Below are 43,952 nucleotides of genomic sequence, written 5' to 3'. Positions count from 1 at the left end.
GTGAGTGCGGGACGGTCCGCGGCGAGCGGCGAGGCGCGGTTGGCCGCACTCGACGCCGAGGTCGCGGAGTGCCGACGGTGCCCGTGGCTGGTGCAGTGGCGCGAACAGGCAGCGCGCGAGAAGCGTGCGGCGTTCTCGGTGCAGACCTACTGGGGTCGGCCGGTGCCCGGCTTCGGGCCGGCCGATGCGCGGATCGGCGTCGTCGGGCTCGCGCCCGCCGCACACGGCGCAAACCGCACCGGTCGCATGTTCACCGGCGATCGATCGGGCGACTTCCTGTTCGCTGCGCTGTTCCGGTCGGGCCTCGCGACACAGCCGCAGTCGGTGTCGGCCGACGACGGGATGCGTCTTCGGAACGTCCGGATCACGGCGCCGGTGCACTGCGCGCCGCCCGCAAACAAGCCGACGCCCGCGGAACGCGACGCGTGCGCCTCATTCCTGGCGCGCGAGATCGAGCTGCTGCCGCATGTGCGGGTGGTTGTGGTCCTCGGTGCGTTCGGCTGGCAGGCGATGCTCACGACGCTGGCCGGGCTCGGCTGGACGGTCCCCCGGCCTCGACCCCGCTTCGCGCACGGCACCGAGGTGACGCTGAGCGGGCCCGGCGGGCGCTCGCTGGTGCTGCTCGGCTGCTTCCATGTGAGCCAGCAGAACACCTTCACCGGCAGGCTGACCCCGGCGATGATCGACGCGGTGCTGGCCCGCGCGGTCGCGCTCGGGACCGGTTGACCGGGGAGCTTCGCCCGGGCGGCCTAGGTGCGGGCTCCTTGTCCGTGTGGCGCGAGAGTGTCCTCGAGCAGCCGTGGGCGGCAGGCGACGAACGCGCCGGCCAGCAGGACGATCACCGTCGCCGTGAGGAAGAGGAGGTTCACCAGGGGGGAGCGCCATCGGGAAGGTCGTGGGGCCGAGGCCGGCGAGGACAGTCCACAGCCACGTCGCGGTGGTGTGGTGGCTGATCCGCGACAGCAGCGGCGTGATCGAGGTGACTGCGGTACTGCGGTACGCAGAGAGAATTACGCAGAGAGAATTACGCAGCGAGAATTACGCAGCGAGAATACCGTTCGGGGAGGTATGCGCCGCATGAATCGTCGGATGAATGGATCACCCGATTCAATCCCCGACACGATTGGTAACCTCGGTCTCCGTGCAACCCGTTCGCCGCCAGACACTGATCGGCCAGGTCACCGATCAGCTGCGCAGCGAGATCGTCGCCGGCGCCTGGCCGGTGGGATCCCGCATCCCCACTGAGCCGGAGCTGTGCGAGCTCACCGGCACGGCCCGCAACACCGTTCGCGAGGCCGTGCAGGCGCTCGTGCACGCCGGGATGTTGGCGCGCCGGCAGGGCTCCGGGACCTACGTGCTGTCGAGCAGCGACAGCGCCCTGAACGGCGTCTTCGCGGGCGCGCGGGAGGCGGACCTGCTCGAACTGCGCGAGACCCTCGACGTGACCGCCGCCGGGCTTGCGGCGCAGCGCCGCACCGACGCCGACATCGTCGAACTCGAACGCCTGCTGGACCTGCGCGACTCCCTCTGGGCCGACGGAGACCTGACTGACGTCGCGCGAGCCAGGGCGGTCGAGGTGGACATCGACCTTCATCGCGCCATCGTCGCCGCCAGTCACAATGCGCTGTACCTGGACTTCTACGACCACCTCGTCCCGCTCCTCGCGGACCACATCGCAACGCGTCCCGTGGGCGCCGCGACGTCGCACCGAGCCGAGCACACAGAGCTCGTCCGCGCCGTGGTCACCGGCGACGTCACCGCTGCGCGGTCGGCGGCGAAGCGGTTGCTCTCCGAGGTGAGGCAGCGCCGATAGGACGGCCGCGCCCTGCATGCGTCGGAGCCGCTCGCTCTCGGGCGGCCACGGACCTGCAGAACGTGCCACGAAGGTGTGGCAGGCCTGTTTCAGGAGAGCCACACCTTCGTTGAAAATGCCCCTGACCTGCTCATACACTTCTGGTCATGACCTCCTCAGCAGAGCCGCCAGGTGCGGCCCGTGCCGGCGATCCGCTGGGTGGACGGCACGGATTCGAGCCCCACCACGCGGCTATCGGCGACCGGCTGAACTGGTTGCGGGCCGGAGTCCTCGGCGCCAACGACGGCCTGGTGTCGACCGCGGGCCTGGTGATCGGGGTCGCCGCGGCGTCGGCGGGTCGGGGCGCGATCCTCACCGCCGGCATCGCCGGTCTGACCGCTGGCGCGGTGTCGATGGCGCTGGGCGAGTACGTGTCGGTGAGCACGCAGCGTGACACCGAGCGGGCGCTGATCGCCAAGGAGTCGCGGGAGCTCGACGAGCAGCCCGATGATGAGTTCCACGAGCTGGTCGCGATATATCGGGAGAAGGGGCTGAGCCCGGACACCGCCCGGCGCGTCGCCGAGGAACTGACCGCGAGCGACCCGCTCGCCGCGCACCTCGAGGTGGAACTCGGCATCGACCGGGAGTCCCTCTCGAGCCCGATCTCCGCGGCCGTGTCATCGGCGATCTCGTTCAGCATCGGCGCACTGATCCCCATCGCGGCGTCACTGATCGCGTGGAACCGCATCCTCTGCGTTCTGCTCGCCGTGGCCGCGGGCCTCGTCGTGACCGGCTTCGTGTCTGCGACCCTCGGCGACGCGGACCGCCGGAAGGCGATGACCCGCGTGCTGTGCGGCGGCGTGATCGCGATGGGCATCACCTATGGGGTGGGTAGGCTCCTGGGAACGACCGGCCTGGGCTGAACCGGACCGGCACCGCGAGTGGATCGGAGGCGGCAGTGCTGCGAGGGTTCGGGGGCGACCAGCCCGAGGTGGATCAGACGGCGTGGGTGGCGGACAACGCGACGGTGATCGGGAACGCGGTCCTCGGCCCGGGCGTCGGCGTGTTCTACGGCGCTGTGATCCGGGCGGACTCCGCTCGGATCGAGATCGGCGCGAACAGCAACATCCAGGACGGCGTGGTCGTGCACGCCGATCCGGGCGTGCCGTGCACGATCGGCTCCCGCGTCAGCGTCGGCCACAACGCGACCCTGCACGGCTGCACGGTCGGCGACGATGTGCTGGTCGGTATGGGCTGTACCGTCCTCAACGGTGCGGTGATCGGGGCGGAGAGCCTGATCGCGGCGAACGCCCTGGTCACCGAGGGTACGGTGATCCCGCCGCGGTCGATGGTGGTCGGGGTTCCGGCCAAGGTCCGGCGCGAGCTCAGCGACGACGAGGTCGCACGCGTCAAGCTCAACGCCGCTGTGTACATCGAACTGACGAAGGCCCACAAGGACCTCGGGTAGGGCTCAGCTGGACCAGGCCATCGCGGCGCCGGTGTGGCCGGTCGCGATGATCCCCCAGATCGCGAACACGGCGGCCACCAGCGACAACACGCCGAGGGCGACCGCCGGCCACCGTCCGCCGACGACGGCCGGGACGTGCAGCTGTGTGCGGGCCCAGCCGCTGGACACGAGCCACAGTGCGAGGGCGAGGACGAAGACGACGATCGCCCAGATCAGGGTCGCGGTCGCCTGATGCGCATGGTGCTCGATCTGCTCGTGCTGCTTGGCGAAGCCTGGTGAACCCACGGGGAAGGCGGACAGTATCCGCTTCTCGAACCGCTCCCCCGACTCCTTCGCGAGCACGCATGCCAGCACGGCCAGCAGTGCGACGGCGGGCGTCGCCAGGCCCAGCCATCGGCGGGCGCGCGGCCAGAGGGCCGATACGGCCAGGAGCAGCGCGGCGACCGGCGTGAAGACGACGGCGAAGTGGACGAGCAGCGGGTGGGCGGGCAGACCCGCGACGGTGGTGAGCATCGAACGCCTCCTGGGAGTGGTCTGCGAACGGGTGAGGAATCGACGCAGCGAGCGGGCTGAGGAGCGGGTCCCAGCGTAGGGTGGCAGCGTCGAGGCCAGCCACCGCGGCATCTCAGTCCACATCCAGTGTGCGGTTGCCTGCCGCCCGAATCCGAAGGCGCACATCATGGTCGACACATCTGCATGCCCGTCCGAGTTCGCCGGCGCGGCTCCCACCGGCGACGTCGCCGCGGCGGGTCTCGGCGCGCTCTGTCCCGGCCGCCGCAGGATTCTGGCCGCTCTGCCCGGTGTCGCGCTGCTCCCCGTGGTCCTCGCCGCGTGCTCGTCGTCGACGGAGTCGTCGAGCCCGGGCTCCACGGGCACGTCGTCCGGGGGCGGCACGGCAGCGGCCGGCGGCGCGAGCGGCAAGCACGTCACCGTCGCCGCGGCGAGCGTGCCGACGGGTTCGGCTGTGGTGCTCGCCGACGGGGCGACCCCCTACGTCGTGGCGCAGCCCACCGCCGGCAAGTTCGTCGCGTTCTCGGCGATCTGCACCCACCAGGGCGGCACCGTCACCGCGGGCGACGGCCTCACCCTGGTCTGCCCGCTGCACGGCAGCAGATTCGACGCTGCGACCGGTGCGGTCGAGCGGGGACCCGCGACGGCGCCACTCCCGGCTGTCCCCGTCCGGGATGTCAACGGAACCCTGCAGGTGGGATAGCATGCGTGACACGATTCCGGTGAGGATCTATCAGAACCGGGGTGGCGCGATGTACACTTTCGGCAACGCGTTATTGAATCGCTCTCAGTAAGAAGCCCTGCCGAGAGCGCACACCCGAGCAAGGAGGCTCCGTGGCTAACCCCGACGCGAACTACACCGATCTTCTCATCGTCGGTGCCGGCTTGGCCGGCATCGACACGGCGTACCGCGTGTCCAGCACCCTTCCGGAGCTGAGCTACACCGTTCTCGAACGTCGTGACGGCATGGGCGGCACCTGGGACCTGTTCAAGTACCCCGGCATCCGGTCGGACTCCGACATCTTCACGCTGAGTTACCCGTTCCTCCCCTGGGACGGCAGCAAGACGCTCGCGTCGGGCCCGGAGATCAAGGCCTACATCGAGAAGGCCGCGGCGACGTTCGGCATCGACAAGCACATCCGGTTCGGCACCAAGGTGCTGTCGGCGGACTTCGATACGAGCATCGACCTGTGGACCGTCCGCGCCGAGCGCAACGGCGAGGAGGTCGTGCACACGGCCCGCTTCGTCGTGGGATGCACCGGCTACTACAACTACGACAAGGGTTACGAGCCGAAGTTCCCCGGCATCGAGGACTTCAAGGGGCAGGTCGTGTACCCGCAGTTCTGGCCCGAGGACCTCGACTACCAGGGCAAGAAGGTCGTCGTGATCGGTTCCGGGGCCACCGCGATCACGCTGGTGCCGGCGATGGCCGACGACGTCGAGCGCATCACGATGCTGCAGCGCTCCCCCACGTACGTGTCGTCGCTGCCCAGTGAGTACCCACTCACCAAGACGATGCAGCGGCTGCTGCCCGCGGGCGTCGCACACAACGCGATCCGGTACCGCAACTCCGTGGTGCTGATCGGCTCGTACCTGCTCTGCCGCCAGTTCCCCACGATCTCGCGCCAGGTGCTGCGTGCCGCTGCCAAAGCGCAGCTGCCCAAGGGCTACGAGGTCGACGTCCACTTCAAGCCGAAGTATGCGCCGTGGGACCAGCGCCTGTGCGCCGTCCCCGACGGTGATCTGTTCAAGACGCTCAAGTCCGGCAAGGCCGAGGTGGTCACCGACACCATCGACCACGTCTCCGAGAACGGCATCGTGCTGAGCTCGGGGCGCGAGCTCGAGGCCGACATCATCATCAGCGCCACCGGCCTGTCGCTGCTCGCGTTCGGCGGGATCGACCTGAGCATCGACGGCGAGCCCACCGCACCGCACGACCACTTCGCCTACCGCGGGCACATGCTGTCGGACGTCCCCAACTTCGCGTTCATCATCGGGTACACCAACGCGTCGTGGACGCTGCGTGCCGACATCTCGGCCCGCGCGATCGCCCGACTGCTGGCATACATGAAGGAGCACGGGTACACGCACGCCGCGCCGCACACCGGCGGCGGTGAGCTGGAGGAGCTGCCCGCCTTCGACCTGGCCGCGGGATATGTGCAGCGCTCGCCGACCGCCATGCCGAAGGCGGCCACGATCGCCCCGTGGCGGATCCGGAACAACTACTGGCTCGATGCGCTCGAGTACCGGCGCTCCGATGTCGAGGACTCGATCGAGTTCGGCACCGTCGCCGCGCCGGCACAGGAGCAGGACCACGCGGCGGTCGGCTGAACCGATGAACCGATAGCGGCGAACGAACGAACCCCCGGTCCGCGGACCGGGGGTTCGTTCGTATCAGTGGCCGAGTGGGCTCAGTCGCCCTGGTACTGACCACCGCTGGTGTGCTCGACGACGATCGGTGTGCCCTCGGGGAGGTTCTCGTAGACCCACTTGCCGTTGGCGGTGCTGATGTTGATGCAGCCGTGGCTGACGTCGGTCTTGCCCTGGCTCGCGACCGACCACGGTGCGGCGTGGATGAAGATGCCGTCCCACGACATCCGCGTGGCCCAGTACACGGTCTCGGAGTAGCCGTCGGGGGAGTCGACCGGCACGCCGTAGGTGGCCGACGACATGATCAGCGACTGGTACTTCTCCTTGGTGTGGTAGACGCCGTTGGGTGTCGCGTCCTTGCGCTTGCCCATCGAGATCGGCATGGTGCGCACGACCACGCCGTTGTGCCAGACGGTGGCCTGGTGTGTGGCGTCGTCCGCCAGGATCTCCCAGCCGGTGCTCGTGGCGACCGGCGGGGTGAGCTCCTCGGTGCTTGTGTGGGGGGCGGGCTTCGGCTTCGCGGCGGCGACCCCCGCGCCCAGCCCGAAGGCGAGCGCGGTCGCGGTCACGGCGGCGGCCAGCCGGAAGGTTCCGCGGCGCGCGTCGATCATGGCGGTCATCGTTTTGCTCCTCTAGAAACGGCGGACGGGACCCCGCGAGATTCACGGTCATGAATCCCGCTACCGGAGCCCTGCATTGTATTGACTAATGCGCGTCACCTATTCTGCCATAGCTTAACAATTCTCAGGAACGCCGAAGGTTCCGGTTTTTGCTTTTATATGCCTTCTGCCAGCGGAAACGGCACCAGGTTGGAAGTATGCTGTGGGCCGTAATTAGACCACTCTAGAAACTTTAACAACATCAGTAACATCAGTCACGAAGACCTGAACGTGTTGTGAGGATCGCTCCTATTCCGTTGACGGCGGAATGCGCCGCGGCAGCGGGCCAGACGCGCCCCGTCCCCCGCACCAGCCCCGACAGCACGAGCCCCGCAGCGGCCGTGGCGCCGACGATGACCGCGGGTCGTTGCCCGGCCGAGCGCGCCGCCCCCACGTGCCACAGACCGAATGCGGCCGCGGCGAGCGCGCTGCCCCAGGGCTCGCCGACCGCCGCGACAGCGGCGCGAGCGAGGGCGCCACGGAAGAGCATCTCCTCGGGCACGGCCGTCCCCAGCGGGATCTCGACCAGTACCCAGCGTGCCACTCCGGCGCGGGTGGGAGGGTGCTCGCGCGGGATGGAACGAACGTTCGTCAGCCCCCACACGCCCGCTACGACGCCGGCGAGGGCCGCCGGGCTCGGGGAGCCGGCGGCCCATCCCGTCGTGCGTGCACTCCGCACCCCGTCGATCGCTGCCGCCGTCACCACGCCGAACACCAGCGTCGCCGCCGCGCGCCCGCCGCTTCGGAGCGGGCGCCCGCGGGCAGACAGCCGCGGCAGCAGCGCGTTGTTCCACGCGATGGCGGCTCCGGTGCCGAACGCGAACGCGGCACCCGCGCTGCGGCGCCCGGTCGGCTGCGGCATCACTGCATCGTCAGCCAAGTGCCGATCGAGGCCGCAAGCGTCGCGGAGAACGGCAGTCGGGCGGTGTACGAGTCCCGGGACTTGGAGGAGTCGTCCTCGAGCGCGAACGACATCCCCGACAGCCTCACGAAGTTGGGATGGGTACCGGCCATCACGTCGACTGCGGATTGCACGTCGTCGCAGTGCACCTCGATATCGGCATCCGAGCAGCTGATCAGGTTCTGACTGCCCGGGGGCAGGCCGGTCGCGAGAGTGACGACGTCGGGTACCCCGGACAGCACCGTCGCGGCGGGGGCGAGTACCGGCTCGACCAGCGCCACGCCGTGGATCACCGGCGCACCCGACGGACGCGCGGCCAGCCCCGCCGCCACAGCGGCACCGTCGCCGTGCCCCATCACCAGGAGGCGCCGCCGATCGACTCCGGGCCGGCCGGCGAGATCGGACACCGCGGCGCTCGCCTGCGCCAGCCGCGCTGCGTACGTTGCGCCCGCGGCGGGCGCGTCGATGCGTAGTGAGGGCGAACCGTCGTGCGCGAGGATCACCGACAGCTCCACCTCGGCGCCTCCGTCCGCCCCCCCTGGATCGCCCCCGGTCGGGCCGAGGATCACCGCCGCGGGATGGGACCCGGACGACTCGGACGGGTGCACGTACACCCCCGCGACGGAGCCCGACGGTGTCGGCACCGTCACATCGGTCTCCAGCCAGCCCGACGGCAGCGCGGTGGGCGCGGGCGTGACCGGTGTGCCGGACGAGTCGACCGGGTGCGGTGTGGACGAACACGCGGCGAGCGCGACGCACGCGGCAGCGGTCACCGTCAGGGCCCGCGCATGGGCGGGGAGGTTGCGTGGCACCCGGCCCACCCTACTGGCCGCACCTCGAGGGCCGGCCACCACCGAGCCGGTGCGGCCGACGCTCAGCGGAGCCGTTCGGCGTCGCGCGCGGTGTCGACCAGCCGGGCGCACAGCACTGCGAGCTCCGCTGTCGTCGCGCCTTCCCCGACCGCTGTCTGCACGTCCTCCGCGGCGCACCGCAGTTCGAACATCCGTTCCGTCAGCGACTCGGCCTCCTGGGCCGAGAGGACTACGGCGTCGGCGGGCACGGTCGTCCCGGCCAGGGCCGCGCGGCTCTCGTAGGCCCGCTGCCGGCACGACCGTTTGCAGTACTTGCGGGTGCGGCCCGGGCCCTCGGTGACCACCTCGCGTCCACACCACGCGCATGCGGCGTGGCGGCGGCGGGCACCGGGCGCGGACATGCCACCCAAGATAGCCGGTAGCATCGAGGGGAAAGGCGCGGGAACACCGTGCGTCACGTTCGCGTTGGTAGACGTGCCCGGTTTCGGCATCACCGGGGAGAGGTTGGGACATACATGGCAGATCGAGTACTGCGCGGCAGCCGTCTTGGTGCGGTGAGTTACGAGACCGACCGGGACCACGACCTGGCGCCACGGCGGATGGCGCGGTACCGCACGGACAACGGCGAGGAGTTCGACGTCCCGTTCGCGGACGATGCGGAACTGCCCGGCACCTGGCTGTGCAAGAACGGCCTCGAGGGCACCCTGATCGACGGGGTCGCGCAGGAGGAGAAGAAGGTCAAGCCACCGCGCACCCACTGGGACATGCTGCTCGAGCGGCGGTCCGAGGCGGAGCTGGAGGAGCTGCTCAAGGAGCGCCTCGACCTGCTCAAGGCGCGCCGGGGTAAGTAGGACCAGAAGAAGAGGGGCTCCCGCCTGTCGGTGGGAGCCCCTCTTTCGTGGAGTGATCAGGCGGCGTCAGGCGCGGCGGGAGGCCAGGATCCCGCGGAGGCGACGCGTGCGGGCCTCGAGACCCCAGCGCGGTACGTTGACCGCCGCCTCCTTGACTATGGAGCCGCTCATCTTGGACTCGCCGATCACGCGCTCGGTGAAGGTGATCGGCACCTCGACCACGGTGAATCCCAGCTGCACGGCCCGCCAGGCCAGGTCGATCTGGAAACAGTAGCCCGCCGAGGCCACCGACTCGAGGCCCAGCTTCTCGAGCACCTCGCGCCGGAACGCGCGGTAGCCGCCGGTGATGTCACGGATCCGCGTCCCGAGGGCGAGCTGCGAGTACACGTTGCCGCCGCGGGAGATCAGCTGCCGCTTGAGCGGCCAGTTGACCGTCCTGCCGCCGGGCACGTACCGCGAGCCGAGCACCAGGTCAGCACCCTCGTCGACGGCGCGTAGCAACCGGTCCAGCTGCTCGGGGGCGTGCGACCCGTCGGCGTCCATCTCGACGACCACGGCGTAGTCGCGCTCGAGCGCCCAGCGGAAGCCCGCGATGTAGGCGCCGCCGAGGCCGTTCTTCTCCGAGCGGTGCAGGACGTGGATCCGCGGATCGGCGGCGGCCATCTCGTCGGCCTTCTCGCCGGTACCGTCGGGGCTGTTGTCGTCCACCACCAACACGTCGACTTCGGGCTGTGCGCGGTGCAGCCGCCCGACGATGAGCGGCAGGTTCTCCAGCTCGTCGTACGTCGGGATGATCACCAGCGTCTTCGACGACGGCGGCGGCTGATTCGGGCTCATGTCGCTTCCTCGGCTGTCGGGGTGGGCTTCGCGGCGGGCGGGATTGCCCGCGCCGATCCTCTATCGTGCCTTATCCCCGCGGCGAGTCCCACGGCGGTCAGCACCAGGAGCACGCCCTGAACCCACCAGCCGAGCCGTGAGGCGGGCGTGCGGGTGCTCCGTAGCGGCACCGTCGCCTCGAGATAAGCGGGTGTCCACGTGGCCGTATGCGCGGTGACGACACCGTCGGGCCGCACCAGCGCGCTGACCCCGGTCGTGGCAGCCACCACCACCTCGCGGTCGAACTCGACCGCCCGGATCCGGGACATGCCCAACTGTTGCCAGGTCATGTTGCTGTGCCCGAACGTGGCGTTGTTGGTGGGCACCGTCAGGATCTGCGCGCCAGCCGCCACAGACTGCTGGAACGCGCGGTCGAACGCCACCTCGTAGCAGGTGGCGACACCGATCGGCAGGCGGGGCATCGGCCCACTGCCGGGGTGTACGACGCCGTCGCCGTGCCCCTTACTGAAGTTCGACGCGTAGTCCACGTAATGGCTGAAGTGCCGGAAGAAGGAGCGCATCGGCATCGTCTCGCCGAACGGCTGCAGGATCGCCTTGTCGTGCCGCTCCCCCGCGCCGCGCGCGTCCCACATGATCATGCTGTTGAAGTAGTGCTGTCCGTCCGCTGCCCAGTGCACGGTGCCGACGAGGATCGGTGCACCCACGGCGACGGACGCCGCGCTGATTCGCGCGCCCGCCTCGGGGACGTTCTCAGGCGGGATGTCGGACGAGTTCTCGGGCCAGATCACCACGTCGGGGCGCGTGGCGCGTCCGGCGGCGATGTCGGCGGCGAGCCGCTGTGTCTCGGCGAGGTGGTTGTCGAGCACCGCCTCGCGTTGCGTTGTGAAGTTGTAGCCGAGGCGCGGGACATCGCCTTGGATCGCGGCGACCGTGACCGTGGGGCCGGGACCGGAGCCGTGCACTGCCGGGAGGGCTGCGATGGCCGCGCCGAGCGGGAGTAGGACGGCGAGGCACGGCGCGACCACGATCCGCCAGTGCAGCCGCAGCGTCCGCCCCGACACCGCGGCCCGCGCCAGTGCCGCGAGCCCCGCCCCGACCAACGCCACCGCGAACGAGATCCCGGGGGCCCCGAGGTAGTGCGCGATCGGTAGGAGAGGCCCGTCGGCCTGACTGAATGCGAGTCTGCCCCAGGGGAATCCGCCGAACGGGACTGAGGACCGCGCCCACTCGGCGGTAACCCACGCCGAGGCGACCCACAGCGGGCCGCCGCGGACGTGCGCGACGCGCGCGGCGACGGCGCCGAATACCCCGTAGTACAGCGCACACACGATCGCCAGTCCGAGCCAGGGAGCCGCGCCGACCATCTCGTCGATCCACACCAGCAGCGGGATGCAGAAGCCCGCGCCGGCGACGAATCCATACCAGAAGCCGGCCCGCGCTCGCCGCCCGGTGACGACCACGACGAGGACGGCGACCCCCAGCGGTGCCGCCCACCAGTTGCGGCCGGGCGGGAACGCCGCGAACAGCAGCAGCCCGGCGGCCAGGGCGGCGACGGTTCGTCCGGCCACGGGCCAGCGGCGCGCGAGGCGTCCTGTCCGGCGGCGCAGCTCGTTCGGGGTGCTCACGCGGCCTCGAAGATCGTGACTCCTGCGGAGACGGTGCGCAGGCACCGCGGCAGGCGGGCACCGGGCGACAGATCCGGCAGCGGGGCGACCCCGGCACGGGGATCGGTGGACCAACGCGCGACCGCGTCCGCCGGCGCCTTGACCACGAGTTCGTCGACGTCCCACACCGCATACGAGGCCGGTGCCCCGGGTACGAGTGTGCCGGCGATGCCGTCGCGGACCCCGCCGGCGCGCCACGCGCCCCGCGTCGACGCCGTGAACGCCGCGCGCGGCGAGACGGCGCTGCCCGCGGTGTGGTGCGTGGTGGCCGCCCGGATCGTCGCCCACGGGTCGAGCGGTGTGACCGGCGAGTCCGACGAGAACGCAAGGGGTACGGCGTTGCGCGCCAGCAGCGCGAAGTCGTTGAGTCCGGCCGCCCGATCCGGGCCCAGCCGGCGTGCGTACATGCCGCTGCCGCCGCCCCACAGCGCGTCGAACGCGGGCTGCATACTCGCATGCACCGCCCAGGCGCCGAGACGCTCGGCCTGCCGGGCGGTCACCATCTCGGCGTGCTCGATGCGGTGTCCGCAGGCCGCGACCCGCGGGCCGCCGAAGGCGTCCACTGCGGCCGCCAGCGCGGTGACGACCCTGCCGACCGCGGCGTCCCCTATCGCGTGGAAGCCGGCCTGGATACGGGCCTCGGTGCAGGCCAGCACGTGGGTGGTCACCGCGGCCTGATCGAGCACCGCGGTCCCCACGGTGTCTGCGTCGGCGTACGGCGCGGACAGCAGCGCGGTGTGCGACCCGAGGGAGCCGTCGACGAACAGGTCGCCTGCCAGCCCGTGCGCGCCGGTGCGGGTCATCAGCTCGGTGGCGTGGGCGGCGTCGCGAGCAGCCTCGCCCCAGTACCGCCGCACCTGGACGCCGTGCTGCAGGCCCCGCAGCAGCGCGAAATCGCGCTCGCCGGCGATCTCGGGGCCGGAGCACTCATGGACGGCGACGATGCCGGTCGCGGCCGCCGCGTCGAGCGCTGCCCGATGGGCGGCGGTGATCTGCGCGTCGGTCAGCGCATCCTGCGCGGCCACCCGCACCGCGTCGTGCGCGGGCCCGGTGAGCGCGAGCTCGGGGTGATAGCCGTCGAGCGCGACGAGGTCGGGCACTGCGGCCCGGAGTGCCGTCGAGGCCTGCGCGGAGTGTTCGTCCACGCGGGCCGCGTACACCGCTCGATCGCCGCAGGCGGCGTCGAGGTCGGTGACGGTGAGTGGCCCGTCCGGCCACACGTCGGGGTCCCAGCCGCGCGCCAGGACGACGCCGGCGGTCGCGTGGCCGCGCAGTTCCGCGAGCGCGGCCGCCCTGGTGGGGGTGGCGAGGTGCGGGCCGGTGAGCCGCAGGCCGGTCGCCGAGAGGTGGACGTGGGTGTCGACGAATGCCGGGGCCACGAATGCGCCGCTGAGATCGATCACCTCGGCACCGGGGTGCAGGGCCCGCCCCGTGCGGTCCTCGCCGATCCAGGTCACCACACCGTCCTCGACGGCCATCGCCGTGGCCGTCGGTGAAGTCGGCGTGTATATCCGGCCGCGCACCAGAAGTCGAGTCGTCACGGCTGCCCAGTCTGCCAACGCCTCGCGCCGGCCGGTGCGGCGAGGTGCCGTGTCACGTTGGGACCTAGAGAGCGGGTGGCAGCTGCCGGTAGGCGGTGGGGGCGGGACCGTCCGCGACGACGGTGCCGTCCACCACCGGCCCGAAGCCGGGGCCGCCGAACGCCGTGGCGAACACGGACCGGTCGACGAACTTCGCGATCCGACGCGCACCGACGTAGGCCGCGACCGGTCGCGCGACCGCGCGGCCCGGACGGGTGAGCAGCAGCATGCCCGCCACCGTCGAGATCACGCCCGGCACCGCGAGCAGCACCACCGACGATGCGAGCAGCGCCGTATCGACCAGCGCCGGGCCGGCCGGGCCGCCACCGTCGACCGCCGACCCGAGCCGGCGCAGGACGTCGCCCGCCGTGCGCCGCAGCATGAGCACCGCGATCCCCAGGGCCGCGATCATCGCGAACACCGCCCAGCCGAATCCGAGCCACCACACCAGTCCAGCGAAGGCGAGCACCTCGATGACCACGTATGCGACGAATGCAAGGAGCTTCATATGTCGTCCAACGCACGGCGTCGCTTTCCAGTTCCATCAGCCAGGCGGGGTCGGTGCACCTGGCGTCGCCGCGATTCCAACTCTTCCGGCGAGCCGAGAGGGTGCTTAGCGTGGGGAGCATTATGGTGACCGCTGTCGAACGCCCGTCGTCGTCGGGCTCCGGGTCTGCAGAGGGCGACGAGCTGCCGCGTCTTGCGGCGCGGCGTCGGCCGGGGCGGTGGGTCGCGGTCGCCGTCATCGCCGTGCTGGCCGCGATGGCGGTGCATTCGATCCTGACCGACCCGCGGTTCGAGTGGGGCACCGTCGGGCGGTACCTCACCGCCGACACCGTCGTGCGTGGGCTGGGCCTGACGCTCGGTCTGACGGCCGCCACATTCGTGGCGGGCTGGTTACTCGGGGTGCTGCTGGCCGTGCTGCGGCTGTCGTCGAACCCCGTGCTGCGCGCGGTCTCGTTCGGCTACGTGTGGCTGATCCGGTCGGTGCCCCCGCTGGTGCTGCTGCTGTTCTGGTTCAACCTCGCGGCCATCTACCCGCGACTGTCGATCGGCATCCCCTTCGGTCCCGAGTTCGTGCACGTCGACACGGCGCACCTGTTCGGCGGCGTCCTTGCGGCATTCATCGCGCTCACGCTGGACGTGTCGGCGTTCGCCGCCGAGATCGTGCGCGGCGGCCTGTTGTCGGTGCCTGCCGCGCAGCTCGACGCGGCCCGCTCGATCGGGCTGACGCCCGGCCGGATCCTGCGCCGCATCGTCCTGCCGCAGGCCATGCCGGCGATCGTCCCGGGCGCCGGGAATCTGCTGGTGGGGCTGCTGAAGTCGACGTCGCTGGTGAGCGTCATCGCCGTCACCGACCTGCTCTACTCGGTCCAGATGATCTACGCCCAGAACTTCCAGGTGATGCCGCTGCTGTTCGTGGCCACCATCTGGTACGTCGTGGCGACCACGGTGCTCGCCATCGTGCAGTACTTCGTGGAGCGGCGCTACGCGCGCGGGATGGGCGGCGCCGAACACGGCCGGGCCGCCTCGCTGCTGGGCGGCGCCCTGCGTTGGCGGCCGCGGGTGGCGGTCCGGTGAGCGCGATCGAGGTCCGCGGCCTGCGCAAGTCGTTCGGCGGCCGGACGGTGCTCGACGGTGTCGATCTCGACGTCGCCGCCGGCGAGGTGGTGGTCGTACTCGGGCCGTCCGGCTCCGGCAAGTCCACGCTGCTGCGCTGCATCAACCACCTCGAGCGCCCGGACGCCGGGTACGTGCGGGTCGACGGTGACGTCATCGGCTACCGGGAGCGGAAGGGGGTGCTGCGGGAGTTGCCGCCCAGGGCGGTCGCACGGCAGCGTGCCCGGATCGGCATGGTGTTCCAGCAGTTCAATCTCTTCCCGCACCTCACGGTCGCCGAGAACCTGCTCGAGGGTCCGCTCGCCCTCGGCGCGGAACGGGCGGCGACCCTGGCCCGAGCCCGCGAGCTGCTCGACCGTGTCGGCCTCGCCGGGCGCGCGGACGCCTATCCGGCACAGCTGTCCGGCGGGCAGCAGCAGCGCGTCGCCATCGCCCGCACGCTGGTCATGGGGCCGGCGGCGGTCCTGCTCGACGAGCCGACCTCTGCGCTCGACCCGGAGCTGGTGGGCGAGGTCCTCGAGGTGGTCCGCGACCTCGCGGCGGGTGGGCAGACTCTCGTGATCGTGACTCACGAGACCGGCTTCGCCCGCGACGTCGCCGACACCGTCGTCTTCATGGAGGACGGCCGCATCGTGGAATCCGGCGGTCCCGCCGACATCTTCGGCGGCGCGCGGCACGCGCGTACCCGTGACTTCCTGGCCGCCGTCCGCTGAACCTGTATCCGCCCCGGCCGCCCGACCTTCCGGGTGGCGGTACCCCGACCGAGCTCGAGCGCTTCCCGAGGAGAACCGTGTCCATCCGATCCCGCTGCGCCGCAGCGCTTGCCGCCACCGTCGTTGCAGTCGTCAGCCTCACCGCGTGCGGCTCGGGGTCGGACGGTGGCGTCTCCGCCTCGGCCTCCGCCGCCGTGCCGACCGCGGACGTCGTCTCAGCGGTGGCGACGGACCCGGCGCTGCACGCCCGGGTGCCGGGCGGCGCCGCAACGCTGACGCTCGGCACCGTCGACTCCCCCGGCGTCGACGACCTCCCACATGCGGGTGAGGTCCCGGCCGGTCACGAGGTGGGCTTGGACGTCGACCTGCGCAACGCGGTCGCCCGGGTGCTGGGCATCAGGTGGAACGAGCAGCACGGGACGTTCGCCACGATCATCCCCGGCGTCCAGAGCGGCCGATACCAGGTGGGGCAGGCCAACTTCGGCGTCACCAAGGCGCGCCTGGCGGTGGTCGATTTCGCGACCTACCTCAGCGACGGCCAGTCGTTCCTCGGCGCGAAGGACTCCGGCCTCACCCACGTGGCCACGCTGACGGATCTGTGCGGCAAGCGGATCGCCACGCAGCCCGGCTCCACGTTCCAGGACATCCTCACGCAGGGCGCGGGAGACTGTGCCGCGCGGGGGAAGTCGCCGTACACGGTCCAGTACTACAGCGACGAAGGTGCCACGATCCTCGCGCTCGAGACAGGCAAGGCCGACGTGCAGTTCGGCCCGACGCTGTCTCTGAAGTACGCCGCCGGTGAAATCCCCGGCTCCACCTTCCTGGGCCAGATCAGCACCACCACCGTCGGTTTCGTCACGGCCAAGGGCTCGCCGCTGGCGCCGCTACTGGTCGCCGCCGTCAATCGGTTGATCGCCACCGGCGACTACGCACGGATCTTTGCCAAGTGGGGCGTCCCCGGCACCGGCATAGCCGAGTCGACGCTGGACGCGGCGGCCACGTTCTGACGGCCGGGCTCGAATCGGCTTCGGGAATCGGGTCGCTCGCCGACCTCACCCCCGGCGACTACCCCGACGAGGACCCGGCGGCCTGGGGACGATCTATCCGGTCCTGCGCTCCGACCCGGCGGCGGAGAGCGGCGGCAGGCCCAAGTGGTCACGCAGGGTGGTGCCCTCGTACTCGGTGCGGAATGCGCCGCGCTCCTGCAGGATCGGGACCACCCGGGCGGCGAGGTCGTCCAGCCCCGTCGGCGTCAGGTGCGGCACCAGGATGAAGCCGTCGCACGCGTCGGCCTGGACGTACCGGTCGATCCCGTCGGCGACCTGCTCGGGTGTGCCCACGAACTGCTGCCGCGCCGTCATCTCGATCACCAACTCGCGGATCGAGAGGCCTCCCGCCTCCGCGCGTGCCCGGTACCGGGCGGCGATCTCGCGTGGGTCACCCTGTCGGGTCCGGCCCTGCGTGACGGCGTCGAACGTCGGATCCTCCTGGGGCACGGGACCGTCCGGGTCGTAGTCGGACAGGTCCCGGCCCCACACCTGCTCCAGGAAGTTGATCGCCGTCTGGGGGCCCACCTGTAGCAGGCGGATGTGCCGGGCCTTCTCGTCCGCCTCGGCGCGACTGTCGCCGATCACGAAGGTCGCGGCCGGGAACACCTTGAGGTGGTCGGGATTCCGGCCATGGGCAGCCGCTCGCGCCTTGATGTCCGCGTAGAACTCGCGCCCCGCCTCGAGCGTGCCGTGCCGGGTGAAGATCGCGTCGGCGTGCCGCGCCCCGAACTCGCGACCGTCGGCGGAGTCCCCGGCCTGCAGCAGTACGGGGTGCCCCTGCGGGCTCCGCGGCAGCTCGGGGTAACCGTCGACGGTGAACTGCTCGCCGCGGTGCACGACGCGCTGCGGTGCCGCGGCGTCCCACGCGTCCCAGAACCGCTGCGCGACGGTGATGAACTCCGCCGCGCGCCGATACCTGTCGGCGTGCGGCAGGAACCCGCCGCGTCGGAAGTTGGCCCCGGTGAACGCATCCGAGGACGTGACCATGTTCCACGCGGCGCGGCCGGCGGACAGATGGTCGAGCGTCGCGAACTGCCGGGCCACCTCGAACGGCTCGTTGAACGTGGTGTTGATGGTGCCCGCCAGACCGAGTCGATCGGTGACCGCGGCGAGCGCGGCCAGCACCGTGAAGGTGTCGGGCCTGCCCACGACATCGAGATCGTGGATGCGACCGAGGTGTTCGCGCAGCCGCAGGCCCTCCGCGAGGAAGAAGAAGTCGAACCGCGCGTCCTCCGCGACCCGGGCCAGATGCTCGAAGGACGCGAAGTCAACCTGGCTGCCCGCCTCCGGTACCTGCCAGACGGTCGTGTTGTTGACACCTGGGAAGTGCGCGCCCAGGTGGATCGGCTTGCGGTGCTCGCCCTCCCGCACGGCGATCCCGGTCACAGGATCCCCCATTCCTTCGCCAGTAGCTCGTGGCTCCGTAGCCGCGCGCCGTGGTCGTGCGTCACCGACGTCACCACCAGCTCGTCGGCCCCGGTCACACGTGCCAGCGCACGCAGGCGCGCGGCGACGGCGGAGGGGGCGCCGACGAACTGCGTCTCCGTACGGTCGGCCACTCCGGCCAACTGCTCGTCCGTGAGATCGTCGCTGTCGGTGGGGAATGGGATAGCGCCGTCACCGAAGCGGATGGAGTGCACCCACCTCGCGTATCCGGCCGCGAGGCGGTGGGCCTGCTGGTCCGTGTCGGCGACGACCACATCGGCGGACACCACGACCCGAGGCCGCTGCAGGGTCCCGGGACGGAACGCGGCGCGGTACGCGGCGACCGCGTCGAGTGTCGTCGCCGGGCTCACGTGATAGTTGGCCACGAACGGCAGCCCGCGCCGGCCCGCCACCGTCGCACTCTCGCCCGCGCTGGACCCGAAGACCCAGACCGGCCCGTCGATACACTCCGCGACCGTGGAGCGCAGCGCAGTGCCGCGCGCGGTGAAGACTCCGGCGGCCAGGTCCGCGAGATCGGTCACCTGCTGCGAGAACGACGGTGCCGCGGCGCCCTCGGGGATGAGGGCGTCGAGGCTCGCGAGCACCCGCGGCCGGGCCAGGACGCGGCTCGGGTCGAACGGTGCGGGGACGACGACACCGTCGACGACCCGCGGGAGCGCCTGCGCCGCAGTCGTGTCCTGAGCCGCCTTCGACGCTCCCGCAGCAGCCAGCGCCTGCTGTCTGCGCTGCGCCGACCTGCCGACGCCCAGGTCGACGCGACCCGGGTGTAGCGCCGCGAGTGTGCCGAACGCCTCGGCGACGGAGATCGTGGTCGTGTACCCGAGCTGGACCGCCGCGGCGCCGACCCGGATCCGGTCGGTCGCCGCCAGGATCTGCCCGATCAGCACCGCCGGCGCAACGCTGGCGACGGCGACGAAGTGGTGCTCGGCGACCCAGTATCGGTGGTAACCCCACGACTCGGCGTGGCGGGCCAGATCGACCGCGTCCCGGAGCGCCTGGGCGGCGGTGCCGCCTGCCACCACCGGCGCGAGGTCGAGGACGTTGAGGGGAATGGATGCGTCTGTCATGGTTCTCTCGTCGGCGATTCGATCGGTATCAGTCGGCGGTCGCGAATCGATTGCGGGGCGCCGGCAGTCCGAGGGCCGCCCGCAGCGTCGGACCGCCGGGCGGCGAGCCGAGCGCGGCGAGCGCGTCCCGCAGCCGGGACAGGTCGACGTCGTTGACCGCCGGACGGATCCGGACGCCGTCGATGCCGTAGCCGCCCCAATCGGTGATCAGTTCTCGCAGGCCCGCACCGGTGCCCGCGAACGTGAGGGTGTCCTCGGGCGCGGGCTCGCGCAGGTCCAGCTTCGCGAGTCGCCGGGCGGCGGTGCGCTCCGAGTCCGCGAGCGCGACGGTGACGTCGGCGAGGACGGGCGTTGCGTCCGAGACCCCTGCCGCCGCGAGTCGGCTGCGCACCGACGCGGCCTCGTCGACGGACCGGACCGCCACCAGGACGATGTCGGCTCGTGCGGCCAGGCCACCGTCGGCGGCACCCGAGTCCGCCGGGTCGGTCCCCACCAGAACCACCGGCCGCCCCTGCGGTGGTCGCGGCGTGATCGACGGGCCCTTCACCGAGAAGAACTCGCCCTCGAAGTCGATGTAGTGCAGTCGGTCCCGGTCCACGAACCGCCCGGTGGCGACGTCCTTGACCACCGTGTCGTGCTCCCAGCTGTCCCAGAGGTCGCGCAGCACGTCGACGTAGTCGACCGCCTCCCGGCGGAGCGCCGCCCTGTCCGCGACGCCCCTGCGGCCGAACACCGCGGCATCGGCGGGTGACGCGGTGGTCTGCGGCCGCACGCCCGCGCGGCCGTGGCTCACGTGATCGAGGGTGGCGATCGCTTTGGACGCGTGGAACGGTTCGGTATGGGTCACGGTCACGGACGGGACGAGGCCGATGCGCTCGGTCTGCGGCGCTACCCGCGACGCGAGCATCGCCGCGTCGAGGCGGCCGCTGACGCGGTCGCGCGCGGTGAGGGTGAACGAGTCCTCGAACGTCGCGAAGTCCGCCCCGGCCTGCTCGGCTGCGCGTGCCAGCCGCGTCCAGTGCGCACCCGACAAGGCTGCGGACGGCTCACCGTCCACCTCGGCGAAGGCAGCGGGGTGCCAGCCGAAGGGCTCGAGCGCGACTCCGACGATCGGGCGGCCACGGGATCGATTGGTCACCCGTCCCACGCTAGGCCGGGAGCAGGGGTAACGACCGGGTTGCGCTCAGTGTGGATTAATGGCGATGCCGCGGGAATTCGCGCGGCCTCCGGGAGATTCGGTCGTCGCCCTCCCGATGCGAACGGGCCCGGCGCGGGCCGCCGAGCGTCACCGGAACGCGGACTCGCCGGTGAGCGCGCGCCCGATGGTCAGCTGATGCACCTCCGACGTGCCCTCGTAGGTCAGCACCGACTCGAGATTGTTGGCGTGCCGGATCACGGGGTACTCGAGGGTGATCCCGTTGGCACCCAGGATGGTCCGGCATTCGCGGGCGACGGCGATCGCCTCGCGGACGTTGTTCAGCTTGCCTGTGCTGACCTGTGCCGCCGTGATCTCCCCGCGGTCCTTGAGGCGCCCGAGGTGGTACGCGAGGAGGTGACCCTTGCCGACCTCGACGGCCATGTCGGCGAGCTTGGCCTGCGTCAGCTGGTAGGCGGCGAGTGGCTTCTCGAACACCTCGCGCGTCTTCGCATAGTCGATCGCCGTCTCCAGACAGTCGCGGGCGGCCCCCATCGACCCGAAGACGATACCGAATCGCGCCTCGCCGAGGCTGGTGAGCGGACCCGTGAGCCCGCGTGCCTCGGGCAGCACCGCGGCGGCCGGCAGCCGAACGTCCTCGAGCACCAGCTCGGATGTGATGGACGCGCGCAGCGACATCTTCTTGTGGATCTCCGGCGCGCTGAATCCCGGTGTGTCGGTGGGCACGACGAAGCCGCGGATGCCGTCGTCGGTCTGCGCCCACACCACCGCGACGTCGGCGATCGAACCGTTGGTGATCCACATCTTGGTGCCGTTGAGGACCCAGTCGGTGCCGTGGTGCTTGGCGGTGGTGCGCATCCCCCCGGGGTTGGAGCCGAAGTCGGGCTCGGTGAGGCCGAAGCACCCGATCGCCTCGCCGGTGGCCATCCGCGGTAGCCATTCGAGCTTCTGTTCCTCGCTGCCCCAGTGGTGGATCGAGAACATCGCGAGCGAGCCCTGCACGGAGACGAGGCTGCGGATACCCGAGTCCACGGCTTCGAGCTCGAGGCATGCCAGGCCGTAGGTCGTCGCGCTCAACCCGGCGCAGCCGTAGCCGTCGAGGTGCATCCCGAGCACGCCCAGGCCGCCGAGTTCCTTTGCCAGGTCGCGGACGGGGATGTGGGCGTGCTCGAACCAGTCGGCGATGTGCGGCCGGAGGCGCTCGTCGGCGAATCTGCGCACGGTGTCGCGGATCTCGATCTCGTCCGGTTCGAGCAGCGAGTCGAGGGCGAGCAGCTGGGTGACGGCTGGGGTGCGACTCATGATTCCTCCGTGAATCCGCAGGTAAGAACGTTTGCGCTAACGATTGCGGAGGGTTACGGTAGTCGCTGTCGTCGACGTTCGTCAATGCGTCGCCCCAGGAGGTGTGAGGTGTCCCGTCCCGACCGTGCACCGACGCTCCGCGAGATCGCAGACCGGGCGGGCGTTCACGTATCGACGGTGTCCCGCGTGCTGCGTCAGGACGAGCCGGCCGACGGCTGGTCGGACAGCGCCCTGCGGATCCGTGCGCTCGCCGAGGAACTCGGTTACCAGCGCAACGTGTGGGCGGCCAGCCTGCGCACTCGCCGGACGGCGACGATCGGCGTCGTGATGCCGAGGTTGACCGACGGCGTGGTCGCCACGACCTATACCGGCATCGAGGAGGCCGCCACCGCAGCCGGGTACTCCGTCCTGCTGTCCAGTCCGCCCGACGAGGTCGCCGCCCAGCGTCGTAGCGTGGCCCTGCTGGTCGGACGGCAGGTAGACGGGTTGCTGCTCTCCAGCCTGCACGCGCCCGCGGCCGAGTTCGTCGACTCCCTGGGGCTGACGATCCCCGTCGTCACCCTCACCCGGCACGCCGACTCGGGGCTGCCCTTCGTCGGCGCCGACGACGTCGCCGGTGGCGCGCTCGCCGCGCGGCACCTGCTCGGCCGTGGGTACACAGACCTCGCCTTGGCGGCCGGTCCGCCGCACGCGACGACGGCCTCAGACCGGGCCGCGGGTTTCCGTGCGGCGCTGGCGGATGTGGGAATCGCGCTGCCGGGCGACCGGGTCGCCGCATCGGCGTTCGACGTCGACGGTGGCGTCGCGGCGGGGCGCGCCTTGCTCGATCGGCCCGACCGGCCACGTGCGGTGTTCGCGGTCTCGGACACCATCGCGATCGGAATCCTCGGCATGGCCAGGGATCTCGGCCTCCGGGTGCCCGACGATCTCGCCGTCATCGGGTACAACGACATCCCGGTCGCCGCGCAGCTCCCCGTACCGCTGAGCACTCTCCGCTCCCCCGCCCGGCAGATCGGCGCCACCGCCGTCCGCCGGTTGGTGGATGCCATCGACGGTCGCGCGCCGGAGACCACACGTCTCCCCGTCGAGCTCATGGCCCGCGCCACCACTTGACTGCATGCATTCAGCTGCATCGCGAGTAGCCTGGCGTCGTGCCCGCGACAACCCTGCGGAATGTGCCCCAGGCTGTGCGAGGCGAACTCGCCGGGCGTGCCGGGCGTGCGGGCCGGTCGCTCCAGGAATACCTGCTGGCGGTGCTGACACAGATGTCACGTACACCTGATATCGCCGATATCGTCGCACGGATCGAAGAACGCAAGCGGAGCAGCACCGTGCAGGTGTCGGTCGCCGATATCCTCGCCCACCGGGATGCCGATCGCAGGTGATCCAGGTCGTCGACGCGCCCGCGGTTGTCGCCGCGCTGATCGAGCGGTCTCCGGCAGGCGGGTGGTGTCTGGCGCGGATCGCAGAAGCGCCCGTCGTCGCACCGCACCTGATGCCGTTCGAAGCCGCGAGCATTATTCGTCAGACGACGATTCGCGGCGCTCTGAGCGCGGTTCCGAAGCCCGCGCCGCCTCGACGGACCTTGATGATCTGGAGGTCACGCTCACTGCGTATTCCTTAGTGGCAGAGCGTGTATGGGAGCTGCGCGCGAATCTGACGACGTACGACGCGAGCTGTGTAGCCCTCGCGGTACACCTCTCGACGCGGTTGGTGACTCTCGACCGGCGCATCACAACGGCGCCCGGCCTCCGGTTCGAGGTACTGGTGCCGCCGGTATCGGGCAGTGCCTAGCCGCATCGACGCGCGGGCTCTCACCGGCGCGAAGTCGAACCGCGCCGTGATCGACCTCACGCTGCGCCTACTCATCACCTCGAAGCAGAAGGGCGCGATGATCGACGGTATTTGCGGGCGCTGCCAGAACTGCCGGCGAACCTCGGTGCGCCGCGAGCAGATCATCCTTGGCTTTCCCCTCGAGGAGCCCATCCTCGAGGCTGTGGGCCTGTCGATGTGGGAGTACGTGATCGTCGGGGAGCTGGCGACCGGAACTGCGATATCCCAGGTCGAGCTGTCCCGACGGACCGGCCGTGACCCCACGCGGCTGGGAAAGCACCTCGACGCTCTGGCCGACCGCGGCGTCATCGGACGCGAGAAGTCGGCCGACGGGCGCCAACACACCGTCCGGCTCACGGACGCGGGCCAGGCGATGCACGACCGGGCCAAGCGGACCATCCGCGCAGCTGAGGACGAGTTCCTCCGCGCCACGCTCCCGGACGAGGACGCGATCCGGTTGCGCCGACTGATCGCGGCCCTCGCGGGCGATTGACTCGCCCGCCGCCGCTTACGTCGGCGGTTGGAATCCACCGATCGCTTCCTCGAGCAGTTCCGCCAGCCGCAGCGGGGTGCGGTCCTCGAACATCGGGCCGATGAGCTGCACACCTATCGGAAGGCCTGCGGGGGACCTGCCCGCTGGTATCGCGCTGGCGGGTAAGCCGGGCATCGTGGCCACGCCGGCCCACACCAGTTGGTCGAAGTACGGGTACTCGACGCCGTCGATGTCGATCCGGCGCTCGAGCGGATTCGGATCATGGTCGTGGCCGAACGCGGCAGTGGGAGTGATCGGGCAGACCACGACGTCGAAGTCGGCGAACAGCTGTCGCCAGCTGTGCCTGTGTGGCTCGCGGCGGCTGTTCGTCTCGATCCAGTCGCGGTGGCTGAGCGCCATGCCGCGTAGGCGCGCCGCGTCGAGGCTCTGATCGTCGAGATCCAGTCGTGTGGCACGAACCCGCAGTTCCTCGTACTTCTCGACCGGAAAACGGGCGGCGGAGCCCGAGAAGAGCAGCTGCGTGTAGAGCCTCGCGGCCTGCGCCAGGTCCGGCAGCAGCGGGCTGTGCCGTTCGATGTACGCTCCACCGGCCACAAGTGCGTCGGCAACCCGGTTCACGCCCGCCCGTACCGCGGACCCGGTCGGGATCAGCGGATGATCCTCCAGCACCAAGACACGGAAATCGCGAAGGTGCTCGTGGCGCGCGGGCGGCAGGGTCGCGTCGTACGCCAACCCGTGCGTCAGCGGGTCCGGTCCGACCATGACGTCGAACAGGATCGTGAGATCGCGGGCGCTGCGTGCCATCGGGCCGACGACGGCTAGGTCCTGTTCGACCGGCAGCGGTGGCGAAGGAGGCGCCACCATGCCACGCATCGCGGCCAGGCCCAGCGTCGGCTTGTGCGCGTAGACGCCGCAGAAATGCGCCGGAGTGCGCAGCGAGCCGGCGAGGTCGGAGCCGATGGACAGTGCACCGAACCCACATGCCAGCGCCGCCGCTGATCCGCCCGAGGACCCACCCGGCGTGCGACTGTGATCCCACGGATTATTGGTGGTGCCGTAGACCTCGTTGAAGGTCTGAATATCCTGCAGCCCCACGGGCACATTGGTCTTTCCGAGTACCACAGCACCCGCCGCCTTCAGTCGTGAGACCTGGACTGCGTCCTCGTCCGGAATGAAGTCGACATGCTCCTTCAAGCCCCAGGTGGTCGGCAGTCCGGCGACGTTGTAGGACTCCTTGACCGTGACCGGAAGACCCAGCAGCTGCCGAACGTCGCCGCGGGCGAGCGCTCGGTCGGCGCGACGCGCGGCGGCCAGCGCGCGACCGAAGTCGGGCACACAGATCGCGTTGATCACCGTGTCGTCGCGCTCGATACGGGTGATCGCGTCCTCGGTCAGTTCGACCGAAGTCACTTCGCCGGCGCGTAACGCCGCCGTGAGTCGCTCGGCCGTCTGCAGATTCCAATCCATGGATCCGACGGTATAGACCTGCGGAATCGGCCACGAAATGCGGATTTGCACAAGCGAATGGACATCACGATCGTGCGTCGGCGCGTAGCGAAGTCTCCGTCTACCCGCGGACACCCGTCTCTCGCCGCCTACTCGGGGTGAGTCCGCCAGGCCGAGTAGAAGGCCCGCCGGCACCTCGCGTGCCGGACGTCGTCGGGCTCGCTTCCGAGAGGTACGTCGCGAACTCCTCGGCCGCGGTGTGCAGGGGCGTGGTGTCCATGATGCTCCCTTACTTCCGGTAGCCTCCTCGGGTGGCGATCCCGCATGCCGCCCACTGCCGTGACAGGCGCATCTATGCGCCGTCAGTCCCAGCGGGCCAAGGGTTTTGGTCCAGAAGTTTCTCGGGCATGTCGCGGTGTCGATAATCGATACGTACGAGTGGCTGATGTGACACCAGAGGCGGCGCGGTGAGATATGGGCGACAGGACGATGGCAGCGAGGATCGGTACGGGGTTCGACGAACCTTGTACCGATCACCCCGCCCTGCCGCCCCGTCTGGCCGGCACGAACTGCTTGGCCACCAGATGCACGGTGGGAGTGACATCTCAGCGCGCGAACGTGACTGGGCTTCTGCACCAGGTTCAACGCTGACTGCCAGGAGATGTCATGTCTACTGCGCTGAGTGTGGGAACAGATCCTCGAACGCGACGGTTGCGCCTCCTGTCCGCGGTTCGTAGAAGTCCCCATTGCCGTATGGGCGCCGTGACAGCGTGCTGTGTGGCGGCACGAGGTCGCTGCGAATGTAGACCAGTTGGCCCGGGCCGATATATGTCGCCTCGGTGATGTCGGGCGAATCCGGGATGAGGGCTTCGCCCTCGGCGCGATACACCTCGCCGCTGCCGAAGGTGAGCAGACTCGGATCGAGAGTCTCGATCAGCGCCTCGGCCAGGCCGCGGATGTCAACGGTGTCCGATCCACCGCTCGCCGCGTACATGTCGACAGCGTCCCGTGGGGTGGTGGACTTCGGACCAGCTCGAGTAGGTGATCAACGAGTCGGCGCAGACGTTATCCGACGGCTGCCGGCGGGGCAAGGGCCGTGGTGGTCGTGTCGGCGGCGGCCCGGTGTTTGGCGGCGATGACGGCCCGCAACTCGTCCATGGACACGTCGGAGAGGTAGCGGCGGATCACCTGCCACTCGTCGTGCTGCTCGATCACCACCGCCGTCGCCAGCCGCAGGAACGCGGCCTGGTTCGGGAAGATCTCCACGACGTCCACACGGCGTTTGATCTCCTTGTTCAACCGTTCGACCGGATTGTTCGACCAGATCTTCTGCCAATGACCGCGAGGAAAAACGGTGAACGCCAACACATCCGGCTTCGCCTCCCGCATCATCTCCGCGACCTTCGGCACCGATGAGGCCAGCGAGTCCGCGACCCGGTCCCACTGCGCCGCCAACTCCACCGGGTCGGTGTGCGCGAACACCGTCTTCAACGCCGCCAGCACCGGCGGCTGCTGCTTCGCAGACACCCTCCCGGCGACGTTCCGCATGAAATGCACCCGGCACCGCTGCCACCCCGCATCGGTGAACTGCTGCGCCACAGACGCTTTCAACCCCGCATGTGCGTCGGAGATGACCAGGTGCACCCCCGACAGGCCCCGCTGCCTGAGGCTGCGCAGGAAGTCGGTCCAGAACTCGAACGACTCACTGTCACCGACCGCGGTCCCCAACACCTCCCGGGTGCCGGCCATCGACACCCCGATCGCGACGACCATCGCCTGCGACACCACATGCGCGCCGACCCGCACCTTGCAGTAGGTGGCATCGAGGAACACGTACGGAAACGTGGTGTGCGTGAGCGTCCGCTCCCGGAACCGGGCCACCTCGGCGTCGAGGCCCAGGCAGATCCGGGACACCTCCGACGTGGAGATGCCCGAGTCCACCCCCAGGGCTTCGACCAGGTCGTCCACGCTGCGGGTCGACACACCGTGCACGTAGGCCTCCATGATCACCGCGTGCAACGCCCTGTCGATCCGCCGCCGCGGCGCCAGCAGCGACGGGAAGAACGACCCGCACCGCAGCTTCGGGACCTTCACGTCGATGTCGCCGGAGGTCGTCGAGATCGTCTTGCTCCGGTGGCCGTTGCGGTGCGTCGTGCGGTCGTCGGTGCGTTCGTACCGGGCGGCGCCGAGCACCGCCGTCAGCTCGGCCTCGATCAACTCCTGCAGCCCGGCGCGGATCAACTCCGCGGTCATCCGTTGCGGGTCGGCGGCCTTCAACTCGTCCAGACGGGCGAGCAGGGCAGAATGGTCCTGGGTCATCGCGTAGCTGCTTTCTGTAAGTCACTGTGAGAGGTAACCCGTAGATCACTACGCGATGGCCCACCCCCGGACCGGGAGCGACACACTCCCGCTCGACAGGGCTCTGGCCCTGCCCCGATTCCCACCACCCCAGGGGACTTACCCTACATGTCCTGCAGCACAGCGAAATACAGCTTCGCTTCGTCGTGTTCGCTGGCGAACCGCAGCGTGATCTGTACTTCATTGCGGCCGTCGGCAAACAGCCACAGTGTCGGGCCGCCCTGGAATTCGGCCGGCTCGCCGACATCGCCGGCCCAGTCCGGCCGCCAGCCGGGGTTGAGGTAGAGCACGGCGCGCCACAGCGCTTCGGGATCGGTGAAATCGATGGGCTGGAAGCGGTTGTCCTCTGCGACGCTCCAGGCGACGGGCGTTGGCAGGGCCAGTGCCTTGCCGATCGTCGCCACGACGGCGGCCACTACCTGCGACTGCCGCCGCACGTCGCCGTCGGCCGACGCCCACGACAGGTGCATCAACCAGTCGCCGGTGTACTCCTGCGGGATGCCGTGGCCGTCGCGCAGGAACACCTCGCGACGGTGTTTCCACTGCTCGTACAGCACGGCGCTCGAATCGTTGAACGGTGCCGATTCCGGCCGGCAGCCGTTGAGGAAACCGGCGAGCCAGATCCTCGCGTCGGGCGTCGCGTCTGTGATCCGGTCGATCGTTGCGGTGAAGCCGATACCGGTCTGTGCGTTGTACACCTCGATGGCGCCCTCGATGTTCGTCGGTTTGCCCATGATCGTGTACCACACGTCCGGTTCGCTCCGAACGGTGACGCGGAGGTCGAGGCCGCTAGGGTCGATGATCACGGCTGCTCCTGACTAGCGGTCCTCGATATCGCCCTCGGTCTCCAGATACACCTGCTGCAGCCCGGCGAGGGTCTCCGGGTCGGGGGTGGCCCACAGCTTGCGCTGGTGGGCCTCGAGCAGCCGCTCCGCGATGCCGTGCAGCGCCCAGGGGTTCGACTGCTGCATGAACTCGCGGTTCTCGGCGTCGAGCACGTAGTTCTGTGTCAGGGTGTCGTACATCCAGTCGGCCATCACGCCGGCGGTGGCGTCGAAGCCGAACAGGTAGTCCACGGTGGCCGCCATCTCGAAGGCGCCCTTGTACCCGTGCCGCCGCATGGCCGCCATCCACCGCGGATTCACGACCCGGGCGCGGAACACCCGGGTGGTCTCCTCACCCAGCGTCCGGGTGCGGACGGTGTCGGGCCGGGTCGAATCCCCCACGTACGCCTCGGGATCCGCGCCGGTCAGGTGCCGGACGGTGGCCACCATGCCGCCGTGATACTGGAAGTAGTCGTCGGAGTCGGCGATGTCGTGCTCGCGGGTGTCGATGTTCTTGGCCGCCACCGCGATCCGCCGGTACGCGGCGCGCATGTCGTCGGCGGCCGGGGCACCGTCGAGCCCCCGCCCGTACGCGAACCCGCCCCATGCCGTGTACACCTCGGCGAGATCGGCGTCGGTACGCCAGTTCTTCGAGTCGATCAGCTGCAGCAGGCCGGCGCCGTATGTGCCGGGCTTCGAGCCGAACACCCGGGTGGTGGCGCGGCGGCGGTCGCCGTGCTCGGCCACCGCTGCGCGGGTGTGCGCCGCGACGTAGTTCTGATCGTCCGGCTCGTCCAGCGCGGCAACGAGGTTCACGGCGTCGTCGAGCATCGCCACCACGTGTGGGAACGCGTCGCGGAAGAAGCCCGAGATGCGGACGGTGACGTCGATCCGGGGCCGGCCGAGCTCCTCGAGGCCCATCACCTCGAGCCCGCTCACGCGGCGTGACTGCTCGTCCCACACCGGCGTGACACCGAGTAGCGCGAGTACCTCGGCGATGTCGTCGCCCGCGGTGCGCATCGCCGACGTGCCCCACACCGACAGGCCCACCGACGGCGGGCACTGCCCCTCGTGCTCGTCGCGGTACCGCGCGATCAGCGACTCCGCGAGCTCCTGCCCCGTGGCCCAGGCCAACCGAGACGGCACCGCCTTCGGGTCGACGGAGTAGAAGTTGCGACCGGTGGGCAGCACGTTCACCAGCCCGCGCAGCGGCGAGCCGGACGGCCCGGCCGGCACGAAGCCACCGTCGAGCGCGTGCAGCACACTGTCGATCTCGGCGCCGGTGGCCCGCAGCCTCGGCACCACCTCGGTGGCTGCGAAGCGGAGCACGGCGCGCACTGCGTCGGCGTCGGCACCGTCGGGCACGTCCAGCGCGTCGACCGCCGCCGGGTCCCAGCCGGCAGCCGCGACGGCCTCGACGAGTCCTCGTGCGCGCGCCTCGAACTCGTCGGTGGTGGCCTTCGACGCCGTGCCGTCCTCGGTCATGCCGAGCGCCTCCCGCAGGCCGGGCACGTGCACGCCGCCCGCCCACATCTGCCGGGCCCGCAGGATCGCCAGGACGAGGTCGGTCTCATTGGAGCCCACCGGCGGCGCGCCGAGGATGTGCAGGCCGTCGCGGATCTGCACGTCCTTGATCTCGCACAGCCACCCGTCGACGTGCAGGATCATCTCATCGAAGGCCTCCTCGTCGGGCTGGCCGGTGAGCCCCAGATCGTGGTCGAGCTTCGCCGCCTGCAGGAGCGTCCAGATCTGCTGCCGGATCATCGGCAGCTTGGCGGGATCGAGGCTCGCGACGTTCGCGTACTCGTCGAGCAGCTGCTCGAGCCGGGCGACGTCGCCGTACGACTCGGCGCGGGCCATCGGCGGGATGAGGTGGTCGACCAGTACGGCGTGCGCGCGGCGCTTCGCCTGCGTGCCCTCGCCCGGGTCGTTGACCAGGAACGGGTACACGAGCGGCAGGTCGCCGAGCGCGGCGTCCGGGCCGCACGCCGCGGACAGACCGAGGGTCTTGCCGGGCAGCCACTCGAGGTTGCCGTGCTTGCCGAGGTGGATCGCGGCATCGGCGCCGAAGCCGCCCTCGGCGACCGCAGCCTGCAGCCAGCGGTAGCTCGCGAGGTAGTGGTGGCTGGGCGGCAGATCGGGATCGTGGTAGATCGCCACGGGGTTCGCACCGAACCCGCGGGGTGGCTGCACCATGACGGCGAGATTGCCGAACCGCAGTGCAGCGATGGCGATCTCGCCGGACGACGTGGTGAACAGCTCGCCGGGCGGCGGCCCCCAATGCTGCGTCACCGCGTCGCGTAGCTGCGCGGGCAGGGTCTCGAACCACGCGCGGTACGTGTCGGCGCCGACGGTGACCTCAGTGGCGTCCAGCCGCTCCTCCGAGAGCCAGTCGGGATCCTGGCCGCCGCGGGCGATCAGGGCGTGGATGAAGGCGTCGGAATCGTCGCCGTCCCCGGGCTCGGGGGCCAGCCCGGGGATCGCCTCGGGACCGGTGAGAGCGCCGAGATCGTATCCGGCGCCGCGCATCCGGTGCAGTAGCGCGATCGCCGACGCCGGGGTGTCGAGCCCCACCGCGTTGCCGATCCGGGCATGCTTGGTGGGGTATGCCGAGAGCAGCAGCGCGATCCGCTTGGCGCCGTTCGGGATCGATCCGAGGCGCGCGTGCCGCACGGCGAGACCGGCGACGCGGGCGGCGCGCTCGGCGTCGGGGACATAGGTCGGCAGCCCGTCGTCGCCGATCTCCTTGAACGAGAACGGGACCGTGATGATACGCCCGTCGAACTCGGGGATCGCCACCTGCGTCGCGACGTCCAGCGGGCTCATCCCGTCGTCGGACTCCTCCCACTGCGCGCGGGAGGTGGTGAGCGCCAGCGCCTGCAGCACCGGGATGTCGAGATCGCGCAGGGCGCCGATGTCCCACGCCTCGTCGTCGCCGCCCGCGCCGGCGGTCGCCGGCACCGTGCCGCCGGCGGCGAGGACGGTGACGAGCAGCGCGTCGAGGCCGGCGAGTTCGGCCACCAGGCCGGGATCGGCGGCGCGCAGCGAGGCGCAGAAGATCGGCACGGCCACGGCACCACGGGCCTCGATCGCGTCGGCGAGGGCACCGATGTAGGCGGTGTTGCCCGCCAGGTGCTGCGCCCGGTAGTAGAGGATGCCCACCCGGGGCCCGACCGCGTCCGCGGTACCGCAGCGCTCGATCACGCCCCACTGGGGCGCCCTCGCCGGCGGCTCGAAGCCATTGCCGCTCAGCAGGATCGTGTCCGACAGGAAGCCGTGCAGCTGCGCGAGGTTGTCCGGCCCGCCCTCGGCGAGGTACGCGTGGGCCTGCGTCGCCACACCCGCCGCCACCGTCGACGCCTCCATGAGGTCGGCGTCCGGCGCCTGCTCCCCCGACACCACGACGACGGGTCGCCCGCTCGCGGCGAGCGCGTCCAGGCCCGCCTCCCAGTAGCGGCGGCCGCCCAGGATGCGGACGACGACGATGTCCGCCCCGTCGAGCAGGTCGGGGAGGTCCAGGTCGACGCTGATGCGCGCGGGGTTGGCCCACCGGTACTCGGCGCCACTGGCCTTGGCGGAGAGCAGGTCGGTGTCCGAGGTCGACAGGATGAGGATCACCTAACCGACCCTACCGACGTGGCCAGCGCGCTAGTCGGTCACCTCGGTGGTGCTGGAGAGGATGGAGTCGAGCAGGATGCGCACCGAGTCACGGACGTCGTTGAGGGGGGTCACGTCGCGCGCCGCCCGGGAGCGGGCGACGGCGCCTTCGACGGCGCTCATCAGCATGCTCGCGAACACACGGGCGGCCTTCTCGTCGGCGCCGGAGCGGGCCAGTGCGGTGGCGACCTTCTGCTGGCAATCCTCGTACACGGCCGTCGCTGCGGCCTGGACGCGCGGCTCCCCGTCGGCCAGCGCCGCCGCGAGTACGGGGCAGCCGGTCTGATAGTCGGACGCGACCAGGACCCGTTTCCACAACTCGATGAAGCGGTCGATCCACGCGTACGGGTCGCCCGTCGACGTCGCAGCGTCGATGTACCGGGACAGGCGGCGGCCGGCCAGCCCCGTGGACGTCTCGATCAACTCGGCCTTCCCGCCCGGGAAGTGCTGGTAGAGCGAGTTGCGCGAGGCGCGGCTGGCAGCTGTCAACTCGGCCAGTCCCGCGTCGGCGAAACCGTGCTGGCTCACCAGCGTCAATGCGCTCTTGACGAGCCTCTGTTTGGGCCTCGGTCGCGTCGCCATCCGTCTCCGGCGCCTCCTGACATCACCACGCGCGCTACAAAACGACGCGCCGAACGTTGTAACCGCGATTCTTGTTTGAACCGGTCGGATCATGTTAAGCATATACGGACTACTTGAACCGACCGGTTCACCTTTTTCGGCTACCGAGATGGAGATACTCCAGCGATGACACGAGCGACCGCGATTGCACCCCCGGCTCCCTCGAGGCTGCCGCACACGGCGATCCTCGGAGTGGGTGCGTACCGGCCGCGCCGCGAGGTCCCGAACGCCGAGATCGTGGACGCGATCGAGTCGAGCGACGAGTGGATCCAGAGCCGTTCGGGCATCAAGTCCCGCCGGTTCGCCGCGAAGGACGAGACCATCCTCTCGATGAGCGTGGAGGCGGCCAAGGATGCGCTGCGCGCCGCGAACATGGAGGCGGCGCAGATCGACTGCGTGATCATCGCCACCAACACCCGCATGGTGTTCGGCCCCTCGATGGCGCCGCAGGTGGCCCTCGAGCTGGGGCTTACGAACATCCCTGCGTTCGACGTCACCGCAGGCTGCTCGGGCTTCACCACAGCCCTCGCCAACGCCAACAGCCTGATCCGAGGTGGCACCGTCGAGCACGCCCTGGTGGTTGGCGTCGAACGCCTCTCCGACTTCGTCGACAAGCACGACCGCACCTGTGCCTTCATCTTCGCCGACGGCGCCGGGGCCGCAGTGGTGGGCCCGTCGGAGGAGGTCGGCATCGGCGCGGTCGCGTGGGGCGCGGACGGTAACTTCACCAATGCGATCTACCAGGACAAGGACTTCACCACCTTCTTCGACGAGGTGGAGGCTGTGCGCGACGGCGCCGAGCTGCCCGAGCGCCCGTACATCCGGATGGAGGGCCGCCAGGTGTTCCGCTGGTGCGCCACCTTCCTGCTCGGCGCCTGCCAGGACGCGCTCGCCAAGGCGGGGCTCGAGGCGAAGGACATCGAGGTGTTCATCCCGCACCAGGCCAACATCCGCATCACCCAGGTGCTCACCAAGGCCCTGGAGCTGCCCGAGGACGTGGTGATCGCCGAGGACATCGTGACCACCGGCAACACGTCCGCGGCGTCCATCCCGCTCGCCATGGAGGAGCTGATCCGCAGTGGGAAGGCCAAGCCCGGTCAGACCGCCCTCGTCATGGCCTTCGGCTCCGGTCTCGCCTACGCCGGCCAGGTCGTGACCCTGCCGCCGGTCTCGGACCAGGACGTCTAGAAACCGGACGCATGGAGGACGCCTGCCCCGGGGTACTGCGCCCGCACGTCGCCGCCGACGGTGCGCTGTTGCGGGTGCGGCTTCCGGGAGGGCGGATCACCCCGCAGCAGCTCGAGGCGCTCGCCGATCTGGCGGGCGACGACGGTGACCTCGAGCTCACCTCCCGCGGGAACATTCAGCTGCGTGCCGTGACGGCGCCCGACGCGCGGGAGCAGCTCGCGGCGGTCGGGCTGTTGCCGTCACCGTCGCACGAGCGCGTCCGCAACATCGTCGCCTCGCCGCTGTCGGGGCGGATCGGCGGGCTGGTCGATGTCCGGCCACTCGTCTCGGATTTGGACGAGCAGCTCTGCGCCGCACCGTCGTTGGCCGACCTGCCCGGGCGCTTCCTGTTCGCCCTCGACGATGGGCGCGGCGACGTCGCGGCGCTCGCGGCGGACGTCGAGGCGCGGTCGGGGACTCTGTTCCTGGACGCTCGTCCCACCGACCTGCCGGCGACCGTCGACACGATGCTCGCGGCCGCGGCCGCGTTCGCCGACCTCCGGGAGGACGCCTGGCGGCTACGCGACATCCCCGACGGGGCAGTCGGGCTGGCACGGGAGTTGGGCGGCACCGTCGTCGGTCCGCGGGACGTGCCCGCCCCGCCGGGCCCGCCCGTCGGCTGGCTGGATCAGGCCGACGGGCGCGTCACGCTCGGCGCAGCACCGCACCTCGGCCGGATCCCGGGCCGCACCGCTCGGTTCGTGGCCGCGGTCGAGCATTCCGTCACCATCACCCCCTGGCGGACACTGTGCGTGCACGACCTCGACGAGGGGCCGGCCGAGACCGTCGTCCGAGTCCTGGCGCCGATGGGCCTGACCTTCGACGCGAACTCCCCGTGGTTGCAGGTGAGTTCGTGCGTCGGGAATCGCGGATGCGCCCGCGCGGACACCGACGCGATGGGCGCTGCGGAGCAACTCGCGCTGTCCGGCGCTCTCAGCGGGCGGGTGCACGTCGTGTCCTGTGCCCGCGGCTGCGGCGCGCCCCCGGGGCCGCACGAACTGGTGCTCCTCGGGCCGCGCTGAGTTGATTACGCGAATCGGCCCGCTCCGCTGTGGGCGGCTGATAGCGTTCCGACTGGATGTCGCCTCGCGACATCGCTCTCGACCTTGCATTGAGACCACGGTGCGGTCGTCTATCGGCCCATCCCCCCACTCGGAGGTAAACCCCGTGACGCTCGATTCCACGCCCCGTACTCGGATCACCCGCCGCTCGCGAACCGCTCCACGGCGCCGTGTTTCGTCGCTTGTCACGGCCGCTTTCGCCGCAGCCGTCATTCTTTCGCTGGGCGGTTGCGCGAAGGCCGGCGCCGACACGACATGCAAGGACTTCCTCGGCATGTCCAGCCAGGACCAGACGTCCCAGGTCTCCACGCTCTACAAGGACAAGCACGGCAGCGAGCCGGCGGCGCTCGCCGCGACAGCGCTGCAGCAAGAGGCGATCGCCTACTGCAACACCGCCGGCAGGTCGGACAGCAAGATCAAGGAGATCCCGATCTCCTGACCTGCGTACCCGACTGTCAACCCGCTCGGCCTCTGAACGAACCCCCGACCCGAGGTCTCCTCCCCTAGAACGCGTCTCGGTCCCGAGCGAGTGTGCGATCCCGGCTCGCGTCGGGTGATGAACTCGGATGCTCCGCCGATCCTCGACGGATCCAGGATCGAACGGGCTCACGGACGCCGCCGACAAGGTCAAGAACGGCGTCGACGCCGCCAAGGACAAGCTCACCCCCGGCAAGCACTGACGGATCGTCCGATAGGTCACCGATAGATCGGCCGGGAGGCATTGCGCTGCAGCGTCTCCCATGCCGGTGTCTCGACCCGGTTCACGAGCTGGAGGACAACTGCGCGGAGCTCGTCCGCGGCGCGGAGTGTTCCACGAGACCCCGCGGACCGCGACGAGACGTCAGGGCGCCGGGGCCGGGCGTCGGGCCGGCGAATACAGTGGCGCGGTGCACGAGTATCTGACCGACGGGGCCGAGATCTATCGGCGTTCGTTCGCCACCATCCGTGCGGAGGCGGACCTCTCGCGGCTGCTCGGCGACGCGGAGACGGTGGCGGTGCGGATGATCCACGCGGCCGGGCAGACGGACCTGGCCGCCGACATCGACATCTCCCCCGGCGCGGTCGCGGCCGGCCGGGCGGCGCTGCGCAGGGGCGCCCCGATCCTCTGTGACGTGAACATGGTGGCGCACGGAGTGACCCGGCGGCGTCTCCCCGCCGACAACGAGGTCCGGTGCGATCTCGGCGACCCGCGCACCGTCGACCTGGCCGCGCGCCTGCACACCACGCGCACCGCGGCCGCCGTGGATTTGTGGGGCGAGGCGCTCGGCGGCGCCGTCGTGGCGATCGCCAACGCGCCGACGGCGCTGTTCCATCTGCTGGACCTGCTTGCAGCGGGCGGCCCCCGTCCGGCCGTGATCGTCGGCGCACCCGTCGGATTCATCGGCGCCGCCGAGTCGAAGGAGGCGCTGCGCGCGGACGCCGCGACGCTGGGGCTCGAGTACGTGACGGTGCGCGGGCGCCGCGGCGGGAGCGCGATCTGTGCGGCCGCCGTCAACGCCCTCGCACAGGAGGACGAGCTGTGACGGGCGCGTTGTGGGGCGTCGGGGTGGGGCCGGGCGACCCGGAACTGGTGACCGTCAAGGCCGCCCGGCTGATCGGTGACGCCGATGTGGTCGCGTATCACTCTGCGCGCCATGGCCGTTCGAATGCGCGCGCCGCGGCCGAGCCGTACCTGCGCGCCGGCGTCACGGAGTTGCGGCTCATGTACCCCGTGACGGTGGAGACCACGGACCATCCCGGCGGGTACCGCGGCGCGCTCGACGACTTCTACGGCGAGGCAGCGGCGTCCATCGCCACGCACCTCGACGCCGGGCGGAACGTCGCGCTACTCGCCGAGGGCGATCCGATGTTCTACAGCTCCTACATGCATATGCACAAACGGCTCCGCGACACCTACGAGTGCATCATCGTGCCCGGCGTCACGTCGATCAGCGCGTCCGCCGCGGCCACCGGCGTGCCGCTCGTCGAGGCCGACGAGGTGCTCACCGTGCTGCCCGGCACGCTTCCCGGGGATGAGCTGCGCCGCCGGCTCGCCGACACCGACGCAGCGGCGGTGATGAAGCTGGGACGCACGTTCGGGACCGTCGACGCGGCGCTGGCGGACTCGGGACGACGCGAATCCGCATGGTACGTAGAGCGCGCATCGCGCCCCGACCAGCGGGTGGCGCGCGTGGTGGACGTCGACGGTGAGGTGCCGTACTTCTCGACGGTACTGGTGCCGGGGCGGATCAACGCGCCCTCGGCGGATCCGGTGGACGGTGAGGTCGTGGTGCTCGGGCTCGGTCCCGGCGACGCCGCATGGACCACCGCCGAGGTGCGCCACGAGCTCGCGGTGGCCACCGACATCGTCGGGTACCAGACCTACACCGACCGCGTGCACGCCCGGCCCGGGCAGCGCGTGCACGCGTCCGACAACCGGGTAGAGGCCGAACGTGCCCGGCATGCACTGGAACTCGCGGCGGGCGGTGCCCGGGTGGCGGTGGTGAGCTCTGGCGATCCCGGTGTGTTCGCGATGGCGTCCGCGGTCGCGGAAGTGGCGGTGACGCAGGAGTTCTCGGGTGTGCGGGTGCGGGTGCTGCCCGGAATGACGGCCGCGCAGGCCGTGGCCAGCCGGGTCGGCGCGCCGCTGGGCCACGACTACGCGGTGATCTCGCTGTCGGACCAGCTCAAGCCGTGGGAGACGATCGAGGCCCGCCTGCGTGCAGCCGCCGAGGCGGACCTCGCTCTTGCGCTGTACAACCCGGCGTCGAAGACCCGGCGGTGGCAGGTCGAGAAGGCGCGCGAGGTGCTGCTCGGCGTCCGTGGCCCCGGGACGCCCGTGGTCGTCGGGCGGGCCGTGGGCTCGGATGCGGAGACGGTGACCGTGACCACCCTCGGCGAGCTGGACCCCGACATCGTCGACATGCGGTGCCTGCTGATCGTGGGATCGTCGCGGACCGTCGTCACCGACCGGCCCGGAGGTCGGATCGTGCACACGCCGCGGCGCTACTGACCGCTCAGGCCAGGGCCTGGACCGCGGTCAGGGATCCTGCCGTCGTGAGTGCGATATTCGCGAGGGAGGCGGTGTGCGTCGCCTGGTCGGCGGCGGCCACACAGTCCTGGATCACGTGCACGGTGTAGCCGAGGTCTGTCGCGTGCCGGGCGGTCTGCTCGACGGTGAGGTTGGTGGCGACGCCGGTGACGAGCAGGGTGTCGATGCTTCGCGACCGCAGCCACGAGTCGAGACCGTTGCCGGCGAGACCCGAGAGTTTCTGGTTGTCGAAGGTAGCGGTCTGCAGCGCCGCCATCGGTGGGATCAGGGCGGCGCCCGGTGCGCCGGGGCGGAAGGCGTTCTGGGCGTCGGCGACCGCGTTCATGAAACCGGTGTTGCGGACCAGCTCGCCTTCGCCCTCGGGGATGGTGAAACGCGTGAGCAGGACGGGCAGGCCGCGATCCGCCGCCGCGGCGTGGAATGCGGTGGCCCGGCCGACCACACCGCCGGCTGCCACCGGTGCGGCGAGCAGGGCGCCGAAGAAGCCGCTCGGCTCGATCACGTTGACCTGCCAGTGCAGGCCGAGAACGGCGGTACGCGTGGGATCGATGGTCATCGGTCGATCATGCCTCGCTGCGGGCGGGCGCGGGGCGGGGGCGGTTTCGGAAACTTGTCGGTGTTCGGGGGTACCTTCGAGATATGAACACAGGTACGAATAGAGAGTTCCCGGACTCACCCGCAGAGCAGCCCGCTGGAACCGCTCCGCGGGCCGCGGGTCCCGAGTCCGAGCGGGACGCAGCCGTCGATGCCGCGCGCACTGCGCTCCTCAGCAGTCCCGCACCCGAGACCGACAGGGGTATCGCCGTGCGGCTGGGCGGACTCGCGCGACTCGCGGCACTGGTCTTCGCCGAACAGCTCCGAAGCGCCCGCGACCTCGTGCATGAACGGATCAGTGCCCGCCGCGCCCGCGGTCTCGGGCAGAAGGCCGCCCGCCGGGGCATCGCCCGAGAGGTCGGCCTCGCCCTGCACATCTCACACCATCACGCCAAGAAGCTGGTGCACGCAGCGGAGGTGATCAGTGCGGATATGCCGCACACGCTCGCCCGGGTCACGGCGGGCGACTTGAGCCAGGCCGCGGTCCATGCCCTGGTGGCGACCCTCGATCACCTCGACTCCGCCGAGCGGCGCATCGCAGACCAGCGTCTGTGCGCGGACCCTGCGACTCTCGCGGGACTGGGGCTGCGGCGACTCGCGGACAAGGCAGAGGCGGTGGCGTACGAACTCGACGCCGAGAAGACACTCGAGCGCGCCGGCAAAGCAGCTGCGGACCGGCACGTGAGCATCCGGCCGTGTCCGGACACGATGGCCCGGGTGTCGATCCTGCTCCCGGTCGCGCAGGCCGTGGGGATCTACGCGGCGTTGACACGGGCCGCGGACGGCGTGGCCGGGCACGGTACCGAGCCACGTGGACGCGGGCAGGTGATGGCGGACGAGGCTTACGCACGAATCACCGGCCGCGCCGGAACGAGCGGGCCGTCGGTCGCAGTGAACCTGACGGTGTCGGACGCGGTACTGCTTGGCGGCGCGAACGGCACCGCGCATCTGGAGGACGGCGGCGTGCTCCCGGGTGAGATCGCGCGTCGGCTCGTCGCGGAGGCGACGGCAGACGAGCTGGCCTGGGTGCGGCGGTTGTACGTGACGCCGGCGACCGGGGCCGTGGTGGGGATGGATGCGAAGTCACGAACGTTCCCCGCGGGGTTGGCGCGGTTGATCCGGGCGCGGGACCGGTACTGCCGTACCCCCTACTGCGACGCACCGATCGCCGACATCGATCACGTTCAGCCCTGGGCCGAGGGCGGGCCCACCACTGCCGAGAACGGCCAGGGGTTGTGCAAGGCCTGCAATCTCGCGAAGCAGGCGCACGGCTGGCACGACCGCACGGTGGTGGACCCGTCCGGGCGGCACACCGTGGAGACCCGCACCCCGGCGGGCACCGTCCATCGCAGCACCGCGGCTGCCGCGTGACCTCACATGACCGTGCCGTGCACCTCGAACGACCGCCACGGGATGGTGGGATAGGCGTGATGTCCCGGGTCGATCCCGATCAGCCGGCCGCCGTCCATCGCGACGTACTCGTGTTTGGCCGCCGGGTCGGAGGTGATCCGGTCGGCCAGCAGTGGTGGCAGGCTCACGGGATCCACCCAATCGTTCACGGTCGAGTGCCCGTAGACCTGACTGAACGGCATGGGCCGATCGATCCAGCCGGGAATGAGCTCGGTGACCGGCTCGGCCCATAGCGGCCCTGCCGCGGCGTTCGGTCTCCCCAGCATCACCCCGGCGGCGAACAGCCGGTCGTCGTCGTGCCTCAACGCGAGTTCGTTGAGTCGCTCAGCGGCCGCCAGCGCAGTAGGCGGGGCGCCGATGACGGTCCGCCAGAACTCCTCGGTGACGCCTGCGTGGGTGACCAGGATCTGCTCGGAGTCCGTGCTTATCGCGGCCGCGACCAGTGCCTCGCGATGGTGGACCCAGCGGCGCAGCGTGGAGGCGGACCGCCGCTTGAGCTTCTGCGGCCAGCGGAACGCCGGCGGGCGCAGGTAGTTGGCCTCGTGGTTCCCGATCAGCTGGACCCACTGGGTCGGCTGGTTACGCAGATAGTGGTCGACGAGCGCTATCACCCCGTCGGAGTCGGGGCCGCGGTGGATCAGGTCACCGACCTGGATCACCACGAGGTCGTCGGGCAGGACGTCGTCGATCGCGCCGAGGCGCGCCAACTCGACACGCAGCTCAGTGAGATGCCCAGCGACATCGCCGACGACCGCGACCCTCATCGGCGTCGCATCGTCCGGCGCGGCTGCGGCACCACAGCGTGTTCCACCGCGCTGATGCTAGTTGGCGCGGGGCCCTGAGCCGGTCGAAACCAGCCAGGAGAACGCATCGGCAGCGGTGGTGACGGTGGCGCCGCCCGGCCGGTCCGGCCGGTCGACCATCACCACGTCGACACCGTTCTCCCGTGCCGCGGTCAGCTTCGCCGACACCAGGTCCCCGCCGCTGTTCTTGGTGACCAGTACATCGATTCGGTTGCGCCGCATCAGGTCGCGCTCCCCCTCGACCGTGTACGGCCCGCGGTCGAGCAGCAGTGCGCACCGTCGCGGGAGGCCCTTGGACGGCGGGTCGACGACCCGTACCACGAACCACCACGTGTCCAGGTGTGCGAACTCGTGCACGTCCTGCCTACCGGTCGTCAACAGCGCCCTGCCGCTCGTCCGCGAGGCGAGTTCCGCGGCGGCCGCCGCCACCGTCGGCACCCGCACCCAGCTGTCCGACGGGCCCGGCACCCACTCCGGTCGGACGACGGACAGCCGGGGTAGCCCGGTGGCCTCCGCCGCCGCAGCGACATTCCCGGAGATGGTGGCCGCGAAGGGATGTGTCGCGTCGACGACTGCAGCGAACCTCCCCTCGCGGAGGTAGTCCGCGAGCCCGTCGGCGCCGCCGAAGCCGCCGATCCGCGACCGTCCCACGGGCAGGCGGGGATTCGCCACCCGCCCGGCGAGCGAACTCTCGACATCGAACGCGGGGTCGGCCTCGAGTAGCTCCGCGAGTTCGCGGGCTTCAGCCGTCCCACCCAGGAGCAGCACGCGGCGCGCGGCCGGCCCCGCGGCCGCCGCGGTGGGGCCGCTCAATGGCTCGCACCTCGCACTCGGGATGCCGAATACAGGTAGCTGTCCGGGAACTGATCGGCCGTCAGCACCCGGCCGACGAAGATCACCGCCGTCTTCGTGATCCCGGCCGCGGTCAGCCGATCCGGAAGATCGGCCAGGCGGCATCGCACGATCGTCTCATCGGAACGGGATGCGAACGCCACGACGGCCACGGGGCAATCCGACCCGTAGTGCGGCAGGAGGTCGTCGGTCAGGGCACGCGCCCGGTGTGCTGCCAGGTGCAGCGCGAGCGTCACCCCGGTACGGGCCAGAGACGCCAAGTCCTCCCCCGCCGGCATGTCGGTCGACAAGGTGGAGACCCGCGTGATGAGCAGCGACTGGCCCACCTCCGGTACCGTCAGCTCCCGCCCGAGCGCTGCTGCGGCGGCCGCGAACGCCGGTACACCGGGCACGATCTCGTATGGCACCCCAAGCCTGTCCAGCCGCCGAGCCTGCTCCGCGAAGGCCGAGTACAGCGATACGTCACCCGAGTGCAGCCGCGCGACGTCGTGGCCGGCGCGGTGTGCGGTCTTGATCCGCTCGACGATGTCGTCGAGCGGCATCCGGCGGGTGTCCACCAGCTCCGCATCCTCCGGGCAGTGCGCGAGCATCGCCGGCGGAACCAGCGACCCCGCGTACAGGCAGACCGAGCAGCGGGCCAGCAGGTCGGCACCACGGAGCGTGAGCAGATCCGGGGCGCCGGGCCCCGCGCCGATGAAGTACACCGTCACGCGGCCGCCCCGTTCTTCGTGACGGACCACTGGATCAGCAGCCGGCGCGGCAGCCATGCGTGGGCGGGTCCGAGCTCGGCGAGATCGGACGCCGCGTACAGCTGCAACGTGCCGCCGAAGCGCGAGCACAGTGACACGATGAGCGCCTGGCTTTCGAGCGTCACCGCGTTCGCCACCAGGCGTCCGCCCTCGCGCAGCGCCCCCCAGCAGGCGTACACCACGGCGTCGGACAGCCCGCCGCCGATGAACACCGCGTCGGGTGTGGGCAGACCCACGAGGGACTCCGGGGCACTCCCCACGATCACGCGCGCGCGGACGCCGACGGCGGCGGCGTTCCGGGTGACCCGCTCGGCACGGTCCGAGCGCTTCTCTACGGCGACGACGGTACCGTCGTAGGCGCCCGCCCACGTGATGCCCACCGACCCCGACCCCGCCCCGACGTCCCAGATCGTCTGCCCGGGGCGCGGATCGAGCGCCGCCACGGTGAGCGCGCGGACGTCGGGCTTCGTGATCTGGCCGTCGTTCTCGAACTCCACCGGTGCCGCCCCGGTGGGCGCGAGAGCCAGCACGTTGAGATCGTCGATCACGCCCAGCGTCGCGACTCCACCCTCTGCAGGCGCACGACGCACCCGCTCACCGGGGCCGCCCAGCTGCTCGAGCACCGTCAGCGCCACGTCCGCCACCCCGGCGTCGGCCACCAGCCGCTCCAGTACCGCCGGGGTCGCGCCGGACTCGCTGAGCACCAGCACGTTCCGGCCCAGGCGCAGGTGCCGCACCACGGGCGCCGGATCGCGGGCCACGGCCGAGACGACGACGGTGTCGGCGGTACCCCACCCCAGGCGCGCGCATGCCAGCGCCACGGACGAGACGTGTGGGTGGACGGCCAGATCCAGGTCGGGCCGCCGCCGCGCGAGGGTCGCGCCCACGCCGTACAGCATCGGGTCCCCGCTGGCGAGGACGGTGACGCCGTCCGCGAGCGCGTCGAGCGCGGGCAGCAGCGGCGACGGCCACTCCCGACGGTCGGCGGCCACCTCCGCGGGCAGGGCCGCGAGCTGGCGGGCCGAGCCGTGGATCACCTTCGCGCCCAGCAGTTCCCGCTGCGCCGCCGGGGTCAGGCCGGCCCAGCCGTCGGCGCCGATCCCCACCACCGTCACCGTCATCGGGGCATCCGGCGCCAGACCGCCTGCGGCAGCAGCCGCATCGCCACCGACGCCGGCCCCAGCACGGCGGGGATC

At 70.8% G+C, this 43,952-nt stretch carries 45 protein-coding genes (1 of these 45 only partly in view); 20 read left to right on the top strand and 25 right to left on the bottom strand.

Annotated elements, in window-relative coordinates; genetic code table 11:
• The 4 genes from ABD908_RS02445 (at window position 1) to ABD908_RS02430 (ending at window position 3,260) form a co-directional block, all read left to right on the top strand.
• The gene (locus ABD908_RS02445) at window positions 1-726 is read left to right on the top strand and encodes a uracil-DNA glycosylase (RefSeq protein ID WP_344990370.1); all 726 of its coding nucleotides are present in this window, start codon (window positions 1-3) and stop codon (window positions 724-726) included.
• 415 nt (window positions 727-1,141) lie between these two features.
• A complete protein-coding gene (locus tag ABD908_RS02440; protein WP_344990367.1) occupies window positions 1,142-1,813 on the top strand; it encodes a FadR/GntR family transcriptional regulator in 672 nt (223 codons plus the stop codon).
• 146 nt (window positions 1,814-1,959) lie between these two features.
• Window positions 1,960-2,715 (top strand): VIT1/CCC1 transporter family protein, encoded by a 756-nt coding sequence (locus ABD908_RS02435; RefSeq protein WP_344990364.1) that lies wholly within the window; start codon window positions 1,960-1,962, stop codon window positions 2,713-2,715.
• Between the two features lie 35 nt (window positions 2,716-2,750).
• Window positions 2,751-3,260, top strand: coding sequence for a gamma carbonic anhydrase family protein (locus ABD908_RS02430; protein ID WP_344990361.1), 510 nt, complete (start codon window positions 2,751-2,753; stop codon window positions 3,258-3,260).
• Between the two features lie 3 nt (window positions 3,261-3,263).
• Here the strand turns inward: ABD908_RS02430 and ABD908_RS02425 are convergent, their stop codons facing one another.
• A complete protein-coding gene (locus tag ABD908_RS02425) occupies window positions 3,264-3,773 on the bottom strand; it encodes a hypothetical protein (RefSeq protein WP_344990358.1) in 510 nt (169 codons plus the stop codon).
• 166 nt (window positions 3,774-3,939) lie between these two features.
• Between ABD908_RS02425 and ABD908_RS02420 the strand changes: the two genes are divergently transcribed.
• Both ABD908_RS02420 and ABD908_RS02415 read left to right on the top strand, forming a co-directional pair.
• Window positions 3,940-4,473: a Rieske (2Fe-2S) protein gene (locus ABD908_RS02420; RefSeq protein ID WP_344990356.1), complete on the top strand. Its 534-nt coding sequence runs from the start codon at window positions 3,940-3,942 to the stop codon at window positions 4,471-4,473.
• A 131-nt stretch (window positions 4,474-4,604) separates the two neighbouring features.
• The gene (locus ABD908_RS02415; protein ID WP_344990353.1) at window positions 4,605-6,101 is read left to right on the top strand and encodes a flavin-containing monooxygenase; all 1,497 of its coding nucleotides are present in this window, start codon (window positions 4,605-4,607) and stop codon (window positions 6,099-6,101) included.
• A gap of 80 nt (window positions 6,102-6,181) precedes the next feature.
• Here ABD908_RS02415 and ABD908_RS02410 read toward each other — a convergent pair whose 3' ends face one another.
• The 4 genes from ABD908_RS02410 to ABD908_RS02395 form a co-directional block, all read right to left on the bottom strand.
• The gene (locus ABD908_RS02410) at window positions 6,182-6,760 is read right to left on the bottom strand and encodes a L,D-transpeptidase (RefSeq protein ID WP_344990350.1); all 579 of its coding nucleotides are present in this window, start codon (window positions 6,758-6,760) and stop codon (window positions 6,182-6,184) included.
• A 250-nt stretch (window positions 6,761-7,010) separates the two neighbouring features.
• Complete coding sequence (locus ABD908_RS02405) at window positions 7,011-7,661, bottom strand: CPBP family intramembrane glutamic endopeptidase (protein WP_344990347.1); 651 nt, start codon at window positions 7,659-7,661, stop codon at window positions 7,011-7,013.
• Window positions 7,661-8,512, bottom strand: a complete 852-nt coding sequence (locus ABD908_RS02400) for a hypothetical protein (protein ID WP_344990344.1) — start codon at window positions 8,510-8,512, stop codon at window positions 7,661-7,663. Before ABD908_RS02400 ends, ABD908_RS02405 begins: the two co-directional genes overlap by 1 nt.
• A gap of 62 nt (window positions 8,513-8,574) precedes the next feature.
• A complete protein-coding gene (locus tag ABD908_RS02395) occupies window positions 8,575-8,913 on the bottom strand; it encodes a hypothetical protein (protein WP_344990341.1) in 339 nt (112 codons plus the stop codon).
• 114 nt (window positions 8,914-9,027) lie between these two features.
• On the opposite strand from ABD908_RS02395, the gene ABD908_RS02390 reads away from it, so the two are divergent.
• Window positions 9,028-9,363: an RNA polymerase-binding protein RbpA gene (locus ABD908_RS02390; RefSeq protein ID WP_344990338.1), complete on the top strand. Its 336-nt coding sequence runs from the start codon at window positions 9,028-9,030 to the stop codon at window positions 9,361-9,363.
• Window positions 9,364-9,429: 66 nt separating this feature from the next.
• On the opposite strand, the gene ABD908_RS02385 is transcribed toward ABD908_RS02390, so the two are convergent.
• From ABD908_RS02385 to ABD908_RS02370, 4 genes are all read right to left on the bottom strand, one after another.
• On the bottom strand, window positions 9,430-10,200 hold the full coding sequence (locus ABD908_RS02385; RefSeq protein WP_344990336.1) for a polyprenol monophosphomannose synthase: 771 nt from the start codon (window positions 10,198-10,200) through the stop codon (window positions 9,430-9,432).
• Complete coding sequence (gene lnt / locus ABD908_RS02380; RefSeq protein WP_344990333.1) at window positions 10,197-11,825, bottom strand: apolipoprotein N-acyltransferase; 1,629 nt, start codon at window positions 11,823-11,825, stop codon at window positions 10,197-10,199. The genes ABD908_RS02385 and lnt overlap by 4 nt, the downstream gene beginning before the upstream one ends.
• The gene (locus ABD908_RS02375; protein WP_385920846.1) at window positions 11,822-13,405 is read right to left on the bottom strand and encodes an amidohydrolase; all 1,584 of its coding nucleotides are present in this window, start codon (window positions 13,403-13,405) and stop codon (window positions 11,822-11,824) included. The genes lnt and ABD908_RS02375 overlap by 4 nt, the downstream gene beginning before the upstream one ends.
• Window positions 13,406-13,469: 64 nt before the next feature.
• Complete coding sequence (locus tag ABD908_RS02370) at window positions 13,470-13,952, bottom strand: FxsA family protein (protein WP_344990330.1); 483 nt, start codon at window positions 13,950-13,952, stop codon at window positions 13,470-13,472.
• Window positions 13,953-14,074: 122 nt separating this feature from the next.
• On the opposite strand from ABD908_RS02370, the gene ABD908_RS02365 reads away from it, so the two are divergent.
• From ABD908_RS02365 to ABD908_RS02355, 3 genes are all read left to right on the top strand, one after another.
• Window positions 14,075-15,025, top strand: a complete 951-nt coding sequence (locus ABD908_RS02365; RefSeq protein WP_344990327.1) for an amino acid ABC transporter permease — start codon at window positions 14,075-14,077, stop codon at window positions 15,023-15,025.
• Window positions 15,022-15,777 (top strand): amino acid ABC transporter ATP-binding protein, encoded by a 756-nt coding sequence (locus ABD908_RS02360; RefSeq protein WP_344990324.1) that lies wholly within the window; start codon window positions 15,022-15,024, stop codon window positions 15,775-15,777. Before ABD908_RS02365 ends, ABD908_RS02360 begins: the two co-directional genes overlap by 4 nt.
• Before the next feature lie 77 nt (window positions 15,778-15,854).
• Window positions 15,855-16,784 (top strand): transporter substrate-binding domain-containing protein, encoded by a 930-nt coding sequence (locus tag ABD908_RS02355; protein WP_344990321.1) that lies wholly within the window; start codon window positions 15,855-15,857, stop codon window positions 16,782-16,784.
• A gap of 93 nt (window positions 16,785-16,877) precedes the next feature.
• Here the strand turns inward: ABD908_RS02355 and ABD908_RS02350 are convergent, their stop codons facing one another.
• The 4 genes from ABD908_RS02350 to ABD908_RS02335 all read right to left on the bottom strand — a co-directional run bounded on the left by ABD908_RS02350 (window position 16,878) and on the right by ABD908_RS02335 (window position 21,797).
• Window positions 16,878-18,203, bottom strand: coding sequence for an NtaA/DmoA family FMN-dependent monooxygenase (locus tag ABD908_RS02350; RefSeq protein WP_385924325.1), 1,326 nt, complete (start codon window positions 18,201-18,203; stop codon window positions 16,878-16,880).
• Between the two features lie 5 nt (window positions 18,204-18,208).
• On the bottom strand, window positions 18,209-19,339 hold the full coding sequence (locus ABD908_RS02345; RefSeq protein WP_344990316.1) for an LLM class flavin-dependent oxidoreductase: 1,131 nt from the start codon (window positions 19,337-19,339) through the stop codon (window positions 18,209-18,211).
• A 28-nt stretch (window positions 19,340-19,367) separates the two neighbouring features.
• Complete coding sequence (locus ABD908_RS02340) at window positions 19,368-20,477, bottom strand: LLM class flavin-dependent oxidoreductase (protein WP_344990313.1); 1,110 nt, start codon at window positions 20,475-20,477, stop codon at window positions 19,368-19,370.
• A 147-nt stretch (window positions 20,478-20,624) separates the two neighbouring features.
• Window positions 20,625-21,797 (bottom strand): acyl-CoA dehydrogenase family protein, encoded by a 1,173-nt coding sequence (locus ABD908_RS02335; RefSeq protein WP_344990311.1) that lies wholly within the window; start codon window positions 21,795-21,797, stop codon window positions 20,625-20,627.
• Window positions 21,798-21,905: 108 nt separating this feature from the next.
• On the opposite strand from ABD908_RS02335, the gene ABD908_RS02330 reads away from it, so the two are divergent.
• The 4 genes from ABD908_RS02330 (at window position 21,906) to ABD908_RS02315 (ending at window position 24,123) form a co-directional block, all read left to right on the top strand.
• Window positions 21,906-22,910 (top strand): LacI family DNA-binding transcriptional regulator, encoded by a 1,005-nt coding sequence (locus ABD908_RS02330; RefSeq protein ID WP_344990308.1) that lies wholly within the window; start codon window positions 21,906-21,908, stop codon window positions 22,908-22,910.
• 38 nt (window positions 22,911-22,948) lie between these two features.
• Window positions 22,949-23,182, top strand: a complete 234-nt coding sequence (locus tag ABD908_RS02325) for a hypothetical protein (protein ID WP_344990305.1) — start codon at window positions 22,949-22,951, stop codon at window positions 23,180-23,182.
• The gene (locus ABD908_RS02320) at window positions 23,179-23,421 is read left to right on the top strand and encodes a hypothetical protein (RefSeq protein ID WP_344990302.1); all 243 of its coding nucleotides are present in this window, start codon (window positions 23,179-23,181) and stop codon (window positions 23,419-23,421) included. The genes ABD908_RS02325 and ABD908_RS02320 overlap by 4 nt, the downstream gene beginning before the upstream one ends.
• A 162-nt stretch (window positions 23,422-23,583) precedes the next feature.
• Window positions 23,584-24,123, top strand: a complete 540-nt coding sequence (locus ABD908_RS02315; protein WP_344990300.1) for a MarR family winged helix-turn-helix transcriptional regulator — start codon at window positions 23,584-23,586, stop codon at window positions 24,121-24,123.
• A 15-nt stretch (window positions 24,124-24,138) separates the two neighbouring features.
• On the opposite strand, the gene ABD908_RS02310 is transcribed toward ABD908_RS02315, so the two are convergent.
• From ABD908_RS02310 to ABD908_RS02285, 6 genes are all read right to left on the bottom strand, one after another.
• Entirely contained in the window at window positions 24,139-25,590 is a 1,452-nt protein-coding gene (locus ABD908_RS02310) for an amidase (protein ID WP_344990297.1), read from the bottom strand.
• A 649-nt stretch (window positions 25,591-26,239) separates the two neighbouring features.
• A complete protein-coding gene (locus ABD908_RS02305) occupies window positions 26,240-26,563 on the bottom strand; it encodes a hypothetical protein (protein ID WP_344990294.1) in 324 nt (107 codons plus the stop codon).
• 71 nt (window positions 26,564-26,634) lie between these two features.
• Window positions 26,635-27,888, bottom strand: a complete 1,254-nt coding sequence (locus tag ABD908_RS02300) for an IS256 family transposase (RefSeq protein ID WP_344990292.1) — start codon at window positions 27,886-27,888, stop codon at window positions 26,635-26,637.
• Between the two features lie 143 nt (window positions 27,889-28,031).
• Window positions 28,032-28,676 carry a hypothetical protein gene (locus tag ABD908_RS02295; protein WP_344990290.1) on the bottom strand — a complete coding sequence of 215 codons (645 nt, stop codon included), beginning with the start codon at window positions 28,674-28,676 and terminating at the stop codon, window positions 28,032-28,034.
• A gap of 69 nt (window positions 28,677-28,745) precedes the next feature.
• Window positions 28,746-32,369, bottom strand: a complete 3,624-nt coding sequence (gene cobN / locus ABD908_RS02290) for a cobaltochelatase subunit CobN (RefSeq protein ID WP_344990287.1) — start codon at window positions 32,367-32,369, stop codon at window positions 28,746-28,748.
• Between the two features lie 30 nt (window positions 32,370-32,399).
• A complete protein-coding gene (locus ABD908_RS02285) occupies window positions 32,400-32,990 on the bottom strand; it encodes a TetR/AcrR family transcriptional regulator (RefSeq protein WP_344990285.1) in 591 nt (196 codons plus the stop codon).
• A gap of 165 nt (window positions 32,991-33,155) precedes the next feature.
• On the opposite strand from ABD908_RS02285, the gene ABD908_RS02280 reads away from it, so the two are divergent.
• From ABD908_RS02280 to ABD908_RS02260, 5 genes are all read left to right on the top strand, one after another.
• A complete protein-coding gene (locus ABD908_RS02280; RefSeq protein WP_344990283.1) occupies window positions 33,156-34,217 on the top strand; it encodes a beta-ketoacyl-ACP synthase III in 1,062 nt (353 codons plus the stop codon).
• An 11-nt stretch (window positions 34,218-34,228) separates the two neighbouring features.
• Complete coding sequence (locus ABD908_RS02275) at window positions 34,229-35,278, top strand: precorrin-3B synthase (protein WP_344990281.1); 1,050 nt, start codon at window positions 34,229-34,231, stop codon at window positions 35,276-35,278.
• Between the two features lie 145 nt (window positions 35,279-35,423).
• Window positions 35,424-35,756 (top strand): hypothetical protein, encoded by a 333-nt coding sequence (locus ABD908_RS02270; protein ID WP_344990279.1) that lies wholly within the window; start codon window positions 35,424-35,426, stop codon window positions 35,754-35,756.
• A 448-nt stretch (window positions 35,757-36,204) separates the two neighbouring features.
• Window positions 36,205-36,840, top strand: coding sequence for a precorrin-8X methylmutase (locus ABD908_RS02265; protein ID WP_344990277.1), 636 nt, complete (start codon window positions 36,205-36,207; stop codon window positions 36,838-36,840).
• Entirely contained in the window at window positions 36,837-38,309 is a 1,473-nt protein-coding gene (locus tag ABD908_RS02260; RefSeq protein ID WP_344990275.1) for a precorrin-2 C(20)-methyltransferase, read from the top strand. The genes ABD908_RS02265 and ABD908_RS02260 overlap by 4 nt, the downstream gene beginning before the upstream one ends.
• Before the next feature lie 4 nt (window positions 38,310-38,313).
• Here ABD908_RS02260 and ABD908_RS02255 read toward each other — a convergent pair whose 3' ends face one another.
• On the bottom strand, window positions 38,314-38,904 hold the full coding sequence (locus ABD908_RS02255) for a cysteine hydrolase family protein (protein ID WP_344990273.1): 591 nt from the start codon (window positions 38,902-38,904) through the stop codon (window positions 38,314-38,316).
• An 83-nt stretch (window positions 38,905-38,987) separates the two neighbouring features.
• Between ABD908_RS02255 and ABD908_RS02250 the strand changes: the two genes are divergently transcribed.
• On the top strand, window positions 38,988-40,313 hold the full coding sequence (locus ABD908_RS02250) for an HNH endonuclease (RefSeq protein ID WP_344990270.1): 1,326 nt from the start codon (window positions 38,988-38,990) through the stop codon (window positions 40,311-40,313).
• A 2-nt stretch (window positions 40,314-40,315) separates the two neighbouring features.
• On the opposite strand, the gene ABD908_RS02245 is transcribed toward ABD908_RS02250, so the two are convergent.
• The 5 genes in view from ABD908_RS02245 to ABD908_RS02225 are tightly spaced (at most 57 nt apart) and all read right to left on the bottom strand, a layout consistent with a single transcriptional unit that may run on beyond the window.
• Window positions 40,316-41,116: a metallophosphoesterase gene (locus ABD908_RS02245; RefSeq protein WP_344990267.1), complete on the bottom strand. Its 801-nt coding sequence runs from the start codon at window positions 41,114-41,116 to the stop codon at window positions 40,316-40,318.
• Window positions 41,117-41,173: 57 nt separating this feature from the next.
• On the bottom strand, window positions 41,174-41,968 hold the full coding sequence (locus ABD908_RS02240; protein WP_344990265.1) for a cobalt-precorrin-6A reductase: 795 nt from the start codon (window positions 41,966-41,968) through the stop codon (window positions 41,174-41,176).
• Window positions 41,965-42,717 carry a precorrin-4 C(11)-methyltransferase gene (cobM, locus tag ABD908_RS02235; protein ID WP_344990262.1) on the bottom strand — a complete coding sequence of 251 codons (753 nt, stop codon included), beginning with the start codon at window positions 42,715-42,717 and terminating at the stop codon, window positions 41,965-41,967. Before cobM ends, ABD908_RS02240 begins: the two co-directional genes overlap by 4 nt.
• Window positions 42,714-43,877 carry a precorrin-6y C5,15-methyltransferase (decarboxylating) subunit CbiE gene (cbiE, locus tag ABD908_RS02230; protein ID WP_344990259.1) on the bottom strand — a complete coding sequence of 388 codons (1,164 nt, stop codon included), beginning with the start codon at window positions 43,875-43,877 and terminating at the stop codon, window positions 42,714-42,716. Before cbiE ends, cobM begins: the two co-directional genes overlap by 4 nt.
• Window positions 43,874-43,952: the final stretch of an SDR family NAD(P)-dependent oxidoreductase gene (locus tag ABD908_RS02225; protein ID WP_344990256.1), read on the bottom strand. It continues 710 nt past the right edge of the window; only the last 79 of its 789 coding nucleotides appear in the window; its start codon lies off the right edge, out of view; its stop codon occupies window positions 43,874-43,876. Before ABD908_RS02225 ends, cbiE begins: the two co-directional genes overlap by 4 nt.

It is taken from the genome of Tsukamurella soli, from assembly GCF_039541155.1.
In the GTDB taxonomy this organism is placed as follows: domain Bacteria; phylum Actinomycetota; class Actinomycetes; order Mycobacteriales; family Mycobacteriaceae; genus Tsukamurella; species Tsukamurella soli.
The sequence above is the reverse complement of the archived record's forward strand: the minus strand, read 5'-3'. Positions and strand labels throughout refer to the sequence as shown.

Bases quoted from the DNA above. Each gene is read 5' to 3' on its own strand.
- ABD908_RS02365 (WP_344990327.1), top strand. From the start codon at position 14,075: ATGGTGACCGCTGTCGAACGCCCGTCGTCGTCGGGCTCCGGGTCTGCA.
- ABD908_RS02405 (WP_344990347.1), bottom strand. From the start codon at position 7,661: ATGCCGCAGCCGACCGGGCGCCGCAGCGCGGGTGCCGCGTTCGCGTTC.
- ABD908_RS02420 (WP_344990356.1), top strand. From the start codon at position 3,940: ATGGTCGACACATCTGCATGCCCGTCCGAGTTCGCCGGCGCGGCTCCC.
- ABD908_RS02345 (WP_344990316.1), bottom strand. From the start codon at position 19,339: ATGACAGACGCATCCATTCCCCTCAACGTCCTCGACCTCGCGCCGGTG.
- ABD908_RS02390 (WP_344990338.1), top strand. From the start codon at position 9,028: ATGGCAGATCGAGTACTGCGCGGCAGCCGTCTTGGTGCGGTGAGTTAC.
- ABD908_RS02305 (WP_344990294.1), bottom strand. From the start codon at position 26,563: ATGTACGCGGCGAGCGGTGGATCGGACACCGTTGACATCCGCGGCCTG.
- ABD908_RS02245 (WP_344990267.1), bottom strand. From the start codon at position 41,116: ATGAGGGTCGCGGTCGTCGGCGATGTCGCTGGGCATCTCACTGAGCTG.
- ABD908_RS02435 (WP_344990364.1), top strand. From the start codon at position 1,960: ATGACCTCCTCAGCAGAGCCGCCAGGTGCGGCCCGTGCCGGCGATCCG.
- ABD908_RS02310 (WP_344990297.1), bottom strand. From the start codon at position 25,590: ATGGATTGGAATCTGCAGACGGCCGAGCGACTCACGGCGGCGTTACGC.
- ABD908_RS02395 (WP_344990341.1), bottom strand. From the start codon at position 8,913: ATGTCCGCGCCCGGTGCCCGCCGCCGCCACGCCGCATGCGCGTGGTGT.
- cbiE (WP_344990259.1), bottom strand. From the start codon at position 43,877: ATGACGGTGACGGTGGTGGGGATCGGCGCCGACGGCTGGGCCGGCCTG.
- ABD908_RS02275 (WP_344990281.1), top strand. From the start codon at position 34,229: ATGGAGGACGCCTGCCCCGGGGTACTGCGCCCGCACGTCGCCGCCGAC.
- ABD908_RS02250 (WP_344990270.1), top strand. From the start codon at position 38,988: ATGAACACAGGTACGAATAGAGAGTTCCCGGACTCACCCGCAGAGCAG.
- ABD908_RS02335 (WP_344990311.1), bottom strand. From the start codon at position 21,797: ATGAGTCGCACCCCAGCCGTCACCCAGCTGCTCGCCCTCGACTCGCTG.
- ABD908_RS02285 (WP_344990285.1), bottom strand. From the start codon at position 32,990: ATGGCGACGCGACCGAGGCCCAAACAGAGGCTCGTCAAGAGCGCATTG.
- ABD908_RS02280 (WP_344990283.1), top strand. From the start codon at position 33,156: ATGACACGAGCGACCGCGATTGCACCCCCGGCTCCCTCGAGGCTGCCG.
- ABD908_RS02425 (WP_344990358.1), bottom strand. From the start codon at position 3,773: ATGCTCACCACCGTCGCGGGTCTGCCCGCCCACCCGCTGCTCGTCCAC.
- ABD908_RS02255 (WP_344990273.1), bottom strand. From the start codon at position 38,904: ATGACCATCGATCCCACGCGTACCGCCGTTCTCGGCCTGCACTGGCAG.
- ABD908_RS02385 (WP_344990336.1), bottom strand. From the start codon at position 10,200: ATGAGCCCGAATCAGCCGCCGCCGTCGTCGAAGACGCTGGTGATCATC.
- ABD908_RS02410 (WP_344990350.1), bottom strand. From the start codon at position 6,760: ATGACCGCCATGATCGACGCGCGCCGCGGAACCTTCCGGCTGGCCGCC.
- ABD908_RS02370 (WP_344990330.1), bottom strand. From the start codon at position 13,952: ATGAAGCTCCTTGCATTCGTCGCATACGTGGTCATCGAGGTGCTCGCC.
- ABD908_RS02300 (WP_344990292.1), bottom strand. From the start codon at position 27,888: ATGACCCAGGACCATTCTGCCCTGCTCGCCCGTCTGGACGAGTTGAAG.